We start from the raw sequence: 57,671 nt of genomic DNA on the forward strand, positions 1-57,671 counted from the left end.
CCGACCACCGGTGGGGGCACGGTCTGACGCTAGGACTGCAGAGCGTCCAGGCAACGAGAGTGCTCGCCCACCGGCGGCTACCGGGCCGGAGCCTGCCTCATCGGGCTCCGCCAGCTGCCATTAGGCACCCGGGGCGCCGGGGCCCCGCCCGGGCCTCGGCGCCGGCCGCGCCGGCCGGCCGGGGCGTCAGCGCCGGCGGCGGGTCGCCTTCTCCGGGCGGCGTCGCTCGGCACGGTTGCCCTGCCCGCCCTCGGCCGGCGCACCGGTGCCGTTCGGCCCCGCCTGCGCGTTCCCGTCCTGCGGCACGGACTGGTGCCGACCGGTCCGCCCGGCGCCGGCGGCCGGCGTACCGCCGTCCCCGCGGCGGGCCACGTCGCCGCTCTCGCCCGGGCCGCTGTACTGCAGGTTCTGCGGCGGCGCGGTGCGGAACAGGTTGGGCAGGACCACGGTGCTCTCGCTCGGGTCCTCGACCGGCGGCACGTCCCGGACCACCGGGATCTCGGTCGTCTCCGGGTCCTCCTCGCGGACCGGCGCCGCCGGCTGCTGGACCTGGACGACGACGTTGAACAGGTGGCCGATCGTCTCCTCCTTGATGCCCTCGAGCATCGAGGAGAACATGTCGAAGCCTTCGCGCTGGTACTCGATGACCGGGTCGCGCTGGGCCATCGCCCGCAGCCCGATGCCCTCCTTGAGGTAGTCCATCTCGTAGAGGTGCTCGCGCCACTTGCGGTCGATGACCTGCATCAGGACCTGGCGCTCCAGCTCGCGCATGCCGCCCTGCGCGCCGATCAGCGCGTCGATCTCGGCCTCACGGCGGGCGTACGCCTGCTCGGCGTCGTCCTGGATGACCCGTTCCAACTCCTCGGCCGAAAGGTCGTCGATCCCGCTGTCCGAGTCGGCCAGGGTCCGCCAGTCGAGCCCGACCGGGTACAGGCCGCGCAGCGCGGTCCAGAGCTTCTCCAGGTCCCAGTCCTCGGAGTAGCCCTCGGCAGTGGCGCCCTGGACGTAGGCGTGGATCACGTCCTCGAGCATGTTGCGGGTCTGCCGCTGCACGTCCTCGCCGTCGAGCACCCGGCGGCGCTCGGAGTAGATGACCTTGCGCTGCTTGTTGAGGACCTCGTCGTACTTGAGGACGTTCTTCCGGATCTCGAAGTTCTGCTGCTCGACCTGGGTCTGCGCGCTCCGGATCGCGCGGGTGACCATCTTGGCCTCGATCGGCACATCGTCCGGCAGGTTGAACCGGTTCATGATCGACTCGACGACCTGGCCGTTGAACCGGCGCATCAGCTCGTCGCCCAGCGAGAGGTAGAACCGGGACTCGCCGGGGTCGCCCTGCCGGCCGGAACGACCGCGCAGCTGGTTGTCGATCCGGCGCGACTCGTGCCGCTCGGTGCCCAGCACGTACAGGCCGCCGGCGGCGATGACCTCCTCGGCCTCGGCCGCGACCTGCTTGCGCATCCGGTCCAGGACCGCGTCCCAGGCCGCCTCGTACTCCTCGCGGGTCTCGACCGGGTCCAGGCCCTGGCTGCGCAGTTCCAGATCGGCCAGGAACTCGGGGTTGCCGCCGAGCATGATGTCGGTACCGCGGCCTGCCATGTTCGTGGCGACCGTGACCGCGCCCGCGTGCCCGGCCTGGGCGATGATCGCCGCCTCCCGGGCGTGGTTCTTCGCGTTCAGCACCTCGTGCGGGACGCCCCGCTTGAGCAGCAACTTCGCCAGGTACTCGGACTTCTCGACGCTGGTGGTACCGATCAGCACCGGCTGGCCGTTGTGGTGCTTCTCGGCGATGTCGTCGGCGACCGCCTCGAACTTGGCCGGTTCGGTCTTGTAGATCAGGTCGGCCTGGTCGGCGCGGACCATCGGCTTGTTCGTGGGGATGGTCACCACGGACATCTTGTAGATCTCGTTGAGCTCGGCGGCCTCGGTCTGGGCCGTACCGGTCATGCCCGCGATCTTGTCGTAGAGCCGGAAGAAGTTCTGCAGGGTGATCGTCGCCAGGGTCTGGTTCTCCGGCTTGATGTCGACGGCTTCCTTGGCCTCGATCGCCTGGTGCATGCCCTCGTTGTAGCGGCGGCCGGCGAGCACCCGGCCGGTGAACTCGTCGACGATCAGGACCTCGCCGTCGTTGACGATGTAGTCCTTGTCCTTCTTGAACAGCTCCTTGGCCTTCACCGCGTTGTTGAGGTAGCCGACCAACGGGGTGTTCGCGGAGTCGTAGAGGTTGTCGATGCCGAGCTGGTCCTCGATGAGCTCGACACCCTCCTCGGTGATGCCGACGGTGCGCTTGCGCTCGTCGACGTCGTAGTGGATGTCGCGGGTCAGCATCGGCGCGAGCCGGGCGAACTCCTGGTACCAGCGGGCGCTCTGCTCGGCCGGACCGGAGATGATCAGCGGGGTGCGCGCCTCGTCGATGAGGATCGAGTCCGCCTCGTCGACGATCGCGAAGTTGTGCCCGCGCTGGACCATGTCGGCGGCGTTCCACGCCATGTTGTCGCGCAGGTAGTCGAAGCCGAACTCGTTGTTCGTGCCGTAGGTGACGTCCTGCCCGTACTGCTCACGTCGCTGCACCGGCGTCATCTCGGCGAGGATCACGCCGACGGTGAGGCCCAGCCAGCGGTGGATCCGGCCCATCGTCTCGGAGTCGCGCTTGGCCAGGTAGTCGTTCGTGGTGACGACGTGCACGCCCTTGCCCTCGAGGGCGTTCAGGTAGACCGCCAGCGTCGAGGTCAGGGTCTTGCCCTCACCGGTCTTCATCTCGGCGACGTTGCCCATGTGCAGGGCGCCGGCACCCATCAGCTGCACGGTGAAGGGGCGCTGCCCGAGAGTGCGCTGGGCCGCCTCGCGGACGGTGGCGAAGGCCTCCGGGAGCAGGTCGTCGAGGGTCGCACCCTCGGCGAGCCGCTCGCGGAACTCGTCGGTCTTGCCCCGCAGCTGCGCGTCGGTGAGGCCCTCGAACTCCGGCTCCAGGGCGTCGATGTGCGCGGCGATCTTGCCGAGCCGCTTCACCAGCTTGGTCTCGCCGGCCCGGAGGAGTCGACTCAGGAAGGGCACTGCCGACCTCATTCGCGTCGCGGTCAGGACTCGGGACGGGCGCCACGCACCGATGGAGGCTACACCATCCCGACGCCATGTTAGGGGCATGGCCGAATCGGTCCCGGGGGGGGGGGGGGGGGGGCGCCGCGCGACCGCCCCCGCCGGGTCCGCGTGCTGGTCGGCCCCGGCGCCGTCCTCGAAGGAACGGGCCGACCCGACAGGGAGTCAGGCGCCGAGCCGGATGACGCCGTAGTCGTACCCGTGCCTCCGGTAGACGACCGAAGGGTGACCGGAGTCGCTGTCGGCGAAGAGGTAGAAGTCGTGCCCGACCAGCTCCATCCGGGAGAGCGCCTCGTCGACCGACATCGGGGCGGCGCTGTGGGTCTTCTCCCGGACGATCCGGCCGGGAAGCTGGTCACCGTCGGATTCCGCCAGGGACTCGCCGTGGCTGCGGGGCTCGGGGACGCGGTCGGTCATCGGCGGCGCCTGCTCCATCAGGGCCACCGCGGAAGCGTCGGCGGCGAGCCGGGAGGCCTGCACCCGGTCGCGTCGGCTGGGTTTGCGGCGGTCGTGCGAGCGACGGAGGCGTTCGGCGAGCTTGCCGGCGGCGAGATCGAGGGCGGCGTAGAAGTCGGCTGCGGAGGCCTCGGCCCTGGCGACGGAGCCACAGCCGCCGCGGCCGGTGATCTCCACTCGCTGGCAGGACTTCTGCTGACGGCGGTTCGGCTCGTGGAAGAGCTCGACCTCCATCCCGACGATCTTGTGGTCGTGACGTTCCAGGCGGGTCAGCTTCTCCTCGACCAGACCACGGAAGTGATCGGGGACCTGGACGTTCCGGCCGGTGACGACGATTTCCACTCGGACATCCCTCGCTTCAGTCGTGCTGAACCCGGGACGCGACGGCCCCGGGGTGGGCTATCGGTCGCTCCTCCTGGTGTGGTAGTTGCTCGAGGTTCAGCGGACGTTAGCGGGAAATCCGCGTGCTCGACAGGCCGCTCGGCGACCCGGGAGAGGGACAGTCGTGTGGACCGCGGCCGCCGTTCGTGGATGGTTTCCCGCAGCCGGGTGAACCACCGGCCACCCACACGGCCGCCGCCCCCCGGCGTCCCCGCCGTCACCGCCGGGCCGCCGGGTGGGCGGGCGGTACCGCCGTCGAGCGCTCCGCCGCGGGTGCCGTCGCGTCGGCCAGCAACACGGCCGCGGTGACCGGGACACCGACCCGTCGCAGCAGCACCCGGCACGCCCGCAGGGTCGCGCCGCTGGTCACGACGTCGTCGACGAGCAGCACGACCGTGCCCCCCGGCACCGCGGACCGGGTCCGGCCGGGACCGGTCGCGGTGCGGTCACCCACCCCGGCCGGCGCAGCCGGGGAGGTGCGCAGGCCCGCGGCCAGGTTGCGGGCGCGCGCCGGACCGTCCAGACCGACCGAGTCCCGGGTCCGGCGGTCCAGTTCGAGCAGGGGCACCGTGCGGGCGGCCAGCCCGGTCGCGGCCAGTCGCGGCTCCAGCCGGCGGCACAGCCGCAGGACGTGGTCACCGCCGCGGAGCCGGGCGGCCGCCGGGCGGGACGGTGCGGGCACCAGCCACACGGCGTCCGGGTCCGTCCGCCCGGCGGCGGGTGCGGGCAGCACCGCCGCGACGGCGGGCGCCAGCACCGCGGCCAGGTCCGGTGCGAGGTCCCGTCGGCCGCGCTCCTTGTAGGCCAGCACCGCCCTGCGCAGCGGACCGCGATACCGGCCGGCCACCGCGACCCGCCCGGCGCCGGGGACCCGCAGCGGGTACGGCGGGCCGGTCTCCGCGGCGCAGGCCGGACACCAGCCGCCGGAACCCGGTGGGCCCGCTCCGGCACATCCGCCGCAGGTGCGCGGCAGCAGCAGGTCGACGAGCGCGGCCACCGGGCCGGACGGGGCGGCGGGCCGGCGCGCCGTGCCCGGGCGGGGACGAGGTACCCGGGCGGGGCGGTCCGGCTGGGTTCGGTCGGGATGCATGCCGGCAGCGTGCCCGGCATCGACCACACCACGGTCGCGATCGCCCGGCTCCCGCCCGAGTTGTCCACAGCCCGCGAATCCATCCACAGGATCGCGATGCGGCCCCGCACCGGCCGTCCGGCGCGGCACGCTCGCCCTGACCGGTCGGTGTCGCTCAGCCCGGGTAGAAGGGCCGGGCTGCGGTCGAGACCCCGAGCGTCTGCTGCCAGGCGTCCAGGTCACCGCCGGAGTAGCTCCACAGGCCGGTCCGGTCGGTCACGTACAGCGGGCGGCCCGGCGCGGCCGCCACCGCACGCAACGGGGAGGTGAGGTTGGTGCCCGGAACCTGGTCCAGGGTCAGTCCGTCCGCCGACACCAGCGAGACCGGCCGGTCGGAGTCCGCCGCGACCACGAGCTGCTCCGCCGACCGCCACTCGACGGCGACGACGTCCTCCAGGTCGGAGGGCCGCGGTTCGCGCAGCTCCCCGATCGCGGCCGCGCCGCCGGGTCCCGGAACGACCGGCGCGACGAGCGCCCGGCCGTCGGCGACCAGCGCCACCCGGGCGCCGTCCCGGGACAGCGCGACGTCGGTGATCGTGCGGAACCGGTCGAGCCGCGCGAGGTCGAGCGGCGCCTCGGCCGCCGGCGCCCCGTCCAGCACCGTGACCCGGCGCAGCCGGCCGTCGGCCAGTGCCCAGATCTCGTCCCCGGCGGCGTTCCAGGTCAGACCGGTGACGGCGGCGCCGGACACCGGGGTCGCGGTCAGCTGCCCGCCGACCGGACCGACGAGCAGCCGCTGGGTCCCGGTCTCCTCCCGGGAGACCACCGCGATCCGGCCGGCCCGCGGCGACACCGCGGCGTCCACCACGTCGAACGATCCGTTGCCTGCCTGCCCGGGCACGGCACCGACCTGGCCGGACTCGCTGAGCCGCCGGACCCGCCCGCCGTCGACGACCATCGGGAACGCCGGCATCGGCTCCGGTCCGGCGACCAACGGGGTGAAGTCGTCTCGGGTCACCTCCGGGGTATCGGGCAGCAGCGGTTCGCCGTCGGAGAGGATCCGCACCCGCGGCACGCTGACCTCGGCCAGGGTCAGCGAGACCTGCGCGGCCAGCAGCCGCCGGTCCGCCACCGACAGGCCGGACACCCCGGCGAGGTCCACCACGACGGCACCGTCCGGGGACTCGACGACCGCCGACCGCAGCCGGGCCGTGGCCGGGAACTGCGTCACGGCGGCACCCCTGAGCCCGGACGAGGGCCCGCGCAGCAGCACCTCGACCGCGCGGGCGGCGAGCTGGGTCGGCCGGGTGCTGGGGACGTAATGCGTGTCGGGCATCAGCGTGCCGCGCGTCGGGTCGACGAACCAGCCACGCAGCGAGCGGAAGTTGGACCGGAAGTCCGAGGCGCGCACCAGCACGCCCGGCGGGAGCCGGTCGATCCGCCAGGCGTCGTCCTGCCGGACGACCCCGATGTCGATCTCCACCGGGGCCGGGGAGGTCTCGAACGCACCGGACGGGCCGACCGTGCCCAGCCGGTTCCCCCGCACCCGGACCACCGCCCGGTCCGGGCCCCCGCCGGTGCTCGCCGGCGCGAACACGGTGTCGAACCGCTCGGCCAGCACGGTCAGCGACGCGCCGTCGTCCCAGCCGGACGCGGCGGGGGCGAGGTAGCGGCGGGCCGAGGCGTGCCGGTCGTCCGGGTGGCCGGAGGCGTAGACGAACCCGCGGACCAGGCCCAGCGGGTCGCTCTCCTCGATCGGCCCGTCCGGCACCGCCGCACCGGAGTCACCGGTCTGGCGCAGCACCTGCACCGAGGAGTGCTCGGGGACGCTGGCGCAGCCGGCCAGCAGCACCGCGCAGAGCAGCAGTCCGGCAGGGCCGAGCGTGCGGCGGGCCCTCACCGGTCGCCGCCCGGGTCGGTGATCGCCCGTTCGGCCGGCTGCACCGGTGGCGGGTCGTCGGGGCGCACGTTCCACGGGTCCGCCGCCGGCGGGAGGTCGTCGCCGCGGCCGGCGTCGCCCGCCCGCGGGTCATCGCCGCGCGGGTCGTCCCGGTCCCTGCGGGCGGCCATCCCCCACGGCGGGGTCGGCACCGAGCTGCCGGGGCGACCGTCGCGGCGGTCGGATCCGTCGGTGCCCGGCCGGTCCGGCGGGCCGAGCGGCAGCGGGGAGGCGGAGATGTGTCCGCCGACCTGACGCGGCAGGGTCAGCCGGAACGCCGAGCCGCGGCCGGGCTCGCCCCAGGCCTGCAGCCAGCCGCCGTGCAGCCGGGCGTCCTCGATGCTGATGGACAGGCCCAGGCCGGTGCCGCCGCTGCGCCGGGCGCGGGACTCCTCGGCCCGCCAGAACCGGTTGAACACCAGGTCCGCCTCGCCGGGCCGCAGCCCGACGCCGTGGTCGCGGACGAGCACGGCCAGCGCGGCGGCGTCGCCGGCCATCGTCACCTCCACCGGTCGTCCCTCCCCGTGGTCGATCGCGTTCGCGACCAGGTTGCGCACGATCCGCTCGACCCGGCGCGAGTCCGCCTCCACGGTCTCCCCGTCCGGCAGGTCCAGCACCAGCTCCGTGCCGGCGTCGGCGGCGATCCCGCGCACCGCCTCGACCGCACGGTGCACCACGGCCGACACGTCGATCCGCTCCGCCCCGAGCTCGGCGACGCCGGCGTCCAGCCGGGAGATCTCCAGCAGGTCGCCGAGCAGCTCCTCGAACCGGTCCAGCTCGGTGACCAGCAGCTCCGAGCTGCGCTGCAGCGCGGGGAGCAACTCGTCCCGCGAGGCGTAGAGGACGTCGGCGGCCATCCGGACGGTGGTCAGCGGGGTCCGCAGCTCGTGGCTGACGTCCGAGGTGAACCGGCGCTGCAGCGCTCCGAACTCCTCCAGCTGCGCGATCTGCGCGGCCAGGCTGCCGGCCATCTCGTTGTAGGACTCGGCGAGCCGGGCCACCTCGTCCTCACCACGGACCGCCATCCGCTCGTCCAGGTGCCCGCCCGCGAAGCGCTCCGCCACGTCGGCGGCCCCCCGGATCGGCCGCACCACCTGCCGGGTGACCAGGCTGGCGATCGCGGCGAGCAGGACCAGCAGCACCAGGCATCCGACGACCAACGTGCTCTGGATCAGACTCAGTGTCTGGCGCTCCCCCTCCAGCGGGAACAGCAGGTAGAACTGCAGCTCGCGGCCCGCGGTGGAGACCGGCTGGCCGATCACCAGCGTGGGGACGCCCTCGACGGTCGTGTACTGCCGGCTGAGCCCGCCCTCCGCGACCGTGATCCGCTGCTCCGCGGTGACCTGGTTCACCGGGCCGGAGGACACCTCCGGGCCGTTGCCCGCACCGGTCGTCAGCGCGGCCCGGAACTCGCCCGTGGTGGCCGACGCCGGGCTCGCGCTGTCGGAGTTGGTGAGCCGCTGCAGCGCCGCGTCGATGCTCTCCTGGGCGCCCTCCCGGTCCGGATCCACACCGGACAGCTCGGCCTCCAGCACCACCCGGCCGGCCTCGGCCTGCGCCAGCGCCCCGGCGGTCTTGCTCTGCAGGAGCCGCTCGGCGATCTCGCTCTGCAGGACCAGACCGAGCACGAGGACGACCGCCGAGGACAATGCGAGCGTCGACACCACCACCCGCAGTTCCAGCGAGCGGCGCCAGGACGCGGCGACGAGCGCGCCCAGCTCGTAGGCCTGGGCGCGCAGCGGTGCGAGCGCGCGCGCCAGCCGGCGCATCCCGGGCAGTTCGGCGACCCGGCGGCGCACCCGGCCCCTCACGGCCGGAGCCCCCCGCTCACGGCGGACCGGCCTTGTACCCCACCCCGCGGACGGTCAGGACCACCTCGGGGCGCTCGGGGTCGCGCTCGACCTTGGACCGCAGCCGCTGCACGTGCACGTTCACCAGCCGGGTGTCGGCGGCGTGCCGGTAGCCCCAGACCTGCTCGAGCAGCACCTCGCGGGTGAACACCTGCCGCGGCTTGCGGGCCAGCGCGACCAGCAGGTCGAATTCGAGGGGGGTGAGGGCGATCGGCTGCCCCGCACGGGCCACCTGGTGCGCCGGCACGTCGATGTCGATCTCGCCGATGGACAGGAACTCGGCGGGCTCGGCGTCGTTGCGCCGGACCCGGGCCCGGATCCGGGCGACGAGCTCCTTGGGCTTGAACGGCTTGACCACGTAGTCGTCGGCACCCGATTCCAGCCCGAGCACCACGTCGACCGTGTCGCTCTTGGCGGTGAGCATGACGATCGGTACCCCGGACTCGGCGCGGATCGCCCGGCAGACGTCGATGCCGTTCATCCCGGGCAGCATCAGGTCGAGCAGGATCACGTCCGGCTGGGTGTCCCGGACGGCGGGCAGCGCCCGGGTCCCGTCGGAGACGACCGCGGTCTCGAACCCCTCGCCCCGCAGCACGATGGTGAGCATCTCGGCCAGGGCCGGGTCGTCGTCGACCACCAGCACGCGCGACTTCATGCGACCCAATATCCCACCCGAGCCCGGCGGGGCGATCGGGGAGGGCCGTCCGGGCGCCCCGCGGGGCGCCCGCGCTCAGCCCCCGCCGGTGGTCCTGGAGCGCAGCTCGCGTTTGAGGACCTTGCCGGTCGGCGTCGACGGGAGCTCCCCGACGAACTCCACCGTGCGGGGCACCTTGTACCCGGCGATGGTCGCCCGCGCGTGCCCGCGGATCTCGGCACCCGTCGCGGCCGCGTCGTCGTGCAGGACGACCACGGCGTGCACCCGCTCGCCCCACACCTCGTCCGGGAGCCCGATCACCGCGCAGTTGGCCACCGCGGGATGGGTGGCGACGGCGTTCTCCACCTCGGTGGAGTAGACGTTCTCTCCGGGGCCCGGGTCGCCCGGCGCGGGACCTCCGCGCCTGCGCGATCGGTGAGCCTGCGTAGACCACCCACCGCAGCGCGGTGAGGTCGCGGCCGGCGAGCTCGGGATGGTCGGCGAGGGCCTGGATCATGATCGGGATGAGCACGGTGTGCGTGACGGCGTGGGTCTCGATCGCATCCATCACGGGGACCGGGGCGAACGACGGGACCGTGACGTGGGTGCCGCCGAGCAGCATCGTCCCGATCGATCCGGCCAGGTCGGCCAGGTGGAACATCGGCGCCACGTGCAGGTACCGCGTCGGACACCCCGCATGCACCGAGCCCGTAGGCCGACACCAGCAGGTTGGCATGGCTGAGCATCACGCCCTTGGGGAAGCCGGTCGGATGCCCGATCCGCGCCCGGCGAAGGTCTTATCGCGGATCGACGAGGGCGTCCGCCGCGCGGCGTACCGACGCCGCGGTGTCGCTTCCGGCTAGCTCGGTCCACGGGCCCAGCCACGCCGTCGCCGCCAGCTCCCGGTAGACGGCGCCGGTGCGGGCCTGCAGGCCGTCGTCGCTCTCGTAGGCATCCCGAGCCCGGCCGGGTTCGGCCGCCGCCCGGGCCCGCGCCCGGTCGGCCGCGACCGCGCGGGGCGGCGCGAGCAGCAGCTGGTGGTCCGGCGGTGGCACCCCGAACCGTTCGATCTCCAGCTCGCGGACCCAGCCGGCGAACCCGCCCGCGGCGTCCTGTCCGAGCCGGGCGGCACCGTAGGCGGCGTTCGAGGCGACATAGCGGTCGACCAGCACCACGTCGTGCCCGGCGAGCAGCTCGCGCAGCCGGGCCACCGCGGCCCGGCGGTCCAGGGCGAACAGCACCGCCATCCCGTGCACCGACGACGCCAGGTCGCCCATCCGCCCGTACAGCGCGTCCCGGGCCAGCTCGGCGTGCACGTCCTCGTCGTAACGGGGGAAGGCGAGCCCGGCGACCGAGCTGCCGGCACGCTGCAGCGCCCTGGTCAGGGCACCGGCGAAGGTGCGCTTGCCGGCCCCGTCCAGGCCCTCGACGACCACCAGCCGTCCCACGGTCAGCGGGCTCCCAGCGGCCCGACCCGCGGCCAGCTGAACGCGAAGCCGGGGTGCAGGTCCAGCTCGTCGAGCCGGTCGATCCGCACCCAGCGCAGCTCGGTGCTCTCGGCGCCGCGCACGGCCACCGGTGGTGCGGCCGGGGCCCGCACGACCACCGTGGTGTAGCTCCAGCCGCCGTGGTCGTCGACGAACTCGTCGACATGTTCCACCGACGCGACGTCCAGCGAGCTCTCCTCGGACGCCTCGCGCAGGGCGGCCGCCCGGGCCGACTCGCCCCGGTCCCGGGCGCCGCCCGGGATTCCCCAGGTGCCGCCGTGGTGACTCCAGTCGGCGCGGTGCTGCAACAACACCCGGTCGACGCCGTGGTTCTCGTCATGGTGACGGACCAGCAGCCCGGCCGCCCCGAAGCGGCCCCAGTGCCGGTGTCCCTGATCGCAGCGCCGCCAGCCGTCCCCGGAGCCCCGTTCGATCATCACCCCATCCTCCCCCGACACGCCGACGGCGCGGCGGCCACCAGGGCCGCCGCGCCGTCGGACGTGTTCGGAACCGGGACTCGACTCCGCTCGGTGCCGAGGTGAGCTCCGCAAGCTCCGCTCGGTGCCGAGGTGAGCTCCGCAAGCTCCGCTCAGTGCCGAGGTGAGCTCCGCAAGCTCCGCTCGGTACCGAGGTGGAGCTCCGCAAGCTCCGCTCAGTAGCGGTAGTGCTCCGGCTTGTACGGGCCCTCGACGTCCACGCCGATGTACTCGGCCTGGTCCTTGGAGAGCTTGGTGAGCTCGCCACCCAACGCCAGCACGTGCACCTTGGCGACCTTCTCGTCCAGGTGCTTCGGCAGGCGGTAGACGTCCTTGTTGTACTCCTCGTGCTTGGTGAACAGCTCGATCTGCGCGATCGTCTGGTTCGCGAAGGAGTTCGACATCACGAACGACGGGTGGCCGGTCGCGTTGCCCAGGTTCATCAGGCGGCCCTCGGACAGCACCAGGATCGAGTGCCCGTCCGGGAAGATCCACTCGTCGACCTGCGGCTTGATGTTGATCTTGTTGATGCCCTTGACCCGGCCCAGGCCGGCCATGTCGATCTCGTTGTCGAAGTGGCCGACGTTGCAGAGGATCGCCTGGTGCTTCATCTTCTGCATCAGCTCGGTGGTGATGATGTCCTTGTTGCCGGTCGTGGTGACCACGACGTCGGCGGTGTGGATGACATCCTCGATCCTCGCCACCTGGAAGCCCTCGAGCATCGCCTGCAGGGCGCAGATCGGGTCGACCTCGGAGACGATGACCCGGGCGCCCTGGCCGGCCAGCGCCTCGGCGCAGCCCTTCCCCACGTCGCCGTAGCCGGCCACGACCCCGACCTTGCCGCCGATCAGGACGTCGGTGGCGCGGTTCAGGCCGTCCAGCAGCGAGTGCCGGATGCCGTACTTGTTGTCGAACTTCGACTTGGTGACCGAGTCGTTGACGTTGATCGCCGGGAACAGCAGCTGGCCCTGCTCGGCCAGCTGGTACAGGCGGTTGACGCCGGTGGTGGTCTCCTCGGTGACACCGCGGATGTCCGAGGCGATGGTGGTCCAGCGCTTCGGGTCCTCGGCCAGGCTGCGGCGCAGCGTGGCCAGGATGACCCGCTCCTCGTCGGGGACGGTCAGGTCGTCGTCGTCCACGGTCGGCACGACGCCGGTCTCCTCGAACTCGGCACCCTTGTGCACGAGCAGGGTGGCGTCACCACCGTCGTCGAGGATCATGTTCGGGCCGACGACGTTGCCCTGCTCGTCGCGGAACTTGAACAGCTGCTCGGTGCACCACCAGTACTCCTCGAGCGACTCGCCCTTCCAGGCGAACACCGGGACGCCCTTCGGGTTGTCGGCGGTGCCGTGCGGGCCGACGACGGTCGCCGCGGCCGCGTAGTCCTGGGTGGAGAAGATGTTGCAGGAGACCCAGCGCACGTCGGCGCCCAGGCTGACCAGGGTCTCGATCAGGACCGCGGTCTGCGTGGTCATGTGCAGCGAGCCCGCGATCCGCGCACCGGCGAGCGGCTTCGCCTCGGCGTACTCGCGGCGCAGGTCGATCAGACCCGGCATCTCGTTCTCGGCCAGCCGGATGTCCTTGCGGCCGTACTCCGCCTCGCCGATGTCGGCGATCGCGAAGTCGAGGCCGTTCACGTTCTGCAGCTTGGCGTGGCCGGTGTGCTCGGATGCGGTCATGGGTTGGGTGCGCCTCCTCGGGCGGTCGGGTCGAACCGTGCTCGGACGCGGCCGGGGGTCACCGGCCGCGTGGGCTACACGGGCAGGTGCTCCGGGAGGGGGGAACGGGCGCGGGCCGGGATCGGCAGGATCACGGGCGCACTCCCTCCTCGTCGGAGACAGGCGCCCTTTCTCGTCCGTGCCGGGCCGGGCCCGAGCGTGGCGAGCCGCGTCACCCTCCGGTGATCAGCGACCCGCTGCAGCGCCTCTCGGCACCCGGCTGCGTCGTTCTCGCCGTTCCATCGTTGCCAGGGCCGCACCGGGTGTCAACCGCAGCGGGGCGGAGTCGGTGATCACCGCCGGATCACCCGAGCAGTTGCTCGGCCAGCAGCGCACGGGCCGCCGCCTCCCGTCCGTGCCGCACCAGCAGGCCGGCCGGTGCCAGCACGGAACCGCTGTCCACCCGCACGTCGACCTGCGTGAGTGGACCCATCAGTACCGGGTCGCGGTGCACCGTCGCGGCGGCAGCGGCCAGGCCGGCCGGGTCCCGCTGCCGGAACACCCCGCCGGTGAGGACGACGAGACCGATGTCACGGTCGGCGTCCGGTCCCGGGACGGCACCGGACGGGCCGGACGCGGTCGGGCCGAAGCCGCCGAAGCCGCCGAAGCCGCTGATCGCCATCCGGTCGGTGTGCCGCAGGTGCCGGCGCAGCGCCACCACCGCGGCGACCGCCGCCAGCCGCCGGTCCTCGGCCGCGGCGCCCCGGTCCCCGGGCACCGCGGGCCCCGACGACACCAGGGCCGCCACGGTCGGGGCGAGCAGGTCGGCCTCCACCGGGTCGACGACGCCCTCGGTCTGCGCCTCGATGAGCACGCCCTCGGCACCGGCCCGCACTCCCAGGTCACCCTCCACGGTCATCAGCGCCGGGTCCGGCTCCGTGGCCCCGGCGGGCAGGGCCTGGTGCACGTCGGTGGTGGCCGACCCGACGTCGACGACCAGCACCCCGGTCCCGGCCAGCCGGGCGAGCGCGGCGGCTCCGGCGGCCACCGCCAGCGGGGTCCGGGTCCGGGCGAGCGCGGAGAAGCGGCCGGCGTCACCGCCCGCACCGAGCACGTGCCGGGCGTAGAGCTCGGCGACCTCGCGCCGCGCGGGGCCGGGCACGATCTCGCCCGGCCGCGGCACCACGTTCGCGCAGGCGGTCACGGTCCGCCCGCCGGCCCGCAGCAGCCCCACCGCGTCGTCCCGAGCGGTGGCGTTGCCGGCCAGCAGCACCGGGTAGCGGCCGCGGGTCCGGGCCAGCCGGCCGGCATTGTGCAGCAGCACTGCCGGGTCGTCGCCGTCGGCGCCGCCGATCAGCAGCACGACGCCGGGACGCTGACCGGCCAGCTCGCGCACCCCGTCCGGCTCCAGCGGCCCGGAGTGCACACCGACCACCCGCGCCCCCGCCGAGCGGGCGACCTGGTGCCCGGCCTCCACCGACGCGAGCTGCTCGGCCCCCACCACGACCAGCCGCAGCGCGCCCCCGGCCGACGAGCAGGCCAGCACGTCCGGCGCGGACCTCGCCCCGCGCCCGGCCGACGCGGCCGCCGCGGCGACGGCGGCGTCCACGCCGTCCAGGACGTCCGGCGTGGTCGGGTGCTCGGCGAACCCGGCGGGTGAGCCGTCCGGGTGCACGAACACCGCCTTCGTCCAGCACGAGCCGACGTCCAGGCAGACCGCCGCGGCTGCCGAGTCGCCGACGCTACCGGGCTGCGGATCGCTCATGGGACGGCGAGCGTACTGCGCCCCGGCGGGCGCCGTCCGGGATCACGCCGCGCTGCCGCGGGAGCCGTCACTCGCCCGCTCGACCGTGACCTCGAGGTGCTCCAGGCCCCGCAGGCCGTTGTTGATCATAGGTCGGGACGTCAGCACGTCGAACCGGGCGACCTGGTCGGCGAGCCGCTCGAGCAGGGCCCCCATCTCGAGCCGGGCCAGATGGATCCCGACGCACACGTGCTCACCACGCCCGAAGGCCAGGTGGTCGGACGGCCGGCGGGTGATGTCGAACCGGTCCGGGTCCGGGTAGTGCCGCTCGTCGCGGTTCGCCGAGCCGTAGAGCAGCGCGACCCGCGAGCCCGCGGCCAAGGAGAACCCGCCGATCTCGTGGTCCTCGGTGAGGACCCGGCTGAACTGCGGCACCGGGGTGTCGCGCCGCAGCGACTCGTTGATCGCGTGCGGGATCAGCGAGCGGTCGGCCCGCAGCAGGTCCCACTGCTCCGGGTGGGAGGCGAACTGCCACACCGCGTTCGCGATCGCGAGGATGGTGGTGTCCAGGCTCGGCGTCACGTAGTCGAGCATCATCGCCGGGCACTGGCCGTGGGAGATCTCGCCCCGGTCCGCAGCCCGGTAGAGGTGCGCGGCCCAGCCGTCGGGCCGCAGCGTGCCGGGGACGGCGTCGTGCTCGGCGAACGCGAGGAACTCCGCGACCGCGGGGCCTGCGGCCGCGGCCCGCTCGTCGGCAGGCCCCTGGACGTCCCAGATGGCCTCGGCCCACTCCAGCATCTTCGCCCGGCCGTGATCGGGGAGCCCGACCAGATCGGAGACGACGGTCATCGGCAGGTGCTCGGCCAGCTCGGTGACGACCTCGAACCGGCCCCGCCCGACGAGCTCGGTGACGACGCGCTCCGCCTCCGCCTCGATCCGCGGCGTGATCTCGCGCATCCGGTCAGCCCGCAGCGGGCGCCCCAGGACCGAGCGCATCGCCGTGTGCTCGGGCGGGTCGCTGCACAGCGTGATGCCTTCGAGCTGGGCGTTCATCGCCGGATCGACGAACACTCCGCGGGCGGACGAGAACGTCCGCCAGTCGCTCAGCGCGGCGCGCACCTCGTCGTAACGGGGCAGGGCGTAGAGATCGTGCCGGGACAGGTGGACCACCGGGCCCAGCGCGCGCAGCTCGGCGTAGATCGCGTAGGGATCGGTGCGCGCGTCCTCGGTGTACAGATCGACGTCGCTGACCGGGATCGTCGGCAACAGGTGCCTCCAGGGCCGTGGTGGGAGTCCGGAACCGGGCGTTTCGCGACCACGATAGAGGGACGGACCGGTCGCCGAGCCCCGCGCGACTCCGCGGTCCGGGCGCGGGACGGACCGTCCGCGGAGATCCACCGCAACCGGGCTCCGTGCGTTGCACGCGGTCCCGCCGACGGCGGGGCTCGCGCCATGATCTCCCGCCCAGCCGGGCGACGAGCCGGTCCGGGTTGCGCACGTGCGTGACATCGCCACCGAAGCGGTCGAGCAGCTGCGGTCGTACCTCCTCCAGCTCGACGGCGCGTTCGAGTCACCGGCAATGAGGGCGTCCGGCACCCGGCATGGCGTCCGTCATGGCGTCGATGGCGGGGTCGGCCGGTCTCCCGCTCCGTCTCCGCCGGCGACGATGCCGTCGAACCGACACGCCGACGGCGGCGCCGCGGGGACACCGGGACGCCGCCGTGGTCGTCGAAGGGGGCGGGTCGGGTCAGGCCTTCTCGCCGGTCGCCAGGCGGCTGCGCCGGCGCCCGTAGGCCAGGTAGACGACGAGACCGAGGATCATCCAGAGGACGAACCGGATCCAGGTGCCGGCCGGCAGGAACAGCGCCACGGCGAAGCACAGGATCGCCGAGATGATCGGCAGCACCGGCATGAACGGGACCTTGAAGGTGCGCTTGAGGTCCGGGCGGGTACGGCGCAGCACGATCACGCCGATCGAGACGAGCACGAACGCGGCCAGGGTGCCGATGTTGACCAGGTTGGCGAGCTCGGTCAGCTCCAGGAAGCCGCTCAGCGCGGCGGCCACCACACCGGTGATGATCGTGAGCTTGTAGGGGGTGCGGAACTTCGAGTGCACCTTGCCCAGCGTCGGGGGCAGCAGGTGGTCGCGGCTCATCGCGAACGCCACCCGGGTCTGGCCGAGCATCAGCGTCATGATCACGACGGTGAGCCCGATCAGGATGCCCAGCGAGATGATGAACTCGGCCGCCGGGATCCCGGTGGCGGCCATCGCGGCGGCCGCGGGAGCCTCCACACCGAGCTGGTCGTAGGGCAGGATGCCGGTGTAGACCAGCGACACGATGATGTAGATGACGGTCGCGATCGCCAGCGAGGCGATGATCCCGATCGGCATCGTGCGCTGCGGGTTCTTCACCTCCTCGGACAGCGTCGCGACGATGTCGAAGCCCAGGTAGGCGAAGAAGACGATCGCGGCACCGGTGAACACGCCGGTGAGCCCGAACCCGGAGTCGATGCCGAGGATCTGCAGCAGCAGCGGGACACCGGCGTCGGTGTTGTAGTCGACCGGCTGCGACGGCGGGATGAACGGCGTCCAGTTCGAGCCGCTGATGTAGAACGACCCGATCAGGATGATGCCGGCGACGATCACCAGCTTCAGGGTGGTGATCGAGGCGTTCACCCAGGCGGACAGCCGGATGCCGATGATCAGCACGACCATCATCAGCAGCGAGACGAAGACGGCCGGCAGGTCGATGACGCCGCCGCTGCCGGACCCGCCGGAGATCGCCGTCGGCACCTCGATCCCGAGGCCGCCCAGCACGCTGTCGAAGTAGCCGCTCCAGCCCTTCGCCACGGTCGCGGCGCCGAGGGTGAACTCCAGGATCAGGTCCCAGCCGATCATCCAGGCGATGAACTCGCCCAACGAGGCGTAGGAGAACGTGTACGCCGAGCCGGCCACCGGCACGGTGGAGGCGAACTCCGCGTAGCAGAGCGCGGCCAGCGCGCAGACCACACCGCTGATCAGGAACGACAGCGACACCGCCGGGCCGGAGTAGAGTGCCGCCGCCTCCCCGGCCAGGACGAACACACCGGTGCCGATGAGCACGCCGATGCCCATCACCGTCAGCTGGACCGGGCCGAGCGCCTTGCGCAGCCGGAACTCCGGTTCCTCGGTGTCCCTGATCGCCTGCTCGACCGATTTCGTGCGGAAGAACCCGCCCCCGCGGCTCGTGACCGTCATGGGCCGTGAACCTACGACCGCGGTCGGACCGCCGTCACCCGTCCGGCCCCATATTTAGGGACACGATAAGGTTGCGAAACGTAATCGCAGGTCACGATCCGCTCAGCGGCTCGTGCGGGAGACCGTGCGCCTGCGCGACCTCCGCCGACAGCAGCCGCCCGCGATGCGTCGAGAGCCCCGCGGCGAGCGCCGGGTCCGCCTCGGTCGCGGCCTCCCAGCCCCGGTCCGCGAGCCGCAGCACGTACGGCAGCGTGGCGTTGGTCAGCCCCCGGGTGGAGGTGTGCGGCACCGCGCCGGGCATGTTCGCCACGCAGTAGAAGACGGTGTCGTGCACGGTGTAGGTCGGGTCGGCGTGCGTCGTCGGGCGCGAGTCGGCGAAGCAGCCGCCCTGGTCGATCGCGATGTCGACGAGCACCGCACCCGGCCGCATCTGCGCCACCAGCTCGTTCGGGACCAGGGTCGGCGCCTTCGCGCCCGGCACCAGCACGGCGCCGATCACCAGGTCGGCGTTGCGGACCGCCTCGCCGACGGCGAGCCGGGTGGAGTACTCGGTGCGCACCGCGCCGGCGTACTGCTCGTCGATCACCCGCAGCTTGTCCACGTCGAGGTCGAGCACGGTCAGCTGGGCGCGCATCCCGGCGGCGATCGCGATCGCGTTCGCCCCGGCGACGCCCGCCCCCAGCACGACGACGTCGGCGCCCGGGGCCCCCGGGACCCCGCCCATCAGCACGCCACGCCCACCCGCCGAGCGCATCAGGTGGTACGCCCCGACCTGCGGGGCCAGCCGGCCCGCGACCTCGCTCATCGGGGCGAGCAGCGGCAACCGGCCGTCGCCGGTGCGGACGGTCTCGTAGGCGATCGAGGTGGTGCCGGCGGACAGCAGCGCGTCCGTGCAGGGCCGGGACGCGGCCAGGTGCAGGTAGGTGAACAGGACCAGGTCCGCGCGCAGGAACCGGTGCTCGGACCCGATCGGTTCCTTGACCTTGAGCAGCAGCTCGGCGGTCCCCCACACCTCGGCCGCATCCGCGACGATCCGGGCGCCCGCCTCCTTGTAGTCCGCGTCCGCGATCGAGGAGCCGGCACCGGCGTCGTGCTCGACGACGACCTCGTGCCCGCGGTCGACGAGCTCGTGCGCCCCGGCCGGGGTCAGCGCGACCCGGAACTCGCTGTCCTTGGTCTCCCTGGGTACCGCGACGCGCATCGTCGTCTCCTCACCTCGACTGCCGCCCATGGTGAGGAAATCCCGCCGGGCTGCAACCCCGACCCGGGCCGGCTACAGGCCGTCGCCGGCGAGGAACACCGTGGCGCCCTCGTCGCCGGTGACCAGCATCGCTCCGGTGTCCCCGGCGGAGAGGAACACCGCCGCACCGCGGGGCAGCTCCAGGTCCGGCCCCGGCCCCTCGACGGCCGCCTCGCCGGAGGTGCACAGCAGGATCCGGGCACCGGTGCCGGGCAGCTCGAGCTTGTCCCGGCCGTCGACGTCGGCGCGGCGCAGCAGGAACTCCTGCACCGGCACCTCGTAGCGCTGCCAGCCCGCGGAGTCCGGGTCGTCCCGCGGGACGCGCACCGGCGGCGGCGGCGCGCCGAAGTCCAGCACCCGCAGCAGCTCCGGCACGTCGACGTGCTTCGGGGTCAGGCCGCCGCGCAGCACGTTGTCCGAGTTCGCCATCAGCTCGATGGCGGCCCCGGACAGGTACGCGTGCAGGTTCCCGGCCGGCAGGTAGAGCGACTCCCCGGGATCGAGGGGGACCCGATTGAGCAGCAGCGCCGCCAGCACGCCCGCGTCGTCCGGGTAGCGCTCGGACAGGTCGAGCACCGTCCGGGCCTCGCCGGCGAACTCCTCGGCGCCCGAGGCGAGCAGCCGGACCGCGCCGTCCTGCAGGGCCGGGACGAGGTTGTCGAGCACCGACTGCGGCAGCGTGATCCAGGTGGTGAACAGGGCCCGCAGCCCGTCCGGCCCGGGCTGCCCGGCCAGCAGCTCGGTATAGGCTGCCAGCTCCGGCACGTCCAGCGCGCGCAGCAGCTCGACCGTGCGGGCCGGCTCCCGGAACCCGACGAGCGCGACGAAATCTGTCAGTGCGCAGATCAGTTCCGGCTTGTGGTTGGCGTCGCGGTAGCTGCGGTCCGGGGCGTCGACCGGGATACCTGCGGCGTTCTCACGGGCCCAGCCCTCGACGGCCTGCTCCAGGCTCGGGTGCGCCTGCAGGCTCAGCGGCTCGTCGGCGGCCAGCACCTTGAGCAGGAACGGCAGCCGGCCATCCCAGCGGTCCCGGCCCGCCCCGAGCGTCCCGTCCGGGTCGTCGGCGATCAGCTCGCCGAGCGGGCGCGGGGCGCCACCGGCGGCCCGCACCATCGACGGTGCGGCGGGGTGCGCGCCCAGCCAGAGCTCGGCCTGCGGGTGCGGCGAGGGCACCGGCTCACCGAGCAGCTCGGCGATCACGGTCCTGGAGCCCCAGGCATAGGTGCGAATCTGGTTGTCCAGCAGTTCCACGGATCCCCCGCAGGTCAGGTGCTCAGGGCGGCTCGGGTGGCCAGGCCGAGGTAGACGGCGGCGATGTCGGCGCGCAGGGCCAGCACGCCGGCGCGCAGCAGTACGGCGTCCGGGGTCCCGCGCGGGACCTCCTCGACCGGGTGCGCGAGGTCGGCGTTCGGCCACTCGCGGCCCAGGGTCCGGCGGCTGACCTGCTGCGGGTCCTCCTCACCGGTGCCGAACAGCACCAGCCGCGGGGGCAGCGCGGCGTCCGGCGCCGGGTCGTCGAACGGGTCCCGGAAGATGTCGGTCTCCCGCTCGGCGAGGTCGACCGCGACCCGCAGCCCGGCCAGCGTCCCGGCCTGGCCCAGGTCGTCGGCGTGCGCGACGATGCCGGCGTGGGTGGCCAGCGCGGTCGCCCCGTGCGCGGCGACCGCGGCGGCCGCCGGGTCCACCCCCCACAGCAGCGGGGTCCGCTCGGCCAGCCGCAGGGCCAGCGACTTCGCCGGGTTCACGAACGGCTCGTGGCCGGGCTGGCAGCGCTCGGCCTCGGCGTCCAGGACCTCGGCCAGCGGTTCCAGCCCACCGGTCGGGGAGAGCAGCTCCAGCTCGCTGACCGCGGACAGCGCGACGGTCAGCGCCTGGGCGAAGCCGAGTCCCTCCGGCAGCGGGATCCGCGGCTCGACCAGCCGGACCCGGCCGGCCCCGGCCTGCGCGACCGGGCCGGAGTCCGGTGCGGAGAGCACGACCTCGGCGCCGCGCCGGGTGGCGGTCTCGACCGACTCCGCGAGCACCGGGTCCGACGGGTCCGTGCTGTGCGCGAGGACGACGTCCAGCGGCCCGATCCAGCCCGGCACCCGCTCTGCCCGCACCACCGGCACCGGGCAGCGGTCCCCGAGCAGCGCGGTGAGCAGGTCGGCCACCGCCCCGGAGACGCCCGGGCGGCGCAGCAGCACCAGCGCGCGCGGCCGGTGCCCGCGGAGGCGGTCCAGGCCGGCCTCGCCCGCCGCGTGCACCGCCGAGCGCACCTGGGCGCCCGCGGTCGCGGCGGCGCGCAGCACCCCGGTGGTGTCTCGCGAGGTGAGCTCGCCCGGATCGGCGAGCAACGTGTCGTCCAGCACCGGGATCACCCGTCGTTCCTGCCGGGGGCCCCGGGACCGGTGCCGGGCAACGCGTCGTCGAGCAGCAGCACCGGGATCCCGTCGGTCACCGGGAAGCTGCGCCCGCAGGCCTCGCAGGTCAGCGCGTCCGCGTCGGTGTCGGCGGCGGTGCCGGGTCGCAGCGGCGCGTGCGCATCGCACGGGCAGGCCAGGATCTCCAGCAGCTGGGGGTCGAGCTGTAGTGCCACGGTTCTCCTCGTCGTCATCTCTCGCAGGCGATGCTGCCACCACGTGGCGGGCACGCGCGGCTGCCGACCGGGTACGGACGGTCGGTGGGTGGCGCGGCCGGCGCCGGCTCAGGCGCGGACGACCGCCAGCACCCCGTCGCACAGGGCGGCGACGGCGGCATCGTCGGCCGCCTCCACGTTCAGCCGCAGCAACGGCTCGGTGTTCGAGGCCCGCAGGTTGAACCAGGAGCCGTCCGGCAGCGACACCGTCAGGCCGTCGAGCCGGTCCAGCTCGGCCCCCTCGACCGCGCCGTAGCGGCGCTCGACCTCGGCGACCTTCGCGGACTGGTCGGCCACCGTCGAGTTGATCTCGCCGGACGCGGCGTAACGCTCGTACCCGGCCATCAGCCCGGACAGCGTCGGGGTGCCACCGGCCGCACCGCTGCGGGAGTGCTCGGACAGCGCAGCCAGCACGTGCAGCGCGGCCAGCATCCCCGAGTCGGCCTTCCAGAAGTCCCGGAAGTAGTAGTGCGCGGAGTGCTCGCCGCCGAACACCGCGCCGGTCTCGGCCATCGTCTGCTTGATGAACGAGTGCCCGACCCGGGTGCGCACCGGACGGCCGCCGTGCTCGGTGACCAGCTCGGGGACCGCCCGCGAGGTGATCAGGTTGTGGATCACGCAGGGGTCGGTCTCACCGCGGTCGTGGGCCCGGGCGAGCTCGCGGGCGGCGACCAACCCGGTGATCGCGCTGGGGCTCACGGCCTCGCCGCGCTCGTCGACCGCGAAGCAACGGTCGGCGTCGCCGTCGAAGGCCAGCCCGAGGTCGGCGCCCCCGGTGACGACGGCCTTCTGCAGGTCCACCAGGTTCGCCGGGTCCAGCGGGTTGGCCTCGTGGTTCGGGAAGGTGCCGTCGAGCTCGAAGTACAGCGGCACGACGCGCAGGCCGAGCCCGGTGAGCACGCTGGGGACGGTGTGCCCGCCCATCCCGTTGCCCGCGTCGACGACGACGGTCAGGCCCGCCACACCGGACAGGTCGACCAGCGAGCGCAGGTGCTCGGCGTACCCGGAGAGCATGTCCCGCTCGCGCACGGAGCCCCGGCGCGCTCCCTCCGGTACCCCGTCGTCGAGCATCCGGGCGGCGTCGTCGCGGATCGTGGCCAGGCCGCTGTCCTGCCCGATCGGCACGGCGCCGCCGCGGCAGAGCTTGATCCCGTTGTAGCGGGCCGGGTTGTGGCTGGCGGTGAACATCGCGCCGGGCAGGCCCAGCGAGCCGGACGCGAAGTAGAGCATGTCCGTGCTCGCCAGCCCGATGTCGACGACGTCGAGGCCCTGCCTGGTGACGCCGTCGGCGAACGCCGCGGCGAGGACGGGCGAGGAGTCGCGCATGTCCCGGCCGACGACCACCGCCGAGGGGCCTGGGTCGTCCGCGGCGACCAGACGGGCGGTCGCCGCGCCGAGCGCTCGGGCGGTCCGTTCGTCGAGCTGGTCGCCGACGACACCGCGGATGTCGTAGGCCTTCACGATCGCCGAGAGGTCGGGCACGACGCACGACCCTAGCGCAGACCCGTCGCCCGTCCGCGCAGGTCTCCGGGTCCCCGGTCGGCCGGGCCCGGCCGTCACTCCGTCGGGCTGATCGCCCGCTAGTCAGTCGTCCTCACCCGGCGCCGGAAGCACCCGCAGGTGCCCGCGCCGCCCGGTGCCGCCGGACCTGGCCACCACCTCGACCGGCCGATCCAACCGGCCGGCCTCACGGACGGCGTCGGCGAGCGCCGTGAGCTCCTCGGCGGCGTGCTGGGGCGGAGCGAACTCGCCCTCGAACCGGACTACCTCCCAACCGCGCGGGGCGGTCAGGTTGTGCGCGTGGGGGGTGCACAGGTCGTAGGAGTGCGGTTCGGCCTGCGTGGCCAGCGGGCCGACGACGGCGGTGGAGTCGGCGTAGACGTAGGTGAGCGTGGCGACGGCGAGCTCGGTGCAGCCCGTCCGCGAACATCTCCGCACACTCAACACATCGGGGACGATAGCCCCTGTCCCGTCGCTCGCCGCGCTGCGACGCGCACCCGGCTCGCGCCCGGCCCGCCGTGGATCCGCCCAGCCGTGGCTCCTCTCCGGGCGGCGCTCGGGCCTAGAATGCACGGGTGTCCACCGCCCACCGCCTGCTGCGCCGCACGCCCCGCCGCCGGGACCGCCGGGGCCGGGGGCTGCGCGGACTGATGTACCCGGTGTCCACGCCCGCGTTCCGCACCCGGGCCGAACGGTTCGACGCGAAGGTCCTCGAGGCGCTCGAACCGATCGAGACCCGCTGGGGCCCGGAGCTGGCGGACCTGGACGTGGCCGTCGACGACGTGCCCGCGGTCGATCGCACCTCGCCGGACGAGGTCGTCTGGGGTGCCGGGGTGCTCGCCGACGCACGCGTCCCGCTGGCCCACCTGGTCCCGGCCGGGGTGGACTCGGCCGGGCTGCCGACCCGGGCCCGGATCGTGCTCTACCGGCGGCCGCTGGAGGCCCGCGCCCGGGACGGCGAGGACCTGGCCGACTTGGTGCACGAGGTGCTGGTCGAGCAGGTCGCCGAGTACCTCAACATCGAGCCGGACGCCGTCGACGGCGGCTGAGCGGAGCTTGCGGAGCGAACATCAGCGCTGAGCGGAGCTTGCGGAGCGAACATCAGCACTGAGCGCACACGACGACGCCCGGACCACCGACCGGTGGCCCGGGCGTCCGTGTTCGTGTGCTCCCTAGACGGCGGCGCGGCGCAGCCGGCGCCGCTCCCGCTCGGAGAGCCCGCCCCAGATGCCGAAGCGCTCGTCCTGGGCCAGTGCGTACTCCAGGCACTCGGCCCGGACCTCGCAGCCGGCACAGATGCGCTTGGCCTCCCGGGTCGAGCCGCCCTTCTCCGGGAAGAACGCCTCCGGGTCGGTCTGCGCGCACAGCGCGCGTTCCTGCCAGTCGGGCACCTCCTCGCCGGGCACCTCGTCCAGCAGGCCACGCAGATCCAGCACCTGCGCGACCCGGTCCGCATCGTCCTCGACCGTGCCGGCCGTGCCCCCCGGACCGGCCGTCCCCGCCGGCCGCAGCATCCGCATGAAGCTCTCGACGTCGTCCACTCGCCCCACCTCCCCGCAACGAACCGGCGAATGACACCACTGTAAGTACAGCGCTGACGTTCGCTCTAAGCAAGCCAACTCTGCCGAACGAGTGAGTCCGCCTGCGCGGATGTTTAGGGCGTTCGGGAGGATGGGTACGTGCCATCTCTCACCCGTCGTGTCAGCCCGTGGTTCCTGCTCCTGGTCGGTGTGTCCGCACTCGGCGGGGTGCTCTCGGTGGCCGCGGTACCGGTGCAGTCGGAGGCGCTGTTCATCGGGGGCGTGTTCCTGCTCGTGCTCGCCGGCTGGGCGGTATCGCTGTGCCTGCACGAGTTCGGGCACGCGATCGTCGCCTACCGCGGCGGCGACACCTCGGTGGCGGCCAAGGGATATCTCACCCTCGACGTGCGCCGCTACACGGACGTGGGCTACTCGTTCGTGTTGCCGCTGCTCATCTTCCTGATCGGCGGCCTGCCGCTGCCCGGCGGCGCGGTGTGGATCAACCAGTGGGCGCTGCGTTCGCGGGCCTGGCGGACCTGGGTGTCGCTGGCAGGCCCGCTGGCGAACCTGCTGCTGGGCGTGGTGCTGGTCCTGGCGGTGGCGCTGGTCCCGATGCCGGCCACGCTGGCCGCCGGGCTCTCCGCGCTCGCGCTGTTCCAGGTCGTCGCGTTCGTGCTGAACATCCTGCCGGTACCCGGGCTGGACGGCTACGGCGCGCTGGAGCCGTACCTGCCGCCGGACGCGCAGCGGCTGGGCGCGAGGGTCCGGCCGTGGGCGCCGCTGGCCCTGCTGGCGGTGCTGCTGTTCGTGCCGGGGGTGAGCTCGGCGTTCTTCGCGGGCACCCAGGTGCTCTACGCGGCCGTCGGCGGGGACGCCGACCTGGCCGGTGCCGGGTTCCAGGCGCTGTTCTTCTGGCGCTACCTGTAACGGGTCAGACCCGCGCTGCGGCGACCATCGCCGGGACCGTGTCGCTGCCGGCGGGCAGCGCGTCCACCGGCCACCACCGCAGGTCCAGCGACTCGTCGCTGATCCTCGGCTGCGCACCGGACGGCGCGCGGACCAGGTAGCGGACGTCCAGGTGCCGGGTCGGCCGGCCGAGCGAGCAGGTCACCGGGTGCACGTCCACGTGCAGCGGGTGCTCGGCGATCTCCAGGCCGTCCATCCCGGACTCCTCGGTGGCCTCGCGCAGCGCCGCCGCGCGCAGGCTCGCGTCTCCGGGCTCGCAGTGCCCGCCGAGCTGGATCCAGCGCCCCACCCGCGGGTGCAGGGTCAGCAGGGTGTGCTCACCGGTGGCGTCGAGGACCAGCGCGGACGCCGTCAGGTGGCCGGGGACGCAGGAGCGGTCGCAGGCGTCGTCCGGGCGGGCGTCGAGGAACGCCAGCAGGGCGTGCTGCAGTGCCCGCTGAGCCTCGCCCGACGGCTCCCATGCGGCCAGCTCACCGGCCGCGGTCGCCGGGGCTACCACGCGCTCCCGCCGTTCATGCGGGACTCACAGCTCGATCAGCCCGCTTGCGGGGTCGCGGGGGGTGCGGGGTTCCAACGGCTCGGCCGGCACCCCGACGGCCACCGCGCCGAGCGCCTCCCAATCGTCCGGCAGGCCGAGACCGGCCCGCGCCACATCCGGCGCGAAGATCGTCGAGCCGACCCAGCAGGACGCCAGGCCCTCGGCGGCCAGCGCGACCAGCAGGGCCTGCACCGCGGCACCGCCCGCGACGGTGAACATGTCCCGCTCGGCGGCGCCCCGGGCCGCGTCCGGGTAGTCGTGCATCCCCTCCCGAGAGCGGAACGACAGCACCAGCTCCGGCGCGCGGCGCAGCAGCTCGCCGCGGGCCAGTCGCCGGTCGATCTCGTCGTCCGGTCGGCCGTCGGCGGCCAGGTCCGCCCGCCAGCGCGCGCGCAGCGCGTCCAGCAGCGCGGTCCGCCGCGCCGGGTCGCGCAGCCACACGAACCGGAACGGGGTGCTGTGGTGCGGCGCCGGCGCGGTCAGCGCGGTCCCGACGGCCCGGCGCAGCGCGTCGGCGTCCACCGGCTCGTCGGCGAAGTCGCGGGTGCTGCGGCGCAGCAGGACGGCCTCCCGGCGGCCGCGGGCGATCGCCTCCTCGGTCCCCAGCCAGAACAGGTCCTCGGCGACCGGCCGGACCAGGTCGCGGGCCGAGCTGCCGTCGTCGTCGACGGTCATGCCGCGCACCACGGCGACCGGCAGCGCGCCGAGCTTGCCCTTGACCAGGTCGGCGGCCGCGGCGATCTCGTCGGCCAGCGCGATCTCGGTGACCAGCAGGTCGTTGCCCTGGGCGTCGACGGCGCCGCCGTAGCGGTGCAGCACCGGGACCCCGGCCGAGCCGATCGCCACGTCGGTCTGCCCGACCCGCCAGGTCCGGCCGAGCGTGTCGGTGACGACGACGCCGACGTCGCGCCCCAGCCGCTCGCGCAACCCGTCCCGCAGCGCGGCGGCCGAGGCGTCCGGGTCGGCGGGCAGCAGGGCGAGCTCGTCGCGGCGCACGTTCGAGCCGTCCACCCCGGCCGCGGCCTGCACGATCCCGAGCTTCCCGGTGACGATCAGCGTCCGCCCGCGGCGGGCCAGGATCCGCTCGGTCTCGGCGTCGATCAGGCTGCGGCGCAGCGCGTCCCGCTCGTCGAGGTCCTCCGGCGCGGGGACCAGCCTGCCCTCCACCTTGGAGAACACCTTGCTGGTGACGACGACGACGTCGCCGTCACGCAGCCAGTCCAGCGCGTCGGCGAGCGCGCCGGCGAGGTCGTCACCGGGCCGGAACTCGGGCAGTCCGGGGACCGGCAGGATCTGCAGCGCGGCCGACGCGTGGTCCCGGAACTCACCGGCCGGCTCAGTCAACGCGGACGCCTGCCAGGTCGAACGCGGCCCGGGCCATCCCGGCGGTGGCGTCGGTGTCTGTCATCAGCAGCGGCACCTCGCGCACGGTCGCCCCGGGCACCTCGCAGGCGTCCCCGGTGTGCACCAGGTAGCCGTCGAGCAGGCCGCCCTCGCCGCGCCCGCCGTAGTGCCGCCCGACGCCCTCCGCGGAGGTCTCGACCCCGAGCGCGGACAGGCAGGCGTCGGCCATCCCGCGCACCGGGCGGCCGCCCACGATCGGGGACAGCCCGACGACCGGGGCCGGCGTGGCGGCCAGCGCCTGCGGCACCCCCGGCACCGAGACGATCGTGCCGATGCTCACGACCGGGTTCGATGGCGCCACCAGGACCACGTCGGCCTCGGCGATCGAGGCCCGCGCCGCGGGCAGGATCGCGGCCGTGTCGGCGCCGACCGAGGCGAACCGGTGCGCCGGCGGCACCGCCTTGTGCCGGATCCACCACTCCTGGAAGTGGATCGCCACCTGCGGTGGGGCGTCCTGTTCGTCACCCGCAGGGCCCAGGTCCGGATTGTCGATCACCACGTGCGTCTCGACCCGGTCGTCGGAGGCAGGCAGCAGCCGCACCCCAGGCTGCCAGCGGTGGCAGAGCGCCTCGGTGACCTGGGACAGCGGGTAGCCGGCGCGCAGCATCCGGGTCCGGACCAGGTGCGTGGCGACGTCCCGGTCGCCGAGCCCGAACCAGGTGGGCTCGGCCTCGTAGGCGGCGAGCTCCTCGCGGATCGACCAGGTCTCGCCCGCGCGGCCCCAGCCCTTGCCGGTGTCGATGCCGTCGCCGAGGGTGTACATGCAGGTGTCGAGGTCCGGACAGACCCGCAGGCCGTGCAACCAGATGTCGTCGCCGACGTTGACCACGGCGTCGACCTGGTGCGGGTGGCCGGCGTCCCCGCCCGCCCGCCCGGGCCCGATCGCGGGCAGGCCCAGTGCGGCCTTGACCCCTTGCAGGAAGCGGGCCCCGCCGACCCCGCCGACCAGAACGGTGACCTTCACGGTCGCGACCCTACGTCGGCTCCCGGAGCTCACATCCCGCGGTAGTCGCGCGGGGAGTACCGCGGCCCGAACCGGGGCCGCCGGAAACCGGACGACTCGATGTAGCGCACCGCCCGCTGGCGCTGCGGGGCGTAGGGGGCGAGCACCTCGAGCAGCCCGGCGTCGTCGAGGTCGTGGCCGAGCAGCGCCCGGCCGACGGTGTTCGGGATGTGGAAGTCGCCGAAGCTGACCGCGTCCGGGTCACCCCAGGCCCGTTGCGCGATCTCCGCCGCGGTCCAGACGCCGATCCCGCGGATCCGGCGCAGCAGGATCCGGCCCGGTTCGCCACCCAGCTCGGCGGCGTGTTCCAGCCGGTGGGCGACGACGGCGGCGTGCAGGATCGCGGAGCGCCGGGCGTGGTCCACCCCGGCCCGGTGCCACTCCCAGTCCGGGATCGCGCGCACCTGCTGCGGGGTCGGCGGGACCCGCATCCCGTCCGGGACGATCCCGGCCGGCCCGGGTGCCGGGTCGCCGAAGCGGCGGGCCAGCTCCCGGAACGACCGCTTGGCCTCGGTGCCGGTGACCTTCTGCTCGAGCACCGCGGGCAGCAGCGCGTCCCACACCCGCCCGGACGAGCCGATCCGCAGACCCGGACGCCGGCGCACGGCGTCGGCGACCAGCGGGTGGTGCGCGACGAACGCGGCCGGCTCGTCGTCGTCGCCGAGCAGTGCGGGCAGCCGGTCGACCTCCCAGGCCGCGCCCGGCCCCCAGCCGGTGGCCCGCACGGTGCCGTGCTCGCCCCCGCCCGCCCGGCGCCGGATCGCGACGGTGGCCGGCCCGGCCGGGGTGGTGGACACCCGCCAGATCACGCCGCCGTCGCCCTCGGTGCGCCACGTCGGGTCGCCGCGCCCCCGTCGCAGCGGGGACAGCACGCCGTGCAGGTCGAGCGGGAACGGCGGGCGCCACTCGCGGTCGAGCACCGCCGCCGCCCTCACACGTCCGGCGAGAACCGGACCCCGTGCGGCGGGAGCGACACGTCCGGCCAGATCCGCATGTTGTTGCGCAGCTCGCAGTGCGCGCCGATCACCGCGCGGTCGCCCACGACGGTGTCCCGCACGCTGGCGCCCTCCTCGACGAACGCGCCCGCGCCGATCACCGAGTTCTCCACCACCGCACCCGCGGCGACGACCGCGCCGTCGAACAGCATCGAGCCCTCGATCTTGGCCCCGGAGCCGACCCGGGCGCCGCGACCGATGGTGGTGCCGCCGAACACGAACGCGTCCGCGGCGACCTCGGCCCCGTCGAGCAGCATCACCTCGCCGGTCGGGCCGGGCAGGGCCGCGGACGGCGCGACCCCGCGGACCAGGTCGGCCGAGCCGTGCACCAGGTCGCCGGGGGTGCCCATGTCCCGCCAGTACGCGACGTCGACGTGCCCCTGCACGTGCGCCCCGGAGGCCAGCAGGTCGGGGAACGTCTCGCGCTCCACCGACACCGGGCGTCCCTCGGGGATGTTGTCGATGATCGCGCGGCGGAAGACGTAGCACCCGGCGTTGATCTGGTCGGTCGGCGGGTCCTCGGTCTTCTCCAGGAACGCGCTGACCCGGCCGGAGGCGTCGGTGGGCACGCAGCCGAACGCCCGCGGGTTCTGCACCCGCACCAGGTGCAGCGTGACGTCGGCGCCGGTGCTGCGGTGGGTGTCGGCGACCGCCCGCAGGTCGGTGCCGGCCAGCACGTCCCCGTTGAAGATCATCACGTGCTCGGCGGAGAGCTTCCCGGCGACGTTGCGGATCCCGCCGCCGGTGCCCATCGGCTCGTCCTCGGTGACGTAGGTCAGGTCCAGCCCGAGCGCCGCACCGTCGCCGAAGTGCTCCTCGAAGGTCTCGGCCAGGTAGCTGGTGCCCAGCACCGCCCGCCGGATCCCGGCCTCCCGGATCCGGGACAGCAGGTGCGCCAGGAACGGCACCCCCGCGGTCGGCAGCATCGGTTTGGGCGCCGACAGCGTCAGTGGTCGCAGCCGGGTGCCCTTGCCCCCGACCAGAACGACCGCCTCGACGTCCTGCACAGCGGTTCCCCCTCCGTGTGTCGTGTCGTGTCGTCCGGAGTGCTTCCGGTTCAGCGCGCGCCGCGGTCCACCAGTCCGGCCCGCACCGCCAGGCCCGCCCGGACGGCGGCCCGCAACGGCGCGTTCCGCCGGCCCGGGTGCCGATCGGCCAGGTAGCGGTAGGCGCTGCGGTGGTGCTCGGCCAGCATCCGCGCCGACACCTCCGGCTTGCCGGTGGACACCCCGCCGACGTGGACGACCTCCGCCGAGGGTACGTAGACGTTGCGCCAGCCGGCCCGGCCGAGGCGTTCGCCCAGGTCGACGTCCTCGAAGTACATGAAGTAGCGCGGGTCGAATCCCTCCACCGAGTCGAACGCGGCGCGCCGCAGCAGCAGGCAGGAGCCGGACAGCCAGCCGGCGTCGCGCTCGGTGAGGTCCTCCCCGGAACGCCGGTAGGCGGTCGTCCACGGGTTGCCCGGCCAGACCGGGCCCAGTGCGGCGTGTCCGGCCCCGGCCACCAGCGAGGGCACCGCCCGCGCCGACGGGTAGACGGTCCCGGAGGGCTCGCGGATCAGCGGGCCCAGCGCGCCCGCCCGCGGGTGCCGGTGCCCGGCGTCGAGCAGAGTGTCCAGCGAACCGGGCAGCCACTCCAGGTCCGGGTTCGCGACGACGACCCAGCCGTACTCCGGGCCGAGCGCGGCGACACCGCGGTTCGCGCCGCCCCCGTAGCCGACGTTCTCGCCGATCGGCAGGAACTCGACGCCCCGGCGCTCCCGGGCGGCGCGCTCCGGGACGCCGTCGACCGAGCCGTTGTCGGCCAGCACCACCGGCACGTCGGTGCGGGCGGTGGCCCCGGCCAGCGAGTCCAGGAAGGTGTCCAGCGTGGCCCCGGGCGAGTAGGTCACGGTGACCACGGCGACGCCGTCGCCGTAGCGCGCGGTGGCGGTCTGCACGGCCTGCACCCGGTGCACGCTAGCGAGGCCCGGTGGCCGCCGGACGGGCGGGACCGCACGATCGCTCCCGCGAAGATCACACTCCGTCATCGGCGGCCCCGTTCCGATGCCCGCACCGGACCCGTCGACGCGTTCCGACCAGCACCGACGCCGTTCCGGGCATCGTCACCCTCAAGGTTCGATCCCGTCCGGCGTCCGGGGGATGCTGCCGACACGCGTGCCCCGAGGGGCTCCGGTGGGGGTCCGAATGTTGCACCCTGAACGAGGCCGGATGCGCGCCTCCGGCCGCCCATCACCGCCCACGAACCACCGGCCCTCGGGCCGCGGAGCAGTCACGGAGGGAGACGACGTGTCCGGACCCCGCGACCCGCGCGCCCGTGGCCCTCGCCCGTCGTCCTCGCGTCCCCCCGCGGCCGAGCGGGCCGCCGCCCGGCGGGCCGCCCGCCCGCCCGCCGGCGACCCCGCGTCGTGGAGCCGTCACGCGCCCGGGCGCGCCCGGGACCAGCGTCGTGGCTCCACGGCGCGGGGCGGCCGCCTGCTGCACCGTCTCCGGGTCGGGGTCGCGGTGCTGTCCGCGCTCACCGTCCTGCTCACCGGCGCGGTCTGGACGTTCTACCGGGACGTCACCGGTGGCATCAGCACCACCAATGTGATCTTCGGGGGCACGTCCGGCGACGGGCAGAACATCCTGCTGGTCGGTGTCGACAGCCGGACCGACGCCCAGGGCAACCCGCTCCCGGACGAGGTGCTGGCCCAGCTGCGCAGCGGCGCGGAGTCCGGCGTCCTCAACTCGGACACGATCATCCTGGTGCACGTCCCGGAGGACGGCGGCAGCGCGACGGCGTTCTCGATCCCGCGCGACTCCGAGGTACAGATCCCCGGGCTGGGCCGCAACAAGATCAACGCGGCGTACCCGCAGACCAAGGCCGAGGCGGCGTCCCGGCTGGCGTCCGAGGGGATGACCGACCCGAAGCGGATCGACCAGGAGTCCTCGCAGGCCGGGCGGCAGGCGTTGCTCGGGGCGGTGCAGGACCTCACCGGGCTCGGCGTCGACCACTTCGCCGAGGTGAACCTGCTCGGTTTCTACAACCTGACCCGGGCGATCGGCGGCGTCGACGTGTGCCTCAAGGCACCGGTCCACGACGAGCTGTCCGGAGCGGACTTCCAGGCCGGTCCGCAGACGATCTCCGGTGGGGACGCGCTGGCGTTCGTCCGGCAGCGGCACGGCCTGGCCGGCGGCGACCTGTCCCGGATCAACCGGCAGCAGGTGTTCCTGGCTTCGGTGGCGAACAAGGTGCTGTCGTCCGGGACGCTGAGCGACCCGTCGAAGCTCTCCGCACTGATCGACGTCGTGCAGCAGTCGGTCGTGCTCGACAGCGGCTGGGACGTGCTGGCCTTCGCCCGTCAGGCCTCAGACATCGCGGCCGGCGAGATGAACTTCCTGACCATCCCCACCGGGGAGTCGCGGGACAGCGGTCGCGGCGACGTGCTCACCGTCGATCCGGCTCAGGTGCAGGACTTCGTCGCCCGGCACACCGAGCCGGCTCCGGAGCCGGAGGCCGATCCCTCGGAGGCGGCCGACTCCGAGGAGGTCCCACCGCCCGCGCCGGTGACCGCGGACGTCGCCAACGGGTCCGGCGCCACCGGGCTCGCCGCGGACGTCGCCGGGACCCTCGGGCAGAACGGCATCGCGACCGGGGAGGTCGGCAACGCCCCGGACCGCACGACGTCGGTGGTGCGCTACAGCCAGGCAGACGGCGACGCCGCGGCCCGCCGGGTCGCCGACGCCCTCGGCGGGGTCGGCGTCGAGCAGTCCGACGGGGTGGCACAGGGCCGGGTGCAGGTCCTGATCGGTACCGACTTCAGCGGTCCCGGCACCGGCGGATCGCCCGCGGACACCGCGCCCGCCTCGTCGGCGGCGCCGAGCACGCCGCCGATCACGGCCGGCGGGGTGCCCTGCATCGACTGAGCGGAGCTTGCGGAGCGAACATCGGCACTGAGCGGAGCTCGCGGAGCGAACATCGGCACTGAGCGGAGCTTGCGGAGCGAACATCGGCACTGAGCGGAGCTCGCGGAGCGAACATCCGCACCGAGCGGAGCTTGCGGAGCGAACATCGGCACCGAGCGGAGCTCGCGGAGCGAACATCGGCACCGAGCGACCTCTCGACCGGGACCGCGCCGCGCTCGGTACGGTCCGTTCGATGTCACCCGTCTTCGGCTCCGGCCTGTACCTCACCGACGCCCTGCTCGGCCCTGCACTCGGTGGGTCCGCGGCCCGGCCGCTGCTCACCCACTACGACGACGCCACCGGCGAGCGGATGGAGCTGTCCGGCACCACCACGGCGAACTGGACCGCGAAGGCGGCGAACCTGCTGCGTGACGAGTGCGATGTGGAGCCGGGCACGCGGGTGACGGTGCTGCTGCCCGCACACTGGCAGACGGCCGCGGCCCTGCTCGCCGTCTGGGCGTGCGGTGCGGAGCTGGTGGGCGACCCGTCGTCGGCCGAGTGGGTGCTGGCCGACGCCGCCCGGCTGGACACCGCGCTGGCGGCCCAACCGGACGGCGTCGTGGCGTTCTCGCTGGACGCGTTCGGCGGCGGGCTCACCGGGCTGCCGTCCGGGACGGTCGACTTCGCGACCGAGGTGCGGGTGCACGGCGACGAGTTCGTCCCGTGGGACCCGGTGGACGGCGACGCGCCGGCCTGGGACGGCGAGCCGGGGTCCGCGGTGCTGGCCGCCGCCCGGGACCGGGCCGCGGCGCTGGGCCTGTCCGAGGGATCCCGGGTCCACTCGACGGCGGCCTGGGACACCGCCGACGGCCTGCGCGACGGGCTGCTGGCGGTGCTCGCCGCCGGCGGGTCGCTGGTGCAGACGGTCAACCCGGCGGACGACCCCGCGGTCCTGGCGCGGCGCGCCGAGACCGAACGCTGCACCGCACGGCTGCCCTGAGGCCCGGCGGTCGAGGAGCGCGCCAGCTGCACCGGCCCTGCCTGGTGTGAGCGGGGATCCGGCGCCGTGAGATGCTGGTCGACCGTGAACGCCAGCACCGAGACCGGGCCCGATGGCCCGGTGAGCGCACGGGACGTCGACACCGCGGCCGAACGGCTGCACGCGGTGATCGGCCCGACGCCGCTGCAGCTCAACCCGCGGCTGTCCGACGCGCTGCACGGCGAGGTCTGGGTCAAGCGCGAGGATCTGCAGCCGGTGCGCTCCTACAAGGTCCGCGGCGCCTACAACCTGATCGCCCAGCTCTCCGAGGCCGACCGGGCCGCCGGCGTGGTCTGTGCCAGCGCCGGGAACCACGCGCAGGGCGTGGCGTTCGCCTGCCGGCGGCTCGGCGTGCGCGGCCGCGTCTACCTGCCCGGCACCACGCCCCGGCAGAAGCGGGACCGGGTCGCGCGGCTCGGCCGGGACGCCGTCGAGGTCCGGGTGGTCGGCAACACCTACGACGAGGCCGCCGCGGCCGCGCGCGCCGACGCCGAGTCGAGCGGGGCCACCCAGGTACCGGCGTTCAACGACCCGCGCACGGTGGCCGGTCAGGGAACCATCGCCCGGGAGGTGCTGGCCCAGCTGGCCGACCCGCCGGACGTCCTGGTCGTCCCGGTCGGTGGCGGCGGGCTGCTCGCCGGCGCGATCACCTACCTGCGCCGGCACTCCCCCGGCACCCGGATCGTCGGGGTGGAACCGGCCGGGGCGGCCAGCATGGCCGCCGCGGTGCAGGCCGGGTCCCCGGTCGACCTGGGCTCGCTGGATCCGTTCGTCGACGGCGCGGCGGTCCGCAAGGTCGGCGCCGCGACGTTCGACGTGGTCCGCGACTCCGGCGTCGAGCTGGTCGCGGTGCCCGAGGGCCGGATCTGTGTCGAGATGCTGGCGCTCTACCAGACCGACGGGATCATCGCCGAGCCCGCCGGGGCGCTCTCTCCGGCCGCGCTGGACCGGCTGGACATCCCGCGCGACGCCCACACGGTCTGCCTGCTCTCCGGCGGGAACAACGACGTCAGCCGGTACGCCGACATCGTCGAGCGAGCGCTGGTCTTCGAGGGACGCAAGCACTACTTCCTGGTCGAGTTCCCGCAGGAGCCGGGCGCCCTGCGCCGGTTCCTGGACGACGTCCTCGGCCCGGACGACGACATCACCCTGTTCGAGTACACCAAGCGCTCGAACCGGGAGACCGGCCCGGCGCTGGTGGGTATCGAGCTCGGGTCGCCGGACGACCTCGCCGCGCTGGTCAAGCGGATGGACGAGGCTCCCCCGCACATCGAGCAGATCCCGCCGGACAGCCCGCTGTTCGGCTTCATACTCTGACGCCGCCACTCCACACCCCGCGCGTCACACCCCGCGGGCCGTCGTCACACCCGTTGCAGCAGGTGTGTGGACGGGCCGAGGGGTCTGCAGCGAGTCACTTGAGGAGGCTGCGCGCCATCACCATGCGCTGGATCTGGTTGGTGCCCTCGTAGATCTGGGTGATCTTCGCGTCCCGCATCATCCGCTCCACCGGGAAGTCGCGGGTATAGCCGGCCCCGCCGAGCAGCTGGACCGCGTCGGTGGTCACCGACATCGCGGTGTCCGAGGCGAAGCACTTCGCGGCCGAGGAGATGAAGCCCAGGTCCGGCTCGCCACGCTCGGCCCGGGAGGTGGCGACGTAGCAGAGCTGGCGGGCCGCCTCGACCTTCATCGCCATGTCGGCCAGCATGAACTGCAGGCCCTGGAACTCGGCCAGCGCCTGCCCGAACTGCTTGCGCTCCCTCATGTACCCGGTGGCGATGTCCAGCGCGCCCTGGGCGATGCCGACGGCCTGCGAGCCGATCGTCGGGCGGGTGTGGTCGAGCGTGCGCAACGCGGTCCTGAAGCCGGTCCCCTCGGCGCCGATGATCCGGTCGCCCGGGATGCGGCAGTCCTCGAAGTGAATCTCGCGGGTCGGCGAGCCGTGGATGCCGAGCTTGCGCTCCTTCGAGCCGACGACGAAGCCGGGGTCGTCGGAGTGGACCACGAACGCGGAGATCCCGCCGGCCTTGCGCTCCGGGTCGGTCACCGCCATCACGGTGTACCAGGTCGACTCGCCGGCGTTGGTGATCCAGCACTTGGTGCCGTTCAGGATCCAGTCGTCGCCGTTCCGACGGGCGCGGGTCTTCATCGACGCGGCGTCCGAACCGGCCTCCCGCTCGGACAGCGCGTAGCTGACCATCGCCTCGCCGGACGCGACCGACGGCAGCACCTGCTTCTTCAGCTCGTCCGAGGCCGACAGCAGGATCGGGGTGAGCCCGAGTCCGTTCACGCCGGGGATCAGCGAGGACGACGCGCACACCCGGGCGACCTCCTCGATCACGATGCAGCCGGCGAGCTCGTCGGCGCCCTGACCGCCGTACTCCTCCGGGATGAGCACCGCGTGGAACCCGGCCCGGACCAGCGCGTCCCGGGCCTCGGTCGGGTAACGACCCTGCTCGTCGACGTCGGCCGCGTGCGGCGCGATCTCCTTCTCCGCCAGGTCCCGCACCGCCTCGCGCAGCGCCTGGTGCTCCTCGCTGAGCTGGTAGCTGTCGAAATCGCTGTTCATACGACCCACCCTAACGGCACGCAGTGCCACCGAACAACGGTGTTGCTACCCTCAGTGCCATGACGAACAGCACTCCCGCCAGCCGCCGCGGCCGCTCCCCCGAGGGCCGCGCGGAGCTCCGCCGGGAGCTGGTCGCGGCGGCGGCCCGGCTGTTCACCGAGCGCGGCTACGACGAGACGACCGTCGACGACATCGCGGCCGCGGCAGGCGTCGGGCGCCGGACGTTCTTCCGCTACTTCCGCGGCAAGGAGGACGCGCTCTCGCCGGACCACGGGCGCGGGCTGGCCCGGATCGCCGAGGTGTTCGACACCGCGCACCCGGACGAGCCGCTACGGTCGCTGGCACTGCGTGCCGCGGAGACCGTCTTCGAGCTCTACACCGACGACGCCGAGGTGGCCCGGCAGCGGTTCGCGCTGATCCGGGAGGTGCCTGCGCTGCGGGACCGGGAGGCCGCGTCGGTGCAGCACTACCGGCGACTGCTCACCCGGGAGCTGACCGCCCGGATGGCCGGAGAGCCGGACGGCGAGCTGCGGGCGGCGGTGACCGCGGCGGCCCTGGTCGCGGCACACAACCAGGCCCTGCGGCGCTGGCTGGCCGACGGCGCCCGGAGCCGGCACGTCCCCGCCTGCGTCGAGCACTTCCGCACGGTGGCGCCGATGCTGCCGCTGGAGGGGGCGACGACCGAGCCCGACCTGGAGGGCGTCACCCGCCGGCTGGAACGGGCGGCCCGGGCCCTGGAACGGGGGTGAACGCGGCGGACCGGCTGATGCCGCGGCCCGTGATCGCCGGCCCCGGACATGCGTGATCCCCGGGCCGCACCGGGGTGCGCATGCCGAACCGGACTGGATTCGGACCCGGGGATCACGGGCGACTGCCTGGAATTGCCGGCACCACACCGGCTTCCACGACCGTCTCCGGAGCGGGACCGATCCCGCCCGGTAGAACGTGGTGCTAGCGGACAGCCACCTCACGTGTCCTGTAGCTCATCGGCTGGACCACCTCCTTTCCCGTGTGCCGACACCGTACGCACGTGATCGGCGGCGGCGCCATGGGAATTTCGGCGCAGGCCCAGGTGATCGGCGATCGGGCGGCGACCCCGGACGACCGTGGCCGCAGCGACCGCCCGATGGACGATCACCTGTCCTCGCCGCGGGCGGTGGCGCGCAGGGTCGCGTCCTTGTCCAGCACGGACCGTTCCAGGTCCGCCTGGTACTCGATCATGGCGGCGCGCAGCGCCGGGTCCCCGGCGCCGAGGACGCGCACCGCGAGCAGGCCGGCGTTGCGGGCGTTCCCGACGGCGACGGTGGCCACCGGCACCCCGGCCGGCATCTGCACGATCGACAGCAGCGAGTCGAGCCCGTCCAGGTACTTCAACGGAACCGGGACACCGATCACCGGCAGCGGCGTGGCGGCGGCGACCATGCCGGGCAGGTGCGCCGCGCCGCCCGCCCCGGCGACGATCGCCTGCAGACCGCGGTCGGCGGCCGAGGCCGCGTAGTCCAGCATCCGCTGCGGGGTCCGGTGCGCGGAGTAGACGCCGACCTCCCAGGAGACGCCGAAGTCGTCCAGCACGCCGCCTGCGGCACTCATCACCGGCCAGTCCGAGTCGCTGCCCATGACCACGCCCACCCGGGGCGCCGTCGCGGTGGGTCCGGCCATCAGGAGTCCTCCCTGGGGTCGTCCGTGGTGCCGCCCGTGTGCGCCGACCAGCCGTCGGCCCAGGTAGCCGTGGCCAGCCAGGTCGCGGCCAGCTCGGCCCGTTCCCGCACGGCCTCCTGCGAGGAGCCCAGCACGGTCACGTGCCCGATCTTGCGGGCCGGGCGGCCGTCCTTGGCGTAGAGGTGCACCTTCGCGTCCGGGAACCGCGCGAAGCAGTGGTGCAGCCGCTCGTCCATCGTCATCGCCGGCTCGGCCGAGGCGCCGAGGACGTTCGCCATCACCGCGACCGGCGCGACCGGCGCGGTGGCACCGAGCGGGTAGTCCAGCACCGCCCGCAGGTGCTGCTCGAACTGCGAGGTGACCGAGCCCTCGATCGTCCAGTGCCCGGAGTTGTGCGGGCGCATCGCGAGCTCGTTCACCACGACCCCGCCGTCGGCGGTCTCGAACAGCTCGACCGTCATCAGCCCGATCACGCGCAGCTCCGCGGCGATCCGCAGCGCCAGCTCCTGGACGTGCCCGGCGGCGTCGTCGGACAGGCCCGGCGCGGGCGCGGTCACCCGGGCGCACTGGCCGTCCACCTGCAGGGTCTCGACGACCGGCCAGGCGGCGGCCTGGCCGTACGGGGACCGGGCGACGCTCGCCGCCAGCTCGCGGACCATCGGCACCGCGGACTCGACGAGCAGCGGGGTCCCCGCCGCGAGGAGCTCGGTCACCAGCGCTGCCGGGTCGTCGCCGGCCTCCTTCAGGAACCACACGCCCCGGCCGTCGTAGCCGCCGCGAGTGGCCTTGAGCACCACCGGCCAGCCGTGCGCGTCGCCGAACGCGGTGACGTCCGCGGGCCCGGTGACCTCCGCGAACGCCGGGACCGGCAGCCCCATCCCGGCGAGCCGGCGGCGCATCACCAGCTTGTCCTGCGCGTGCACCAGCGCCGACGGCGGCGGCCGCAGCGGGATCCCGGCCTCGGCCAGCGGGGCCAGCACCTCCTGCGGGACGCCCTCGTGGTCGAACGTCACCGCCGAGCAGCCGGTCGCGAGCTCGCGCAGCGCCGCGCCGTCGTCCGGGTTCCCGAGCACGACGTCCGGGGTCACCCGGGCCGCCGGATCGGTGTCCGCGGCGGCCAGCACGCGCAACGTCTGACCGAGCGCGACGGCGGCCTGCGCGGTCATCCGGGCGAGCTGCCCCCCGCCGACCATGCCGACGACGGGCATGCCGCTGTTCGACGTCTCAACCCTCTCCACAGGACGGGGAGCCTAATCTGGCACGATCGATCGCGTGACGGTGGTGGAGGCGACGCTCGCGCGGATCCCCCAGCCGTACCGGGACAAGGCCATCCACCACCGTGAGCTGATCAAGTTCCTGATGGTCGGCGGCAGCACCTGGGTGATCGACACCGTGGTGTTCCTGCTGCTCAAGACCACCGTGCTGGACTCCAAGCCGGTCACCGCGAAGGTGATGGCGGTGCTGGTCGCCACGATGGTGTCGTACGTGCTGAACCGGGAGTGGTCGTTCCGCACCCGGGGCGGGCGCGAGCGCCATCACGAGGCCGCGCTGTTCTTCCTGATCAGCGGGGTCGGGGTCGCGGTCTACTCGGCTCCACTGTGGATCTCGCGCTACGTCCTCGAGCTGCAGGAGCCGTTCGTCTCGCTGGTCACCCAGGAGTTCTCCGACTTCGTCGCCGGACAGATCGTGGGCACCCTGGTCGGGATGGCGTTCCGCTGGTGGGCGTTCCGCCGGTTCGTCTGGCCCGCCCAGTTCGTGCGCCGGCAGCCGCCACCCGCGTGACGAGCGGCTACCGCGGCCCGGACGCCGCGGCCGGTGGCGCGCTGCTCGCGACGTCGTCGGTGCGGGCCGTGGGCAGGTAGAGCCGGAACACCGGCGGGCGGGCCCGGTACAGCTCCAGCCGGCCGCCGTCCGCCTCGATCAGTGTCCGGGCCAGGGCCAGCCCGAGCCCGGTCGAGGACTGCGCCGACACGCCCCGGTCGAACACGTGCGGCACCAGCTCCTCCGGTACGCCCGGACCGTTGTCGGAGACCTCCACCAGCAGGGCGTTGTCCCCCTTGCGGGCGGTGACGGTGACCGTGCCGTCGCCGTGCTGCAGGGCGTTGTCCACCAGCGCGCCGATCGCCTCGCGCAGCCGCGCACCGGTGATCCGGGCCAGCATCCCGGCCGGTACCCGCAGCCGCAGCGACCGCCCGGCCGCGTGTAGCGGCTCCCGCCACTCCTCGGCCGCCTCGGTGATCGCCTCGGCCAGCTCGACCGGCTCGGCACCGGCCGCGCGGGCGGCCCGTGCGGACTCCAGCAGGTCGTCGAGGACGCCGGTGAGCCGCTCGGTCTGCTCCAGCGCGGCCAGCGCCTCCCGGCGGGCTTCCGGGTCCGGGTGGGTGGACAGCTCGTCGAGCCGCAGCTGCAGCGCGGTGATCCGGCTGCGCAGCTGGTGCGAGACGTCGCCGACCAGCGAGCGCTCCCGCTGCAGCAGCTGGGACAGCGCCGACGCCGACGAGTCCAGCACCTCGGACACCCGGTCCAGCTCGGCGATGTCGTAGCGGGCCGGGGCGCGGCGGAAGTCGCCGGCGCCGAGCCGCGCGGCGCGGGCGGCGAGGTCGCGCAGCGGGTCGGAGAGGCGGCGTGCGGTGTAGATCGCGACCGCGGTCCCGACCGTCACCGAGAACCCGACCAGTAGCACGACGACGCCGACGACCTGGGTCTGCTGGGCCCGCATGACCTCGCGGGGCTGGGCCAGCGTGATCGTGCCGCGGGGCCCGAACGGCAGCGACTCCTGCACCGGGTCGGCCACCCCGGCGACCCCGAACGACTGCGGTGGCCGGGCCGGTGTCTCGATCGTCAGGCGGCTGTTCGCCGGGATCGCCAGCTCGATCACCCGGGGGTCCAGCGGCCGGTCCCCGGCGTCCTCCAGCCGCCCGGTGAGCTGCTCCAGGCGCTGGGTCAGCTCGGCGCGGGTGAAGTCCTCGACCAGCTGCCAGGTGGCCAGCGCGAGCGGTCCCCCCAGGAACAACGCCGTCACCGCGACGGTGAGCAGGGTGGAGACCAGGATCCGGCGGCGCATGTGCCCCCCGCGTGCTCGGTCGTGGTTGTCTCAGTCGTGGTTGTAGCGGAACCCCACCCCGCGCACGGTGGCGATCCGCTTCTCGCCGCCGATCTTGCGCCGCAGCCAGGACATGTGCATGTCCAGGGTCTTCGACGACTTCATGTCCGCGTCGCCCCAGACCGCGTGCAGGATCTCCTCGCGGGTCACCACCTGCCCGGCGCGGCTCATGAGCACCCGCAGCAGCTCGAACTCCTTGTTCGCCAGGGTGACCTCCTCGCCGTCGAGCAGCACCCGGCGCCCGGAGAGCTCCATCCGCAGACCCCCGACCTCGACGACGTCCTGGGTGCGGCGGCGCAGCAGCGCCCGGACCCGGGCCAGCAGCTCGGCCAGCCGGAACGGCTTGGACACGTAGTCGTCGGCGCCGGCGTCGAGCCCCACCACGAAGTCGACCTCGTCGGTGCGCGCCGTCAGCATCAGGACCGGCAGGTCGACCTGCTCGGCCCGGATCCGGCGGCACACCTCCAGGCCGTCCATCCCGGGCAGGCCGAGATCGAGCACCAGCAGGTCCACCGTGTCCCGGGCGACGTGTTCCAGCGCGGCCACCCCGTCGACGACGACGTCGACGTCGTAGCCCTCCCGCTGCAGGGCGCGGGAGAGCGGTTCGGCGATGGCCGTGTCGTCCTCGGCCAGAACCACGGTGGTCATCCCGCCGAGCATAGGCGCCCGGCCCCCGCCGACGGCCGCGGTACCGGGCTGGCATCCTCGCCGGAGTGAGTCCCGAGCCGGCCGCGCGCCCCGCGAACCCACCGCCAGCCGACCCGAGCGATCTCGATCTCGCGCTGCGGCTGGCCGACATCGCCGACGCGATCACGCTACCCCGGTTCCGGGCCGCCGACCTGCGGGTGAGCCGCAAACCGGACCGCACCCCGGTCACCGACGCGGACACCGCGGCCGAGGACGCGATCCGCGCGGGGCTCGGGCACGAGCGCCCGCGCGACGCGATCCTCGGTGAGGAGCGCGGCGAGACCGCAGGAGTTGGCGCCGGTCGGGACTGGGTGATCGACCCGATCGACGGCACCAAGAACTTCTCCCGCGGGATGCCGGCCTGGGCCACGCTGATCGCGCTGGTCGTCGACGGCGTCCCGGTGGTCGGTGTGGTCAGCGCACCCGCGCTGCACCGGCGCTGGTGGGCCGGGGCCGGGGCCGGGGCGTGGGCCCGGGACCTCCCGTCCGGGACACCGCACCGGATCCGGGTGTCCGGGGTGGCCAGCGTCGCGGACGCCTACGTCTCCACCACGAACCAGGACACGTTCCGCGCGGAGCCGGGGCCGGTGTCCCGGGACGGCTGGGTCGCGCTCACCGAGGCGTGCTGGGAGACTCGCGCGTTCGGCGACTTCTGGCAGCACTGCCTGGTCGCCGAGGGGGTGCTGGACGTCGCGGTGGAGCCCGCCGCGAACCCGTGGGACCTCGCGGCGCCGGCCGCGCTCGTCGCGGAGGCGGGCGGGCGGCTCACCGACCTGGCCGGGGAGCCCACGTTCTCCGGCGGCCACGGCCTGGTGAGCAACGGGGCGCTGCACGACCCGGTGCTGGCGGTGCTGCGTGGCTGAGATCGCGTTCGAGGACCTGCCCGCGGGCACCGTCGTCGACCTGGGGACGACCGTGGTGGACGGCGACGAGATGGTCGCCTTCGCCCGCCGGTTCGACCCGCAGCCCTTCCACGTCGACCCCGCGGCCGGGAAGGCGTCGGTGTTCGGGGACCTGGCGGCGTCCGGCTGGTTCACCGCCGGGCTGTGGATGCGCGCCTACGTGGACGGGCTGCTCTGCCGGTCCACGGCGCTGGGCTCCCCCGGCGGCGACGAGATCGCCTGGCCCGCTCCGGTGCTCGCCGGGGACGAGCTGCGGGCGACGATGCGGGTCCTCGACGCGCGGGTGTCCCGCAGCCGCCCGGAGATGGGGCTGATCACGTTGCGCGGGGAGATGACCCGCGAGCGCGACGACGCGGTCGTCTACCGGTCCCGGTTCACCGGGATGTTCGGGCTCAGGACGCCAGCGCCGTGACCACCCGGGACGGCGACGGCCGACGTAGGTGCCCGGCCATCCACACGCTGGTGTCGACCAGCTTCGGCAGGTCGACGCCGTGCCGGACGCCGAGGCCGTCGAGCATCCAGACCAGGTCCTCGGTGGCCAGGTTCCCGGTGGCCGACCCGGCGTAGGGGCAGCCGCCGAGGCCGCCGGCGCTGGCGTCCACCGTCGTCACCCCGCGGTGCAGGGCGGCGAGGGTGTTGGCCAGGGCCTGCCCGTAGGTGTCGTGGAAGTGCACCGCGACCCGTCCGACGCCGACGCCGCGGGCCGCGCAGGCGTCCAGCACCGCCCCGACGTGCGCCGGTGTGGCGACGCCGATCGTGTCGCCCAGCGAGAGCTGGTCGCAGCCCATCTCCATCAGCCGCGCCCCGACGCCCGCCGCCTGGCCCGGGTCGACGCCGCCCTCCCACGGGTCGCCGAAGACCATCGACACGTACGCCCGGACCCGCAGCCCGGCCCGGACGGCCCGGGTGACGGTGGGTTCGAACATCGCGAACTGCTCGTCCAGCGAGCGGTTGAGGTTGCGTCGGGCGAAGGTCTCGGTGGCCGAGGCGAACACCGCGACGTGGTCGCAGCCCGCCTCCACGGCCCGGTCCAGGCCACGCTCGTTCGGGGTCAGCACCGGGTAGTCCAGGCCGTCCCGGCGGGTCATCGTGGCCAGCAGCTCGGCGGCGTCGGCGAGCTGGGGCACCCACTTCGGGTGCACGAAGCTGGTCGCCTCGAGCGTGCGCAGCCCGGCGCCGGCGAGCCGGTCCAGGAACTCCGCCTTCACCGCGACCGGGACCACCGCGGACTCGTTCTGCAGGCCGTCCCGCGGGCCGACCTCGTAGATCTCGACCCGCTCCGGCAGCCCCGGGTCCCGGACCGTCGTCGGGAGGGCGGTTCCAGCCAGGGCGCTCACGATGCCGTCCTCTCCGGCACGGCCCGCGCCGTGCCCCATCCGGCCATTCTGTCCCGGGTCGCCGGCTCCCCGGCCGCCCGGTCGCGGATCGCACGCTCGGCGAGCGACCGCCCGGTGCCGCGCAGCCGCTCCAGGTGCGTCGAGCGGGCCCGCTCGACGGACCGGCCGACCTCCCGGTGCAGCCGGGCCTGCACCCGTTCCACCGCCGGGACGTCGGTGAACGCGTAGCGCTCACCCACGGCGTCCACCAGCAGGGTGCCCGCACCGAGCAGGCGCTCCACCGGCCGCGCGGTCACCCGGACGGCGTCCACCCGGTCGACCGGGATCTCCACCGCCCGGGTGGCGGCGATCCCGTCCCGGGCCAGCAGCCGGGTGCTCGTGACGACCAGGTGGGTGCACCGCCAGCGGGCGATCGGCAGGACCGACCAGCGGGCCGCGGCCACGAGCCCCAGTGCGCCGAGCAGCGCCCAGGCGTACGGGGCCCAGGTCTGCAGCCGCAGGACCGCGGCGGCGAACCCGGTCGCGGCCGCCACCAGCAGCAGCGCCCCCGCCGGGCGCAGGCACAGCCACCAGTGCGGCCGGCTGTGCAGCGCGACCCGCTCGCCGTCGTCGAGCCGGTCGTCGGGGAAGGCCACGCCACCACGGTAGGACGACCGGGGCGCCGGACGGAGCCGACGCGCGGCGTCCGGGCCGGTGGCCCGGGTGAACTGGCTGCGGCGCGCTACCCGGGGTGGTCCGGGTGCTCGGCCGGTCGCAGGTGCACCACGTCCCCGGCCGCGACCGCGACGCGCTCCCCGCCGTCCGGGTGCACCAGCAGCCGGCCCTGCGGATCGACGTCCTCCGCCGTCCCGACGAGCTGGTCCCGGCCCGGGCGCTCCACCCGGACCCGCGAACCCAGGCTCGCGCAGCGGGACCGGTAGTCCGACCGCAGGCCGCAGGCGTCGGCGTCGCCGCCGGCGTCCCGCCACTGCGCCTCCCGCCGGTACAGGTGCGCGAGCAGGGCCACCGCCACGTCCGCGCGGGACGCGGTCAACCCGTGCGCGGCCAGGGTGGTCGCGCCCCACGGCAGCTCGGTGGCCGGCGTCGACACGTTCAGCCCGATGCCCAGCACCACGCCCGGGCCACCGCCGGACACCGCGGTCATCTCGGCGAGGATCCCCGCGGCCTTGCCACGGGCGGACCCGGCCAGCAGGTCGTTCGGCCACTTCAGCGCGACCGGCAGCTCCGCGGCCAGCTCGGCGATCGCGTCGACCAGCGCCACCCCGGCCAGCATCGGCAGCCAGCCGAGCCGGTCGGCGGGCACGCCCTCGGGGCGCCACAGCACCGACATCGTCAGCGCCGCCCCCCGGCGCGAGGTCCAGGTCCGGTCCAGCCGGCCCCGGCCGCGCACCTGCTCCTCGGCGACCAGCACGCTCCGGTCCGGGGCACCGCGACCGGCCTCGGCCAGCAGGTCGGCGTTCGTCGATCCGGTCGACGGCACGAGGTCCAGGGCGGTCCAGCCACCGGTCGGACGGAGGACGGCGTTGCGCAATGCATAGGCGTCCAACGGCGCGGCGGGATCGGTACCGGAGCTCATCACCGCGCACCGTAACCGGAGCCGGACGGGGCGGTGCCCACGGTCGGCGACGGATCGATAACGACTCCGGCGGACCCCGGTCGGGGGGCCGCCCCCGATCGGCTGCGGCGGACATCACCCCCGACCCGGGGCCGCCGGCGGGTTAGGCTCCCGCTCCATGAGCGCCGCAACGGAGCCGATGGCGACCCCGGATGACGGTGGAGCCGATCCCGACATCCACACCACCGCGGGCAAGCTCGCCGACCTGTACCAGCGATTCGACGACGCGATCCACGCCGGATCCGAGGCCGCGATCGAGCGGCAGCACGCCAGGGGGCGGCAGACCGCCCGCGAGCGGATCGACCAGCTGCTCGACCCGGGCTCGTTCGTGGAGCTGGACGCGCTGACCCGGCACCGGTCGACCAACTTCGGGATGCAGGACAAGCGCCCGTTCGGCGACGGCGTGGTGACCGGCACCGGCACCATCGACGGCCGCCCGGTCGCGGTGTTCTCCCAGGACGCCACCGTCTTCGGCGGCGCCCTCGGCGAGGTCTACGGCGAGAAGATCGTCAAGGCGATGGACGTGGCAGCCAAGATCGGCTGCCCGATGATCGGCATCAACGACGGCGGCGGGGCCCGGATCCAGGAGGGCGTGGTCGCCCTCGGTCTCTACGGCGAGATCTTCCTGCGCAACGTGCAGAGCTCCGGCGTGGTCCCGCAGATCTCGCTGATCATGGGCCCGTGCGCGGGTGGCGCGGTGTACTCCCCGGCGATCACCGACTTCACCGTGATGGTCGACGAGACCAGCCACATGTTCATCACCGGCCCGGACGTGATCAAGACCGTCACCGGCGAGGACGTGGACATGGAGGAGCTCGGCGGTGGCCGGGCGCACAACTCCCGCTCCGGTGTCGCGCACTACCTGGCCGGTGACGAGTCCGACGCGCTGGACTACGTCAAGCAGCTGCTGAGCTTCCTGCCGTCGAACAACCTGTCCGAGCCGCCGTCCTTCCCGGCCTCGGAACCGGTCGCCGGCTCGATCACCGACGGGATCACCGACACCGACCGCGAGCTGGACACGATCATCCCGGACTCGCCGAACACCCCGTACGACATCCGCGAGGTGATCAACCGGGTGGTCGACGACGAGGACTTCCTCGAGGTCCAGGAGCTGTGGGCGCCGAACATCGTCACCGGCTACGCCCGGGTCGAGGGTGGCAGCGTCGGGATCGTGGCGAACCAGCCGACCCAGTTCGCCGGCTGCCTGGACATCGACGCCTCGGAGAAGGCCGCCCGGTTCGTGCGGACCTGCGACGCGTTCAACATCCCGGTGCTGACCTTCGTCGACGTCCCGGGCTTCCTGCCCGGCACCGACCAGGAGTGGAACGGCATCATCCGGCGCGGCGCCAAGCTGATCTACGCCTACGCCGAGGCGACCGTCCCGAAGGTCACCGTGATCACCCGCAAGGCCTACGGCGGCGCCTACGACGTGATGGGCTCCAAGCACCTGGGCGCGGACGTGAACATCGCCTGGCCGACCGCGCAGATCGCGGTCACCGGGGCGCAGGGCGCGGTGTCGATCCTCTACCGCAAGGAGCTCAAGGGCCTGGAGGGCGACGAGCTCGCCGCCAAGCGCGCCGAGCTGCAGCAGGAGTACGAGGACACCCTCTGCAACCCCTACATCGCCGCCGACCGGGGTTACATCGACGCGGTCGTGCCGCCGTCGCACACCCGCGGCTACGTCGGCCGGGCGCTGCGGACGCTGTCCACCAAGCGGGAGCAGGGCCCGACCCGCAAGCACGGGAACATCCCGCTGTGACCGGCGAATCCGCGACGGAGGAGCTTGGATTCGCCGGAACGGAGTCCGAGCCGCCGCGAAGCGGCGACGATTCCGCGACGAAGGAGCCTGGATTGGTCGGAACGGACGATGAGCCGTCGCGCAGCGACGACGATGCGGTCGGAGGGCGCAGCCCGCTGGAGCGCCGCACGCTGTTCCGGGTCGTGCGGGGAGCGCCCGAGGACCACGAGACGGCCGCGCTGACCGCGGTGCTCGCCGCCGCGACCTCGGCCGGGGGCGAGGACGAGCCCGCCCCGGCCACACCGGACCTGTGGTCGCACCCCGCGGCCCAGCTCCGCGCGCCGCTGATGGCCGGCCCCGGCGCCTGGCGCGCCTCCGGCCTGCCGCGCTGAGGAGGGTGGTCGAACTGCAGCCCGGGTGCGTCGGAAGGTCGACATGCTCCCGGTAGCGTCCGACCCGTGCGCCTGGTTCTCGCCTCCGCCTCCCCCGCCCGGCTCGGTGTCCTCCGCGCCGCCGGGACCGACCCGGTCGTCGAGGTCTCCGACGTCGACGAGGACGCCCTGCTCGCCGCACACCCGGACGCCGACCCCGCGCGCAAGGTGACGCTGCTGGCCGCGGCCAAGGCCGCCGCCGTCGCCGGACGGGTCGCCGGCGACCACCCGGACGCGGTGGTGATCGGCTGCGACTCGATGCTGCTGGTCGACGGCGAGCTGGTCGGCAAACCGGGTGACGCCGACACGGCCCGACGCCGCTGGAAGTCGATGGCCGGCCGGACCGGGGAGCTGCTGACCGGGCACGCCGTGCTGCTGCTCTCCGGGGGCGCGGTCGTGCAGGAGACGGAGGGCCACGCCGGCACCGGCGTCCGGTTCGCCGAGCCGACCGGTGCCGAGCTCGACGCCTACCTCGGCACCGGTGAGCCACTGCGCGTCGCGGGCGCGTTCACCCTCGACGGGTTCGGCGGATGGTTCGTCGAGGGCATCGACGGGGACCCGTCCAACGTGATCGGGATCAGCCTCCCGCTGGTCCGCCGGCTGCTCGGCGACCTCGGGGTGAGCGTCGTCGACCTGTGGACCCGCAGCTGACACCGCCGCCACGACGATAGGGGAGCCCCGCCCGCCGTCGCGGGCCTCCCGATCCGAGCGACCACCGCGGGCCGCGACTACCCTCGCCCGTATGGCTGTCGCGAACGACCCCGACCCGAAGCTCGCCGAGTACGCCCACCCCGAGCGCCTGGTCACCACGGCCTGGCTCGCCGACCACCTGAAGGATCCCGGTCTGGTCGTCGTCGAGTCCGACGAGGACGTCCTGCTCTACGAGACCGGGCACATCCCGGGCGCGGTCAAGGTGGACTGGCACACCGAGCTCAACGATCCGATCACCCGCGACTACGTCGACGGCCGGCGCTTCGCCGAGATCATGTCCGAGCGCGGCATCGGCCGGGACACCACGATCGTCGTCTACGGCGACAAGAACAACTGGTGGGCCGCCTACGCGCTGTGGGTGTTCCAGCTGTTCGGGCACGCCGACGTCCGGCTGCTCGACGGCGGCCGCACCAAGTGGATCGACGAGGGCCGCGAGACCACCACAGACGCGCCCACCCCGGAGCGGGCCGACTACCCCGTCGTCGAGCGGGACGACGCGCGGATCCGGGCGTTCAAGGACGACGTCCTCGCCCATCTCGGCAAGCCGCTGGTCGACGTCCGCTCACCGCAGGAGTACACCGGCGAGAAGCTGCACATGCCGGACTACCCGCAGGAGGGCGCGGTCCGCGGCGGGCACATCCCGGGCGCGGCGAGCGTCCCGTGGGCCCGCGCCGCAGCCGAGGACGGTTCGTTCAAGAGCCGCGCCGAGCTGGAGGCCATCTACCAGCAGGAACAGGGCCTTTCTCCCTCGGACGACGTCGTCGCCTACTGCCGGATCGGTGAGCGCTCCAGCCACACCTGGTTCGTGCTGACCTACCTGCTCGGCTTCGAGCGGGTCCGCAACTACGACGGCAGCTGGACCGAGTGGGGCAACGCCGTGCGGGTGCCGATCGTGCAGGGAGAGGAGCGCGGAGCGGTATGAGTACCAACCCGGGCACGCTGCCGCCGGACCTGGCGGAGCTGGTGGACGACTTCTCCGCGGTCGGCCCGAAGGACCGGCTGCAGCTGCTGCTGGAGCTGTCCCAGGAGCTCCCGGACCTGCCAGAGCGCTACGCCGACGCGGCGGACTCGATGGAACAGGTGCACGAGTGCCAGTCGCCGCTGTTCCTGAAGGTCGAGGTCGGACCGGACGAGGAGCGACCGGTGCACCTGTTCTTCTCGGCGCCCAGGGAGGCACCGACCACCCGCGGGTTCGCCTCGATCATGTACACCGGCCTGGACGGCGAGCCCGCCGAGACCGTGCTCGCGGTGCCGGACGACTTCTACACCGATCTGGGCCTGGCCGAGGCGGTGAGCCCGCTGCGGCTGCGCGGGATCTCCGCGATGCTGGCCCGGATCAAGAACCAGGTGCGGGCCGCGACGGCCTGAGCACCGCCCGCCGCGGGCCCGGCCGCCGACCGCAGCCCGGGGTCGGCGGCCGTCCGTGCGGGAGAACCTCAAGTCTGTGTGAAATGACAGACCCGCCCGGGTGACCGGGCGCACACTGCCTCCCACGACAGGGTGAATCCGCCGGCACGGCGATCCCGTGCCGCAGGGGGTGGTGGTGATGGGCAGGAGTCTCACCGGAGACATCTGGGGGGTGCCCGACCCGGCGTTCCTCGGGATCTACCTGTTCCTTGGGGCGGCCGGGGTGTTGCTGGCCGTCGGCCTGCGGAGCCGGATCGCGGCCGGGGACCGGCACGGCGCGCGCGGCCTCGACAGCCGGCCGGAGGACGTCGCCCACCTCAACGGCGGCCCGGACCTGGCGGTCTACGCGGCGCTGTCGGCGATGCACGTCGACGGCTCGGTCGTCACCTCCGCACGCACCACCGGCCAGGTGCGTGCGGGCGGGCACCCCGGGCGGTCGGCGACGGCGCTGCAGCGGGCGATCCACCTCGCGGCGCGCCGCTTGACGCCGGGACGGATGCTGCGCACGCACGACCCCGTGCACGTCGAGCTGCAGCGGATCGCGCAGCGCCTGGAGTCCGAGGGACTGCTGCTGTCCGAGGCCGACCGCCGTCGGCACCACGCGGCGGCCTGGCTGCCGGGCGCGGTCGCGCTGCTCGGCGTCGTCCGGCTGGTCGTCCTCGGCACGACGGGGCGCCCGGTCGGCTCCCTGTTCGTGCTGGTGCTCGCCGTCTCGGTGGCGACGCTCGTGCTGGTCACCCGGGCGCCGCACCGGACCGCGGCCGGGGAGGCCGCGCTGGCGACGGTTCGCGCGCAGCACGGCGCGCTGTCGCCGGAGCAGCGGCCGGACTGGGCGACGGTCGGCTCGGGCGCCGCGGCGCTGAGCGTGGGCGCGTTCGGCATCGGCGCGATGCTCGCCGCCGAGCCCGCGTTCGCCGGGGAGCTCGCCGCGCAGAGGTTCGCCACGCTCGGTGGGGTCGGGCCGCCGTCCGACGGACGTGTCCGTTCTCACCGCCGGACCCTTCAGCACCGGTCAGCGGGGGTCCGGCCGGGTGATGACGTTGCCATCACCACATTCCCCACCGGCTACTTCCGGCGGTTCGGCTCATACACTCCGCGGTAACCCTGCGCCGGAGCACCGGGCCGGCGCCCTCGACCGGAGGAGTTCGACCGTGCCCGCACTGCGCAAAGTGCTCGTCGCCAACCGGGGCGAGATCGCCGTCCGCGTGATCCGAGCAGCGAAGGACGCGGGGCTCACGAGCGTCGCCGTCTACGCCGATCCGGACCGGGACGCGATGTTCGTCCGGCTCGCGGACGAGGCCTTCGCGCTGGGCGGCTCCACCGCCGCCGACTCCTACCTCGACATCGAGAAGGTGATCGGCGCCGCGAAGCAGGCCGACGCGGACGCCATCCACCCCGGCTACGGCTTCCTGTCCGAGAACGCCGACTTCGCCCAGGCGGTGATCGACGCGGGCATCACCTGGATCGGCCCGTCGCCGCAGTCCATCCGCGATCTCGGCGACAAGGTCACCGCCCGGCACATCGCCACCCGGGCCGGCGCACCGCTGGTGCCCGGCACGAACGACCCGGTGGCCGACGCCGACGAGGTGCTCGCCTTCGCCGACGAGCACGGGCTGCCGGTCGCGATCAAGGCCGCGTTCGGGGGTGGCGGACGCGGCATGAAGGTCGCCCGCGAGCGCTCCGAGGTGGCCGAGCTGTACGACTCCGCGGTCCGCGAGGCGACCTCGGCGTTCGGCCGGGGCGAGTGCTTCGTCGAGCGCTACCTGGACCGGCCCCGGCACGTCGAGACCCAGGTGCTGGCCGACCAGCACGGCAACGTCGTCGTCGTCGGGACCCGGGACTGCTCGCTGCAGCGCCGGTTCCAGAAGCTCGTGGAGGAGGCGCCCGCACCGTTCCTGTCCGACGAGCAGAAGACGACGCTGTACGACGCGTCCAAGGCCATCTGCAAGGAGGCCGGCTACTACGGTGCCGGCACCGTCGAGTTCCTCGTCGGCGAGGACGGGATGATCACCTTCCTGGAGGTGAACACCCGGCTGCAGGTCGAGCACCCGGTCTCCGAGGAGACCACCGGCATCGACCTGGTCCGCCAGATGTTCCGGATCGCCGAGGGCAAGGAGCTGGAGTTCACCGAGGACCCGGCGCCGCGCGGGCACGCGATCGAGTTCCGGATCAACGGCGAGGACGCCGGCCGCAACTTCCTCCCGGCCCCGGGCACCGTCGAGCGGATCTGGTACCCCTCCGGGCCGGGCGTGCGCCTGGACGCGGGCGTCGAGGACGGATCGGTGATCGGCGGCCAGTTCGACTCGCTGCTGGGGAAGCTGATCGTCTCCGGCTTCGACCGGAAGCAGGCCCTGGAACGCGCCCGCCGTGCACTGGCCGAGTTCAAGGTCGACGGCATGGCGACCGTGCTGGAGTTCCACCGGCTGGTCGTCTCCGACCCGGCGTTCGTCGGGGAGACCCCCGAGGACTTCACCGTGCACACCCGCTGGATCGAGACCGAGTGGGACAACACCGTGCCGCCGTTCGAGGGTGGCGCCGGGGCGGACGAGGAGACCGGCGAGCGGCAGACCGTCGTCGTCGAGGTCGGCGGACGCCGGCTGGAGGTCTCGCTGCCCGGCGACCTCGCCCTCGGCGGGGGCGGCGCCGGTGCCGGTGGCGCGAAGACCGCGCCGCGCAAGCGGACCGGCAAGGGCGGCGGTGCGAAGGTGTCCGGCGACGCGGTCACCGCGCCGATGCAGGGCACGATCATCAAGGTCGCGGTGTCCGACGGCGACACCGTCTCGGCCGGCGACCTCATCGTCGTGCTCGAGGCGATGAAGATGGAGAACCCGGTCACCGCCACCAAGGACGGCACCGTGACCGGCCTGGACGCCGAGCAGGGCGCCTCCGTCTCCCAGGGCACCGTGATCTGCGAGATCAAGGACTGATCTCGCCGGGCACCCCGTCGAGATCAACAGCGGGACCCGGTGGTTGCGCGGGACGTTGACCGGCCGTCACCAGCCGATCTACCGTTCTTGCGACGCGCACGCCGCAGCGGCGCCCGCGCCGGACCACGTACCGCCCGACCGAACAGAGCCCAACCGCATACCGCCCAACTGAACAGAGCCGACCCGTGTGCCCGATCCACGGGGCCCGGTCCTACCGCCACGCGGAGTACCGCGCCGCGGATCCGCTCGCCACGCCGGCCACGCCGCGTCGCGAGCCGTCACCCAGCTCGACCGACGCACAGGATCCGTCATGCCCCCCTCGCACGTCCTCGCACCGGTGGCGGCGTCGTACGGCTCGGCCGTGCATGTCACCACGCACATCCACACCGACGGCCCGATCCCGGGCCCGCACTCCCTGCTCACCCTGACCTCGGCCGCGTACGGCGCGGACGGGGTCCCGATCGGCACCTTCACCGCCAACCTCCGGGAACTGCCCGGGGCCACCCTGCACCCGATCGCGCTGGAGAACTGGCGCCGCCGGGCGGAGGACTGGCTCTGCACCCGGCGGGCCGTGCGCCCTCCCGGGCTGGCGACGAACGCGTTCGCCGCCTGGATCCGCGGGCTCGGTGACCGGACACTGTTCGTCACCGATCCGGAGGGACCGGATGCCCTCTTCTGCTACTGGTACCTGCAGCGTTTCGCGGGCCGGTGGCCGTTCGCGGGCACCGTGCCCGCGCACGTGACGGGCACCGGTGACCGGCGGTGGGAGCCACCCCGGTGCCCGCTCAGCGGGTGCCGGGCCACCGTTCCCGGCCGTTCCGGGATCCCGGCCCTGGCCGGGTAGACATCGCGATGCACACCCCCGTCCGCGCCGGATCGCGACCGGCACGGGCGGGGGTGTCGTCGTTCCCGACCCGCTCCGGCCCACTCCGCGCCGGGTTCGCGATCGCGACGCCGGACCCGCGTCGCGCCCGGCCGCGGGCGCGGCGGCCTAGCGTCCCGGCGTCGCACACCCGCTGACCCTCCGGAGGCCGCCGTGCCCGCAGACCGTTCCGACCTGCGCGTGGACCCCTCGGTGCCGGCGGGGCTGGCCGCGGCGCTGGACCGCGCGGCCGGCCGGCTGGCGTCGGCACTGCGCGGGCTGGACGCCGACGCCGGTCGCATCGAGCCGTGGCTCGGCGACCCGGTGAGTGCCGACGCCGCCGCCCGCTACGCCGCGCACGCCGCGGACGGCCCGGGCGCCGCGATCGAGCAGCTCCGCGCGCTGCACGCCGAGCTCGTCCGGGCCCGGGACACCCTCGACGCGTCCGGCCGGGGTTACGCCGTCACCGAGGACGCGGTGGCCCGGTCCTGGGCCACCCGGTGACCGCGCCACGCTGGGCCGGGCACAGCCACGCCGAGATCACCGCGATGGTCGCCGCCGGGCCCGGGGCAGCGGCCTCCGCCGGCGCGGAGCGGGCCTGGCGGGACGCCGCCGGCGCGCTGTCCGACGTGGAACGCGAGCTGGCCGCGCAGGGCCGGTCGCTGCCGGCGGGCTGGTCCGGTCCGGCGGCCGGCGGCGTCCGCGGCGGGTTCGACCGGCTGGCGGCCTGGTCCGGGACGGCCGCGACGGACGCCGGCCGCACCGCGGACGCGCTCGCCGGGCAGGCCGCGCTGGCCGCGGAGCTACGCGCCCGGGTCCCGGCGGCGTCCGGCAACGGGTCGCCGGAGGCGCCGCCCACCGGCGCCGCGGTGCTCGACGACTGGGCCGCCGCGGACGCCGCGGCGGGCAACGCGGCCGACCGGGCCGCGGAGCTGATGCAGCGCTACGAGGACGACAGCCGGGCCACCGGCCAGCCCTGGACCGGCTGGGTTCCCCCGCCCGCGGTGACGTCCGCCGACCCGGCGGACGCGAGCCCGGCCGGGGGGCCGGACGCGGGGTCGCGGCTCCCCGGACCGTCGGCCGACGGCGGATCCGGGGCGGCCGGGACCAGTAACACCGGACCGGACGGCCGCACCGCGGTGGCCGGGAGCCCGGGTGCCGGCGGGATCGCCGCGGCTGTGCTGACCGGGACCGGTGCGACCGGGATCGCCGGGCACCGCGCGATCGACGTGGGCTCTCCGGCCATACCCGGCGCCCTGGACACGACGGCCGGGCACCCCGCAGCGGCCGGCCCGGCCGGTGGCCCGGCGGAGCGCGCCGCCGTGACCGAGCCGCCGCCCATCGGGGACCACGGCCGAGCGGGCGGGGGTGCTCCGGGGACGGCCGGGACGAACCCCGCGGCACCGGTCGGCGACGGCTCCGGGCCGGGCGCCGGCCGCCTGGGTGGCGCCGCGGTCATCGGTGGTGTGGCGGTCGGCGCTGTGACGGTCGGCGGGCTGGTGCTCGGGAGTGCGGTACTGGCCGCCCGCGGGACCCGCGCCCACTCCGAACGCCGCGGGCGGCGGCGGGACGGGACCGGGGCGGGCGAGCCATCGACCAGCGGCGCGGAGCACCGGCCTCCGTCCGGCGGCGCGCTGACCAGCGGCACCCGCGGCCCGAGCGGCCCTGACCCGCTCGCCGCGAGAACCGGGGACCCCCACCCCGGCGAACCCGCTCACCCCGTGAGCGAGTCCCCGACACACCACCCCGCCGGCACCTCCGGGCAGGCCGGTGCGACCTCGGCCCCGCCTGCCTTCACGACCGCGCCCGGTGCCTCCCCGGAGCCGTTCGCGAGCGGTCACCTCCTCGTGCCGCCGGACGCGGCCCGGCCGGCTCCGCCGACGCAGGGCGGAACCGTGCCGGAAGGGCCGGTGCAGGCCGGTGTCCCGCACGCGGCGCCGGGGCAGGGCGGACCGCAGCCCGGGCCGGTGCAGGGCCAGCCGGTACAGGCCGCAACCGCCGGGCCGGAAGGAACGGTCGGGCCCGGTGCGGCCGGCCCACTCGTGCCGGCCGCCGGGCCCGCGGTCGTACCGGGCACGGCGCCCTGCGTACCGGGCGCGAACGGTCCGGCCTGGCGCGCCGTCACCGACCCGGCCCGGAGCGAGCCGGCGGGGTCACCACCGGAGGAGCATCGGCGTCCCGGGGAGTCCGGGCCGGACCGCGACGACGCCGTGCTGCGGCCCGACCTGCGGTGGCGCGGCCGTGGCTGAGCCGATCAGGTACGTGCTCACCGACGCCGAGTTCGACGTGGTGTGGGACCGGCTGATGCTGGGCGCCACCCCGGCCGCGCTGCGGCTGCCCTCCCCCGGCCGGACCCGCGCCGAGCGGTTGCGGATCGCCGCGGACGGGCTGCACGGGTTGCGCGCCCGCGGTCTCGCCGGACCGTCCGGGCCCGACCCCGGGCTGGTCCGGCTGCTCGGCCTGCTCGCCCGCCCGCATCACCAGCTGGAGGTCCGGGGCTGGTTCGGGCACCCGCTGCGCGCCGTCGGCGCCGACCGGGACGGCGAGGGCGCGCTCGCCGTGCACGCCGACCGGACCGTCACGGTGTCCTCCGCCGGCTCGCCCGCCCACGCGGCCGTCTCCGCGCTGCCGCACCGCCGTCCCGGACCGGGCCCGGCACTCGTCGTCCCGACCGTGCTGCTGGAACGGGTGCTCGCCCCCGGCCGCACCGGCGGTGCGCTCCGGGCCGGCGACCCGGCCGGAGCGGGGCCCGCTGCGGCGCCCGCCGCCGGGGACCCGCTCGTCGGGCCGGAGGCGCGGCTGCGCGGGATGCTGCACGGCCCGGCGCACCGGGCGCAGGTGTGCGCGGTCCGGTACGACCGCTGGGGCAACCCGCACCGGCCGTCCGGACAGGTGACCGTCGTCGACAGCGCCGCCGGGCGCTACCGGCTGACCCGGGACGCGTGCCGCGACACCGGATGGGCCACCCTCGCCCCGGTCGACGACCGGCGGT

Annotated in this window: 54 protein-coding genes and 1 pseudogene (1 of these 55 running past the window's edge); 20 read left to right on the forward strand and 35 right to left on the reverse strand. The window is 74.4% G+C overall.

Translation table 11 applies throughout. The features are described 5' to 3' along the window. Positions 1 to 186: 186 nt before the first annotated feature. From secA to ACLFMI_RS08090, 20 genes and pseudogenes are all read right to left on the reverse strand, one after another. Complete coding sequence (gene secA, locus ACLFMI_RS07995) at positions 187 to 3,051, reverse strand: preprotein translocase subunit SecA (RefSeq protein ID WP_410947112.1); 2,865 nt, start codon at positions 3,049 to 3,051, stop codon at positions 187 to 189. A 207-nt stretch (positions 3,052 to 3,258) separates the two neighbouring features. After that, the gene (gene hpf, locus ACLFMI_RS08000; RefSeq protein ID WP_410947113.1) at positions 3,259 to 3,891 is read right to left on the reverse strand and encodes a ribosome hibernation-promoting factor, HPF/YfiA family; all 633 of its coding nucleotides are present in this window, start codon (positions 3,889 to 3,891) and stop codon (positions 3,259 to 3,261) included. Between the two features lie 256 nt (positions 3,892 to 4,147). Continuing rightward, positions 4,148 to 5,020, reverse strand: a complete 873-nt coding sequence (locus ACLFMI_RS08005; RefSeq protein WP_410947114.1) for a ComF family protein — start codon at positions 5,018 to 5,020, stop codon at positions 4,148 to 4,150. A gap of 154 nt (positions 5,021 to 5,174) precedes the next feature. Beyond that, the gene (locus ACLFMI_RS08010) at positions 5,175 to 6,899 is read right to left on the reverse strand and encodes an LpqB family beta-propeller domain-containing protein (protein ID WP_410947115.1); all 1,725 of its coding nucleotides are present in this window, start codon (positions 6,897 to 6,899) and stop codon (positions 5,175 to 5,177) included. Further along, a complete protein-coding gene (gene mtrB, locus ACLFMI_RS08015; protein ID WP_410947322.1) occupies positions 6,896 to 8,707 on the reverse strand; it encodes an MtrAB system histidine kinase MtrB in 1,812 nt (603 codons plus the stop codon). Before mtrB ends, ACLFMI_RS08010 begins: the two co-directional genes overlap by 4 nt. 58 nt (positions 8,708 to 8,765) lie before the next feature. After that, complete coding sequence (mtrA, locus tag ACLFMI_RS08020) at positions 8,766 to 9,443, reverse strand: MtrAB system response regulator MtrA (RefSeq protein WP_410947116.1); 678 nt, start codon at positions 9,441 to 9,443, stop codon at positions 8,766 to 8,768. 75 nt (positions 9,444 to 9,518) lie between these two features. Continuing rightward, entirely contained in the window at positions 9,519 to 9,788 is a 270-nt protein-coding gene (locus ACLFMI_RS08025) for an AMP-binding enzyme (RefSeq protein WP_410947117.1), read from the reverse strand. A gap of 52 nt (positions 9,789 to 9,840) precedes the next feature. After that, positions 9,841 to 10,158 (reverse strand): annotated as a pseudogene (locus tag ACLFMI_RS08030) (AMP-binding protein); the annotation flags it as partial. Positions 10,159 to 10,219: 61 nt separating this feature from the next. Beyond that, entirely contained in the window at positions 10,220 to 10,870 is a 651-nt protein-coding gene (locus ACLFMI_RS08035) for a dTMP kinase (RefSeq protein WP_410947118.1), read from the reverse strand. A gap of 2 nt (positions 10,871 to 10,872) precedes the next feature. Continuing rightward, the gene (locus ACLFMI_RS08040; protein ID WP_410947119.1) at positions 10,873 to 11,346 is read right to left on the reverse strand and encodes an NUDIX hydrolase; all 474 of its coding nucleotides are present in this window, start codon (positions 11,344 to 11,346) and stop codon (positions 10,873 to 10,875) included. 215 nt (positions 11,347 to 11,561) lie between these two features. Further along, positions 11,562 to 13,064, reverse strand: coding sequence for an adenosylhomocysteinase (gene ahcY / locus ACLFMI_RS08045; protein WP_410947120.1), 1,503 nt, complete (start codon positions 13,062 to 13,064; stop codon positions 11,562 to 11,564). A 343-nt stretch (positions 13,065 to 13,407) separates the two neighbouring features. Beyond that, on the reverse strand, positions 13,408 to 14,808 hold the full coding sequence (locus ACLFMI_RS08050; protein ID WP_410947121.1) for a glutamate mutase L: 1,401 nt from the start codon (positions 14,806 to 14,808) through the stop codon (positions 13,408 to 13,410). 42 nt (positions 14,809 to 14,850) lie between these two features. Further along, on the reverse strand, positions 14,851 to 16,053 hold the full coding sequence (locus tag ACLFMI_RS08055) for a cytochrome P450 (RefSeq protein ID WP_410947122.1): 1,203 nt from the start codon (positions 16,051 to 16,053) through the stop codon (positions 14,851 to 14,853). A gap of 481 nt (positions 16,054 to 16,534) precedes the next feature. Continuing rightward, on the reverse strand, positions 16,535 to 18,025 hold the full coding sequence (locus tag ACLFMI_RS08060; protein WP_410947123.1) for an amino acid permease: 1,491 nt from the start codon (positions 18,023 to 18,025) through the stop codon (positions 16,535 to 16,537). 91 nt (positions 18,026 to 18,116) lie between these two features. Continuing rightward, entirely contained in the window at positions 18,117 to 19,226 is a 1,110-nt protein-coding gene (gene ald, locus ACLFMI_RS08065) for an alanine dehydrogenase (RefSeq protein WP_410947124.1), read from the reverse strand. Between the two features lie 72 nt (positions 19,227 to 19,298). Continuing rightward, entirely contained in the window at positions 19,299 to 20,516 is a 1,218-nt protein-coding gene (manA, locus tag ACLFMI_RS08070) for a mannose-6-phosphate isomerase, class I (RefSeq protein ID WP_410947125.1), read from the reverse strand. Between the two features lie 14 nt (positions 20,517 to 20,530). Beyond that, entirely contained in the window at positions 20,531 to 21,625 is a 1,095-nt protein-coding gene (locus tag ACLFMI_RS08075; protein WP_410947126.1) for an SIS domain-containing protein, read from the reverse strand. Then, a complete protein-coding gene (locus tag ACLFMI_RS08080) occupies positions 21,622 to 21,843 on the reverse strand; it encodes a Trm112 family protein (RefSeq protein WP_410947127.1) in 222 nt (73 codons plus the stop codon). Before ACLFMI_RS08080 ends, ACLFMI_RS08075 begins: the two co-directional genes overlap by 4 nt. Positions 21,844 to 21,951: 108 nt before the next feature. Then, positions 21,952 to 23,364 carry a phosphomannomutase/phosphoglucomutase gene (locus tag ACLFMI_RS08085; protein ID WP_410947128.1) on the reverse strand — a complete coding sequence of 471 codons (1,413 nt, stop codon included), beginning with the start codon at positions 23,362 to 23,364 and terminating at the stop codon, positions 21,952 to 21,954. A gap of 102 nt (positions 23,365 to 23,466) precedes the next feature. Beyond that, entirely contained in the window at positions 23,467 to 23,820 is a 354-nt protein-coding gene (locus ACLFMI_RS08090; protein ID WP_410947323.1) for a DUF3499 domain-containing protein, read from the reverse strand. A gap of 137 nt (positions 23,821 to 23,957) precedes the next feature. On the opposite strand from ACLFMI_RS08090, the gene ACLFMI_RS08095 reads away from it, so the two are divergent. Further along, positions 23,958 to 24,431: a metallopeptidase family protein gene (locus tag ACLFMI_RS08095; protein ID WP_410947129.1), complete on the forward strand. Its 474-nt coding sequence runs from the start codon at positions 23,958 to 23,960 to the stop codon at positions 24,429 to 24,431. Positions 24,432 to 24,554: 123 nt separating this feature from the next. Here ACLFMI_RS08095 and ACLFMI_RS08100 read toward each other — a convergent pair whose 3' ends face one another. Further along, positions 24,555 to 24,896 carry a WhiB family transcriptional regulator gene (locus ACLFMI_RS08100; RefSeq protein WP_410947324.1) on the reverse strand — a complete coding sequence of 114 codons (342 nt, stop codon included), beginning with the start codon at positions 24,894 to 24,896 and terminating at the stop codon, positions 24,555 to 24,557. A gap of 165 nt (positions 24,897 to 25,061) precedes the next feature. Here ACLFMI_RS08100 and ACLFMI_RS08105 point away from each other — a divergent pair, with 165 nt between their 5' ends. Then, positions 25,062 to 25,829: a site-2 protease family protein gene (locus ACLFMI_RS08105; RefSeq protein ID WP_410947130.1), complete on the forward strand. Its 768-nt coding sequence runs from the start codon at positions 25,062 to 25,064 to the stop codon at positions 25,827 to 25,829. A gap of 4 nt (positions 25,830 to 25,833) precedes the next feature. Here the strand turns inward: ACLFMI_RS08105 and ACLFMI_RS08110 are convergent, their stop codons facing one another. Genes ACLFMI_RS08110 through ACLFMI_RS08135 form a run of 6 tightly spaced genes read right to left on the reverse strand, consistent with a single transcriptional unit; the run spans position 25,834 to position 31,765 of the window. Further along, positions 25,834 to 26,367, reverse strand: a complete 534-nt coding sequence (locus ACLFMI_RS08110; RefSeq protein WP_410947131.1) for an NUDIX hydrolase — start codon at positions 26,365 to 26,367, stop codon at positions 25,834 to 25,836. A 24-nt stretch (positions 26,368 to 26,391) separates the two neighbouring features. Further along, on the reverse strand, positions 26,392 to 27,750 hold the full coding sequence (locus tag ACLFMI_RS08115; RefSeq protein WP_410947132.1) for a coenzyme F420-0:L-glutamate ligase: 1,359 nt from the start codon (positions 27,748 to 27,750) through the stop codon (positions 26,392 to 26,394). Next, complete coding sequence (cofD, locus tag ACLFMI_RS08120; RefSeq protein ID WP_410947133.1) at positions 27,743 to 28,774, reverse strand: 2-phospho-L-lactate transferase; 1,032 nt, start codon at positions 28,772 to 28,774, stop codon at positions 27,743 to 27,745. Before cofD ends, ACLFMI_RS08115 begins: the two co-directional genes overlap by 8 nt. 29 nt (positions 28,775 to 28,803) lie before the next feature. Then, positions 28,804 to 29,733: a DNA-3-methyladenine glycosylase family protein gene (locus ACLFMI_RS08125; RefSeq protein ID WP_410947134.1), complete on the reverse strand. Its 930-nt coding sequence runs from the start codon at positions 29,731 to 29,733 to the stop codon at positions 28,804 to 28,806. An 11-nt stretch (positions 29,734 to 29,744) separates the two neighbouring features. After that, a complete protein-coding gene (gene manB, locus ACLFMI_RS08130) occupies positions 29,745 to 30,815 on the reverse strand; it encodes a mannose-1-phosphate guanylyltransferase (RefSeq protein ID WP_410947135.1) in 1,071 nt (356 codons plus the stop codon). A gap of 50 nt (positions 30,816 to 30,865) precedes the next feature. Next, entirely contained in the window at positions 30,866 to 31,765 is a 900-nt protein-coding gene (locus ACLFMI_RS08135) for a glycosyltransferase family 2 protein (RefSeq protein WP_410947136.1), read from the reverse strand. 331 nt (positions 31,766 to 32,096) lie between these two features. Here ACLFMI_RS08135 and ACLFMI_RS08140 point away from each other — a divergent pair, with 331 nt between their 5' ends. From ACLFMI_RS08140 to ilvA, 3 genes are all read left to right on the forward strand, one after another. Further along, entirely contained in the window at positions 32,097 to 33,716 is a 1,620-nt protein-coding gene (locus ACLFMI_RS08140; RefSeq protein WP_410947137.1) for an LCP family protein, read from the forward strand. Between the two features lie 232 nt (positions 33,717 to 33,948). Further along, the gene (locus tag ACLFMI_RS08145; RefSeq protein ID WP_410947138.1) at positions 33,949 to 34,695 is read left to right on the forward strand and encodes a TIGR03089 family protein; all 747 of its coding nucleotides are present in this window, start codon (positions 33,949 to 33,951) and stop codon (positions 34,693 to 34,695) included. Between the two features lie 120 nt (positions 34,696 to 34,815). Next, on the forward strand, positions 34,816 to 36,051 hold the full coding sequence (gene ilvA, locus ACLFMI_RS08150; RefSeq protein WP_410947325.1) for a threonine ammonia-lyase IlvA: 1,236 nt from the start codon (positions 34,816 to 34,818) through the stop codon (positions 36,049 to 36,051). Positions 36,052 to 36,145: 94 nt separating this feature from the next. Here the strand turns inward: ilvA and ACLFMI_RS08155 are convergent, their stop codons facing one another. Next, positions 36,146 to 37,300, reverse strand: a complete 1,155-nt coding sequence (locus ACLFMI_RS08155) for an acyl-CoA dehydrogenase (RefSeq protein ID WP_410947139.1) — start codon at positions 37,298 to 37,300, stop codon at positions 36,146 to 36,148. Between the two features lie 59 nt (positions 37,301 to 37,359). Between ACLFMI_RS08155 and ACLFMI_RS08160 the strand changes: the two genes are divergently transcribed. Further along, positions 37,360 to 38,049 carry a TetR family transcriptional regulator gene (locus ACLFMI_RS08160; RefSeq protein WP_410947140.1) on the forward strand — a complete coding sequence of 230 codons (690 nt, stop codon included), beginning with the start codon at positions 37,360 to 37,362 and terminating at the stop codon, positions 38,047 to 38,049. A 385-nt stretch (positions 38,050 to 38,434) separates the two neighbouring features. Here ACLFMI_RS08160 and purE read toward each other — a convergent pair whose 3' ends face one another. Together purE and ACLFMI_RS08170 are read right to left on the reverse strand one after the other, a co-directional pair. Further along, a complete protein-coding gene (purE, locus tag ACLFMI_RS08165) occupies positions 38,435 to 38,959 on the reverse strand; it encodes a 5-(carboxyamino)imidazole ribonucleotide mutase (RefSeq protein WP_410947141.1) in 525 nt (174 codons plus the stop codon). Continuing rightward, a complete protein-coding gene (locus tag ACLFMI_RS08170; protein ID WP_410947142.1) occupies positions 38,959 to 40,197 on the reverse strand; it encodes a 5-(carboxyamino)imidazole ribonucleotide synthase in 1,239 nt (412 codons plus the stop codon). The genes purE and ACLFMI_RS08170 overlap by 1 nt, the downstream gene beginning before the upstream one ends. A 34-nt stretch (positions 40,198 to 40,231) precedes the next feature. On the opposite strand from ACLFMI_RS08170, the gene ACLFMI_RS08175 reads away from it, so the two are divergent. Beyond that, positions 40,232 to 40,741 (forward strand): GtrA family protein, encoded by a 510-nt coding sequence (locus ACLFMI_RS08175; RefSeq protein WP_410947143.1) that lies wholly within the window; start codon positions 40,232 to 40,234, stop codon positions 40,739 to 40,741. A gap of 7 nt (positions 40,742 to 40,748) precedes the next feature. Here ACLFMI_RS08175 and ACLFMI_RS08180 read toward each other — a convergent pair whose 3' ends face one another. Continuing rightward, entirely contained in the window at positions 40,749 to 42,023 is a 1,275-nt protein-coding gene (locus ACLFMI_RS08180) for an ATP-binding protein (RefSeq protein ID WP_410947144.1), read from the reverse strand. Between the two features lie 30 nt (positions 42,024 to 42,053). Further along, a complete protein-coding gene (locus ACLFMI_RS08185; RefSeq protein WP_410947145.1) occupies positions 42,054 to 42,710 on the reverse strand; it encodes a response regulator transcription factor in 657 nt (218 codons plus the stop codon). A gap of 65 nt (positions 42,711 to 42,775) precedes the next feature. On the opposite strand from ACLFMI_RS08185, the gene ACLFMI_RS08190 reads away from it, so the two are divergent. Together ACLFMI_RS08190 and ACLFMI_RS08195 are read left to right on the forward strand one after the other, a co-directional pair. Beyond that, positions 42,776 to 43,612, forward strand: coding sequence for an inositol monophosphatase family protein (locus tag ACLFMI_RS08190; protein WP_410947146.1), 837 nt, complete (start codon positions 42,776 to 42,778; stop codon positions 43,610 to 43,612). Next, positions 43,605 to 44,063: a MaoC family dehydratase gene (locus ACLFMI_RS08195; RefSeq protein WP_410947147.1), complete on the forward strand. Its 459-nt coding sequence runs from the start codon at positions 43,605 to 43,607 to the stop codon at positions 44,061 to 44,063. The genes ACLFMI_RS08190 and ACLFMI_RS08195 overlap by 8 nt, the downstream gene beginning before the upstream one ends. Here the strand turns inward: ACLFMI_RS08195 and ACLFMI_RS08200 are convergent. The 3 genes from ACLFMI_RS08200 to ACLFMI_RS08210 form a co-directional block, all read right to left on the reverse strand. Next, entirely contained in the window at positions 44,044 to 44,988 is a 945-nt protein-coding gene (locus tag ACLFMI_RS08200; RefSeq protein ID WP_410947148.1) for a hydroxymethylglutaryl-CoA lyase, read from the reverse strand. The two genes, ACLFMI_RS08195 and ACLFMI_RS08200, sit on opposite strands and share 20 nt — an antisense overlap. Then, a complete protein-coding gene (locus ACLFMI_RS08205; RefSeq protein ID WP_410947149.1) occupies positions 44,985 to 45,623 on the reverse strand; it encodes a PH domain-containing protein in 639 nt (212 codons plus the stop codon). Before ACLFMI_RS08205 ends, ACLFMI_RS08200 begins: the two co-directional genes overlap by 4 nt. Before the next feature lie 86 nt (positions 45,624 to 45,709). Then, complete coding sequence (locus ACLFMI_RS08210) at positions 45,710 to 46,564, reverse strand: biotin--[acetyl-CoA-carboxylase] ligase (protein ID WP_410947150.1); 855 nt, start codon at positions 46,562 to 46,564, stop codon at positions 45,710 to 45,712. A 157-nt stretch (positions 46,565 to 46,721) separates the two neighbouring features. On the opposite strand from ACLFMI_RS08210, the gene ACLFMI_RS08215 reads away from it, so the two are divergent. The 11 genes from ACLFMI_RS08215 to ACLFMI_RS08265 form a co-directional block, all read left to right on the forward strand. After that, the gene (locus ACLFMI_RS08215) at positions 46,722 to 48,362 is read left to right on the forward strand and encodes an acyl-CoA carboxylase subunit beta (protein WP_410947151.1); all 1,641 of its coding nucleotides are present in this window, start codon (positions 46,722 to 46,724) and stop codon (positions 48,360 to 48,362) included. A 92-nt stretch (positions 48,363 to 48,454) separates the two neighbouring features. After that, the gene (locus ACLFMI_RS08220; protein WP_410947152.1) at positions 48,455 to 48,733 is read left to right on the forward strand and encodes an acyl-CoA carboxylase subunit epsilon; all 279 of its coding nucleotides are present in this window, start codon (positions 48,455 to 48,457) and stop codon (positions 48,731 to 48,733) included. 66 nt (positions 48,734 to 48,799) lie between these two features. Further along, positions 48,800 to 49,423, forward strand: a complete 624-nt coding sequence (locus tag ACLFMI_RS08225; protein WP_410947153.1) for a Maf family protein — start codon at positions 48,800 to 48,802, stop codon at positions 49,421 to 49,423. A gap of 91 nt (positions 49,424 to 49,514) precedes the next feature. Then, positions 49,515 to 50,405 carry a sulfurtransferase gene (locus tag ACLFMI_RS08230; RefSeq protein ID WP_410947154.1) on the forward strand — a complete coding sequence of 297 codons (891 nt, stop codon included), beginning with the start codon at positions 49,515 to 49,517 and terminating at the stop codon, positions 50,403 to 50,405. Further along, on the forward strand, positions 50,402 to 50,851 hold the full coding sequence (locus ACLFMI_RS08235; RefSeq protein WP_410947155.1) for a SufE family protein: 450 nt from the start codon (positions 50,402 to 50,404) through the stop codon (positions 50,849 to 50,851). Before ACLFMI_RS08230 ends, ACLFMI_RS08235 begins: the two co-directional genes overlap by 4 nt. A 178-nt stretch (positions 50,852 to 51,029) precedes the next feature. Further along, positions 51,030 to 51,992 (forward strand): TIGR04222 domain-containing membrane protein, encoded by a 963-nt coding sequence (locus ACLFMI_RS08240; protein WP_410947156.1) that lies wholly within the window; start codon positions 51,030 to 51,032, stop codon positions 51,990 to 51,992. A 49-nt stretch (positions 51,993 to 52,041) separates the two neighbouring features. Further along, positions 52,042 to 53,817, forward strand: a complete 1,776-nt coding sequence (locus ACLFMI_RS08245; RefSeq protein WP_410947157.1) for an acetyl/propionyl/methylcrotonyl-CoA carboxylase subunit alpha — start codon at positions 52,042 to 52,044, stop codon at positions 53,815 to 53,817. A 310-nt stretch (positions 53,818 to 54,127) separates the two neighbouring features. Then, a complete protein-coding gene (locus ACLFMI_RS08250; RefSeq protein WP_410947158.1) occupies positions 54,128 to 54,661 on the forward strand; it encodes a hypothetical protein in 534 nt (177 codons plus the stop codon). Between the two features lie 192 nt (positions 54,662 to 54,853). Beyond that, the gene (locus ACLFMI_RS08255) at positions 54,854 to 55,183 is read left to right on the forward strand and encodes a PE domain-containing protein (protein WP_410947159.1); all 330 of its coding nucleotides are present in this window, start codon (positions 54,854 to 54,856) and stop codon (positions 55,181 to 55,183) included. Then, a complete protein-coding gene (locus ACLFMI_RS08260) occupies positions 55,180 to 56,928 on the forward strand; it encodes a hypothetical protein (RefSeq protein ID WP_410947160.1) in 1,749 nt (582 codons plus the stop codon). The genes ACLFMI_RS08255 and ACLFMI_RS08260 overlap by 4 nt, the downstream gene beginning before the upstream one ends. Then, positions 56,921 to 57,671 carry the 5' portion of an ESX secretion-associated protein EspG gene (locus tag ACLFMI_RS08265; RefSeq protein WP_410947161.1) on the forward strand. It continues 56 nt past the right edge of the window, so 751 of the gene's 807 nt are visible here — the first part of the coding sequence; its start codon is at positions 56,921 to 56,923; its stop codon lies off the right edge, out of view. Before ACLFMI_RS08260 ends, ACLFMI_RS08265 begins: the two co-directional genes overlap by 8 nt.

The sequence above is a fragment of the Pseudonocardia nantongensis genome, from assembly GCF_046546495.1.
In the GTDB taxonomy this organism is placed as follows: domain Bacteria; phylum Actinomycetota; class Actinomycetes; order Mycobacteriales; family Pseudonocardiaceae; genus Pseudonocardia; species Pseudonocardia nantongensis.

Coding starts and splice junctions, on each gene's coding strand:
- ACLFMI_RS08145 (WP_410947138.1), top strand. CDS start 33,949: ATGTCACCCGTCTTCGGCTCCGGCCTGTACCTCACCGACGCCCTGCTC.
- ACLFMI_RS08250 (WP_410947158.1), top strand. CDS start 54,128: ATGCCCCCCTCGCACGTCCTCGCACCGGTGGCGGCGTCGTACGGCTCG.
- ACLFMI_RS08180 (WP_410947144.1), bottom strand. CDS start 42,023: ATGCGCCGCCGGATCCTGGTCTCCACCCTGCTCACCGTCGCGGTGACG.
- ACLFMI_RS08185 (WP_410947145.1), bottom strand. CDS start 42,710: ATGACCACCGTGGTTCTGGCCGAGGACGACACGGCCATCGCCGAACCG.
- mtrA (WP_410947116.1), bottom strand. CDS start 9,443: ATGAAGTCGCGCGTGCTGGTGGTCGACGACGACCCGGCCCTGGCCGAG.
- ACLFMI_RS08235 (WP_410947155.1), top strand. CDS start 50,402: ATGAGTACCAACCCGGGCACGCTGCCGCCGGACCTGGCGGAGCTGGTG.
- ACLFMI_RS08230 (WP_410947154.1), top strand. CDS start 49,515: ATGGCTGTCGCGAACGACCCCGACCCGAAGCTCGCCGAGTACGCCCAC.
- ACLFMI_RS08240 (WP_410947156.1), top strand. CDS start 51,030: ATGGGCAGGAGTCTCACCGGAGACATCTGGGGGGTGCCCGACCCGGCG.
- ACLFMI_RS08210 (WP_410947150.1), bottom strand. CDS start 46,564: ATGAGCTCCGGTACCGATCCCGCCGCGCCGTTGGACGCCTATGCATTG.
- ACLFMI_RS08050 (WP_410947121.1), bottom strand. CDS start 14,808: ATGAGCGATCCGCAGCCCGGTAGCGTCGGCGACTCGGCAGCCGCGGCG.
- ahcY (WP_410947120.1), bottom strand. CDS start 13,064: ATGACCGCATCCGAGCACACCGGCCACGCCAAGCTGCAGAACGTGAAC.
- ACLFMI_RS08060 (WP_410947123.1), bottom strand. CDS start 18,025: ATGACGGTCACGAGCCGCGGGGGCGGGTTCTTCCGCACGAAATCGGTC.
- ACLFMI_RS08005 (WP_410947114.1), bottom strand. CDS start 5,020: ATGCATCCCGACCGAACCCAGCCGGACCGCCCCGCCCGGGTACCTCGT.
- ACLFMI_RS08040 (WP_410947119.1), bottom strand. CDS start 11,346: ATGATCGAACGGGGCTCCGGGGACGGCTGGCGGCGCTGCGATCAGGGA.
- mtrB (WP_410947322.1), bottom strand. CDS start 8,707: ATGCGCCGGCTGGCGCGCGCGCTCGCACCGCTGCGCGCCCAGGCCTAC.
- ACLFMI_RS08215 (WP_410947151.1), top strand. CDS start 46,722: ATGAGCGCCGCAACGGAGCCGATGGCGACCCCGGATGACGGTGGAGCC.
- ACLFMI_RS08160 (WP_410947140.1), top strand. CDS start 37,360: ATGACGAACAGCACTCCCGCCAGCCGCCGCGGCCGCTCCCCCGAGGGC.
- ACLFMI_RS08100 (WP_410947324.1), bottom strand. CDS start 24,896: ATGCTGCGGCCGGCGGGGACGGCCGGTCCGGGGGGCACGGCCGGCACG.
- ACLFMI_RS08155 (WP_410947139.1), bottom strand. CDS start 37,300: ATGAACAGCGATTTCGACAGCTACCAGCTCAGCGAGGAGCACCAGGCG.
- ald (WP_410947124.1), bottom strand. CDS start 19,226: ATGCGCGTCGCGGTACCCAGGGAGACCAAGGACAGCGAGTTCCGGGTC.
- purE (WP_410947141.1), bottom strand. CDS start 38,959: ATGGCCGGACCCACCGCGACGGCGCCCCGGGTGGGCGTGGTCATGGGC.